The sequence below is a fragment of the Bacillus sp. MYb56 genome, assembly GCF_002976445.1.
Taxonomy (GTDB): Bacteria; Bacillota; Bacilli; order Bacillales; family Bacillaceae_G; genus Bacillus_A; species Bacillus_A mycoides.
This window is the reverse complement of record NZ_PCOH01000008.1, coordinates 57,672-114,689: the sequence shown is the minus strand read 5'-3', so window position 1 is coordinate 114,689 and position 57,018 is coordinate 57,672. Positions and strand designations below refer to the sequence as shown.

64 protein-coding genes and 4 pseudogenes (2 of these 68 running past the window's edge) are annotated in these 57,018 nt (G+C 34.2%); 15 read left to right on the top strand and 53 right to left on the bottom strand.

All coding sequences use genetic code 11. The annotated features are described in order from the left end of the window. The 4 genes from CQ058_RS12525 to cotH all read right to left on the bottom strand — a co-directional run. Positions 1–177: the start of a putative polysaccharide biosynthesis protein gene (locus CQ058_RS12525; RefSeq protein WP_002031482.1), read on the bottom strand. It extends 1,203 nt beyond the left edge of the window; the window shows 177 of its 1,380 coding nt (coding positions 1–177); it begins with the start codon at positions 175–177; its stop codon lies beyond the left edge, outside the window. 96 nt (positions 178–273) lie between these two features. Beyond that, entirely contained in the window at positions 274–876 is a 603-nt protein-coding gene (gene uptA, locus CQ058_RS12520; RefSeq protein WP_002031481.1) for an undecaprenyl phosphate transporter UptA, read from the bottom strand. A gap of 104 nt (positions 877–980) precedes the next feature. Further along, positions 981–1,598: an NUDIX hydrolase N-terminal domain-containing protein gene (locus CQ058_RS12515; protein WP_002031477.1), complete on the bottom strand. Its 618-nt coding sequence runs from the start codon at positions 1,596–1,598 to the stop codon at positions 981–983. 105 nt (positions 1,599–1,703) lie between these two features. Continuing rightward, complete coding sequence (gene cotH, locus CQ058_RS12510) at positions 1,704–2,780, bottom strand: spore coat protein CotH (RefSeq protein ID WP_050000246.1); 1,077 nt, start codon at positions 2,778–2,780, stop codon at positions 1,704–1,706. A 181-nt stretch (positions 2,781–2,961) separates the two neighbouring features. Here cotH and exsB point away from each other — a divergent pair, with 181 nt between their 5' ends. Beyond that, positions 2,962–3,570, top strand: coding sequence for an exosporium protein ExsB (exsB, locus tag CQ058_RS12505; RefSeq protein WP_002031474.1), 609 nt, complete (start codon positions 2,962–2,964; stop codon positions 3,568–3,570). A 46-nt stretch (positions 3,571–3,616) separates the two neighbouring features. On the opposite strand, the gene CQ058_RS12500 is transcribed toward exsB, so the two are convergent. The 6 genes and pseudogenes from CQ058_RS12500 to CQ058_RS12475 form a co-directional block, all read right to left on the bottom strand. Beyond that, complete coding sequence (locus tag CQ058_RS12500) at positions 3,617–4,228, bottom strand: phosphoserine phosphatase 1 (protein WP_002012438.1); 612 nt, start codon at positions 4,226–4,228, stop codon at positions 3,617–3,619. 13 nt (positions 4,229–4,241) lie between these two features. Further along, positions 4,242–4,787 (bottom strand): annotated as a pseudogene (locus CQ058_RS12495) (short-chain dehydrogenase). A 12-nt stretch (positions 4,788–4,799) separates the two neighbouring features. Beyond that, complete coding sequence (gene fosB / locus CQ058_RS12490) at positions 4,800–5,216, bottom strand: FosBx1 family fosfomycin resistance bacillithiol transferase (protein ID WP_002126995.1); 417 nt, start codon at positions 5,214–5,216, stop codon at positions 4,800–4,802. Positions 5,217–5,275: 59 nt separating this feature from the next. Further along, a complete protein-coding gene (locus CQ058_RS12485; protein ID WP_002126994.1) occupies positions 5,276–6,937 on the bottom strand; it encodes a peptide ABC transporter substrate-binding protein in 1,662 nt (553 codons plus the stop codon). Between the two features lie 71 nt (positions 6,938–7,008). Then, positions 7,009–8,007: a DUF2628 domain-containing protein gene (locus CQ058_RS12480; protein ID WP_105589721.1), complete on the bottom strand. Its 999-nt coding sequence runs from the start codon at positions 8,005–8,007 to the stop codon at positions 7,009–7,011. Positions 8,008–8,032: 25 nt separating this feature from the next. Then, the gene (locus CQ058_RS12475) at positions 8,033–8,485 is read right to left on the bottom strand and encodes a methylated-DNA--[protein]-cysteine S-methyltransferase (protein WP_002031467.1); all 453 of its coding nucleotides are present in this window, start codon (positions 8,483–8,485) and stop codon (positions 8,033–8,035) included. Between the two features lie 133 nt (positions 8,486–8,618). Between CQ058_RS12475 and namA the strand changes: the two genes are divergently transcribed. Beyond that, positions 8,619–9,656 (top strand): NADPH dehydrogenase NamA, encoded by a 1,038-nt coding sequence (namA, locus tag CQ058_RS12470; RefSeq protein WP_033709010.1) that lies wholly within the window; start codon positions 8,619–8,621, stop codon positions 9,654–9,656. A 29-nt stretch (positions 9,657–9,685) separates the two neighbouring features. Here namA and CQ058_RS12465 read toward each other — a convergent pair whose 3' ends face one another. Together CQ058_RS12465 and CQ058_RS12460 are read right to left on the bottom strand one after the other, a co-directional pair. Beyond that, positions 9,686–10,345, bottom strand: a complete 660-nt coding sequence (locus tag CQ058_RS12465; protein ID WP_002031464.1) for an oxidoreductase — start codon at positions 10,343–10,345, stop codon at positions 9,686–9,688. 116 nt (positions 10,346–10,461) lie between these two features. Continuing rightward, positions 10,462–10,686, bottom strand: a complete 225-nt coding sequence (locus CQ058_RS12460) for a hypothetical protein (protein WP_002012427.1) — start codon at positions 10,684–10,686, stop codon at positions 10,462–10,464. A gap of 197 nt (positions 10,687–10,883) precedes the next feature. Here CQ058_RS12460 and CQ058_RS12455 point away from each other — a divergent pair, with 197 nt between their 5' ends. Both CQ058_RS12455 and CQ058_RS12450 read left to right on the top strand, forming a co-directional pair. Then, positions 10,884–11,834 (top strand): metal ABC transporter substrate-binding protein, encoded by a 951-nt coding sequence (locus CQ058_RS12455; protein WP_002126988.1) that lies wholly within the window; start codon positions 10,884–10,886, stop codon positions 11,832–11,834. Positions 11,835–11,972: 138 nt separating this feature from the next. Beyond that, positions 11,973–12,443 carry a GNAT family N-acetyltransferase gene (locus CQ058_RS12450; RefSeq protein WP_105589720.1) on the top strand — a complete coding sequence of 157 codons (471 nt, stop codon included), beginning with the start codon at positions 11,973–11,975 and terminating at the stop codon, positions 12,441–12,443. Between the two features lie 14 nt (positions 12,444–12,457). On the opposite strand, the gene CQ058_RS12445 is transcribed toward CQ058_RS12450, so the two are convergent. The 3 genes from CQ058_RS12445 to CQ058_RS12435 all read right to left on the bottom strand — a co-directional run bounded on the left by CQ058_RS12445 (position 12,458) and on the right by CQ058_RS12435 (position 14,817). Next, entirely contained in the window at positions 12,458–13,204 is a 747-nt protein-coding gene (locus CQ058_RS12445) for a VOC family protein (RefSeq protein ID WP_105589719.1), read from the bottom strand. 18 nt (positions 13,205–13,222) lie between these two features. Beyond that, positions 13,223–13,747 (bottom strand): PadR family transcriptional regulator, encoded by a 525-nt coding sequence (locus tag CQ058_RS12440; protein WP_105589718.1) that lies wholly within the window; start codon positions 13,745–13,747, stop codon positions 13,223–13,225. Between the two features lie 119 nt (positions 13,748–13,866). Next, positions 13,867–14,817 carry a CobW family GTP-binding protein gene (locus CQ058_RS12435; protein WP_002031454.1) on the bottom strand — a complete coding sequence of 317 codons (951 nt, stop codon included), beginning with the start codon at positions 14,815–14,817 and terminating at the stop codon, positions 13,867–13,869. Between the two features lie 166 nt (positions 14,818–14,983). Between CQ058_RS12435 and CQ058_RS12430 the strand changes: the two genes are divergently transcribed. Continuing rightward, on the top strand, positions 14,984–15,886 hold the full coding sequence (locus tag CQ058_RS12430) for an aldo/keto reductase (RefSeq protein ID WP_002031452.1): 903 nt from the start codon (positions 14,984–14,986) through the stop codon (positions 15,884–15,886). Between the two features lie 24 nt (positions 15,887–15,910). Here the strand turns inward: CQ058_RS12430 and CQ058_RS12425 are convergent, their stop codons facing one another. Next, positions 15,911–16,495 carry a GNAT family N-acetyltransferase gene (locus CQ058_RS12425; protein WP_002126982.1) on the bottom strand — a complete coding sequence of 195 codons (585 nt, stop codon included), beginning with the start codon at positions 16,493–16,495 and terminating at the stop codon, positions 15,911–15,913. Between the two features lie 84 nt (positions 16,496–16,579). Further along, entirely contained in the window at positions 16,580–18,043 is a 1,464-nt protein-coding gene (locus CQ058_RS12420; protein WP_105589717.1) for a flavin monoamine oxidase family protein, read from the bottom strand. Between the two features lie 187 nt (positions 18,044–18,230). Between CQ058_RS12420 and CQ058_RS12415 the strand changes: the two genes are divergently transcribed. Further along, positions 18,231–18,422: a DUF3896 family protein gene (locus CQ058_RS12415; RefSeq protein ID WP_002189349.1), complete on the top strand. Its 192-nt coding sequence runs from the start codon at positions 18,231–18,233 to the stop codon at positions 18,420–18,422. A 104-nt stretch (positions 18,423–18,526) separates the two neighbouring features. Further along, the gene (locus tag CQ058_RS12410; RefSeq protein ID WP_002012419.1) at positions 18,527–19,528 is read left to right on the top strand and encodes an LLM class flavin-dependent oxidoreductase; all 1,002 of its coding nucleotides are present in this window, start codon (positions 18,527–18,529) and stop codon (positions 19,526–19,528) included. A gap of 52 nt (positions 19,529–19,580) precedes the next feature. Here CQ058_RS12410 and CQ058_RS12405 read toward each other — a convergent pair whose 3' ends face one another. From CQ058_RS12405 to CQ058_RS12395, 3 genes are all read right to left on the bottom strand, one after another. Beyond that, complete coding sequence (locus CQ058_RS12405; protein WP_002189348.1) at positions 19,581–20,522, bottom strand: alpha/beta hydrolase; 942 nt, start codon at positions 20,520–20,522, stop codon at positions 19,581–19,583. 253 nt (positions 20,523–20,775) lie between these two features. After that, complete coding sequence (locus CQ058_RS12400; protein ID WP_000488199.1) at positions 20,776–21,240, bottom strand: DUF3939 domain-containing protein; 465 nt, start codon at positions 21,238–21,240, stop codon at positions 20,776–20,778. Positions 21,241–21,348: 108 nt separating this feature from the next. Beyond that, positions 21,349–21,792, bottom strand: a complete 444-nt coding sequence (locus tag CQ058_RS12395; protein ID WP_002189346.1) for a Dps family protein — start codon at positions 21,790–21,792, stop codon at positions 21,349–21,351. Between the two features lie 235 nt (positions 21,793–22,027). Between CQ058_RS12395 and CQ058_RS12390 the strand changes: the two genes are divergently transcribed. Next, a complete protein-coding gene (locus CQ058_RS12390; protein WP_002031445.1) occupies positions 22,028–23,068 on the top strand; it encodes a YkvI family membrane protein in 1,041 nt (346 codons plus the stop codon). Positions 23,069–23,101: 33 nt separating this feature from the next. On the opposite strand, the gene CQ058_RS12385 is transcribed toward CQ058_RS12390, so the two are convergent. The 7 genes and pseudogenes from CQ058_RS12385 to CQ058_RS12365 form a co-directional block, all read right to left on the bottom strand. Next, positions 23,102–23,470 (bottom strand): DUF3979 family protein, encoded by a 369-nt coding sequence (locus CQ058_RS12385; protein ID WP_002086098.1) that lies wholly within the window; start codon positions 23,468–23,470, stop codon positions 23,102–23,104. 266 nt (positions 23,471–23,736) lie between these two features. After that, positions 23,737–24,042 carry a hypothetical protein gene (locus tag CQ058_RS12380; protein WP_002189342.1) on the bottom strand — a complete coding sequence of 102 codons (306 nt, stop codon included), beginning with the start codon at positions 24,040–24,042 and terminating at the stop codon, positions 23,737–23,739. Positions 24,043–24,206: 164 nt separating this feature from the next. Further along, positions 24,207–24,968 (bottom strand): methyl-accepting chemotaxis protein, encoded by a 762-nt coding sequence (locus CQ058_RS33060; RefSeq protein WP_483861159.1) that lies wholly within the window; start codon positions 24,966–24,968, stop codon positions 24,207–24,209. 228 nt (positions 24,969–25,196) lie between these two features. Further along, positions 25,197–25,994: pseudogene (locus CQ058_RS33055) on the bottom strand (HAMP domain-containing protein); the annotation flags it as partial. Positions 25,995–26,067: 73 nt separating this feature from the next. Next, a complete protein-coding gene (locus CQ058_RS33050) occupies positions 26,068–26,190 on the bottom strand; it encodes a hypothetical protein (protein ID WP_483861158.1) in 123 nt (40 codons plus the stop codon). A gap of 207 nt (positions 26,191–26,397) precedes the next feature. Beyond that, complete coding sequence (gene rsgA / locus CQ058_RS12370) at positions 26,398–27,447, bottom strand: ribosome small subunit-dependent GTPase A (protein ID WP_002086103.1); 1,050 nt, start codon at positions 27,445–27,447, stop codon at positions 26,398–26,400. A 182-nt stretch (positions 27,448–27,629) separates the two neighbouring features. Further along, positions 27,630–28,157 (bottom strand): DinB family protein, encoded by a 528-nt coding sequence (locus CQ058_RS12365; RefSeq protein WP_002189339.1) that lies wholly within the window; start codon positions 28,155–28,157, stop codon positions 27,630–27,632. A 196-nt stretch (positions 28,158–28,353) separates the two neighbouring features. Between CQ058_RS12365 and CQ058_RS12360 the strand changes: the two genes are divergently transcribed. Together CQ058_RS12360 and CQ058_RS12355 are read left to right on the top strand one after the other, a co-directional pair. Further along, positions 28,354–28,701, top strand: a complete 348-nt coding sequence (locus CQ058_RS12360) for a DUF4257 domain-containing protein (RefSeq protein ID WP_000426320.1) — start codon at positions 28,354–28,356, stop codon at positions 28,699–28,701. Between the two features lie 84 nt (positions 28,702–28,785). Next, positions 28,786–29,010 carry a hypothetical protein gene (locus CQ058_RS12355; protein ID WP_002012407.1) on the top strand — a complete coding sequence of 75 codons (225 nt, stop codon included), beginning with the start codon at positions 28,786–28,788 and terminating at the stop codon, positions 29,008–29,010. Positions 29,011–29,066: 56 nt separating this feature from the next. On the opposite strand, the gene CQ058_RS12350 is transcribed toward CQ058_RS12355, so the two are convergent. Both CQ058_RS12350 and CQ058_RS12345 read right to left on the bottom strand, forming a co-directional pair. Next, a complete protein-coding gene (locus CQ058_RS12350) occupies positions 29,067–29,270 on the bottom strand; it encodes a hypothetical protein (RefSeq protein ID WP_002189333.1) in 204 nt (67 codons plus the stop codon). Between the two features lie 49 nt (positions 29,271–29,319). Beyond that, positions 29,320–30,254 (bottom strand): annotated as a pseudogene (locus CQ058_RS12345) (aldo/keto reductase). Between the two features lie 106 nt (positions 30,255–30,360). Between CQ058_RS12345 and CQ058_RS12340 the strand changes: the two are divergent. Then, entirely contained in the window at positions 30,361–30,669 is a 309-nt protein-coding gene (locus tag CQ058_RS12340; protein WP_001259916.1) for an ArsR/SmtB family transcription factor, read from the top strand. A gap of 40 nt (positions 30,670–30,709) precedes the next feature. On the opposite strand, the gene CQ058_RS12335 is transcribed toward CQ058_RS12340, so the two are convergent. The 3 genes from CQ058_RS12335 to CQ058_RS12325 all read right to left on the bottom strand — a co-directional run bounded on the left by CQ058_RS12335 (position 30,710) and on the right by CQ058_RS12325 (position 34,282). After that, positions 30,710–31,660, bottom strand: a complete 951-nt coding sequence (locus tag CQ058_RS12335; protein WP_002012402.1) for a serine protease — start codon at positions 31,658–31,660, stop codon at positions 30,710–30,712. Positions 31,661–31,994: 334 nt separating this feature from the next. Beyond that, complete coding sequence (locus CQ058_RS12330; protein WP_002012401.1) at positions 31,995–32,282, bottom strand: AbrB/MazE/SpoVT family DNA-binding domain-containing protein; 288 nt, start codon at positions 32,280–32,282, stop codon at positions 31,995–31,997. A 119-nt stretch (positions 32,283–32,401) separates the two neighbouring features. Continuing rightward, positions 32,402–34,282 (bottom strand): FtsX-like permease family protein, encoded by a 1,881-nt coding sequence (locus CQ058_RS12325; protein WP_002031435.1) that lies wholly within the window; start codon positions 34,280–34,282, stop codon positions 32,402–32,404. A 264-nt stretch (positions 34,283–34,546) separates the two neighbouring features. Here CQ058_RS12325 and nadE point away from each other — a divergent pair, with 264 nt between their 5' ends. Further along, positions 34,547–35,365, top strand: a complete 819-nt coding sequence (gene nadE, locus CQ058_RS12320; protein WP_002031433.1) for an ammonia-dependent NAD(+) synthetase — start codon at positions 34,547–34,549, stop codon at positions 35,363–35,365. Positions 35,366–35,410: 45 nt separating this feature from the next. On the opposite strand, the gene CQ058_RS12315 is transcribed toward nadE, so the two are convergent. From CQ058_RS12315 to CQ058_RS12300, 4 genes are all read right to left on the bottom strand, one after another. Continuing rightward, on the bottom strand, positions 35,411–35,872 hold the full coding sequence (locus CQ058_RS12315) for an NUDIX hydrolase (protein ID WP_002141378.1): 462 nt from the start codon (positions 35,870–35,872) through the stop codon (positions 35,411–35,413). A gap of 27 nt (positions 35,873–35,899) precedes the next feature. Beyond that, the gene (locus tag CQ058_RS12310; protein ID WP_002031430.1) at positions 35,900–36,100 is read right to left on the bottom strand and encodes a DUF4083 domain-containing protein; all 201 of its coding nucleotides are present in this window, start codon (positions 36,098–36,100) and stop codon (positions 35,900–35,902) included. Positions 36,101–36,208: 108 nt separating this feature from the next. Continuing rightward, positions 36,209–37,369 (bottom strand): transglutaminase domain-containing protein, encoded by a 1,161-nt coding sequence (locus CQ058_RS12305; protein WP_002031428.1) that lies wholly within the window; start codon positions 37,367–37,369, stop codon positions 36,209–36,211. A 147-nt stretch (positions 37,370–37,516) separates the two neighbouring features. Further along, on the bottom strand, positions 37,517–38,269 hold the full coding sequence (locus CQ058_RS12300) for a YwqG family protein (RefSeq protein WP_002189330.1): 753 nt from the start codon (positions 38,267–38,269) through the stop codon (positions 37,517–37,519). A 224-nt stretch (positions 38,270–38,493) separates the two neighbouring features. On the opposite strand from CQ058_RS12300, the gene CQ058_RS12295 reads away from it, so the two are divergent. Both CQ058_RS12295 and CQ058_RS12290 read left to right on the top strand, forming a co-directional pair. Continuing rightward, positions 38,494–38,655, top strand: coding sequence for a YjcZ family sporulation protein (locus CQ058_RS12295; RefSeq protein ID WP_002012392.1), 162 nt, complete (start codon positions 38,494–38,496; stop codon positions 38,653–38,655). 82 nt (positions 38,656–38,737) lie between these two features. Beyond that, complete coding sequence (locus tag CQ058_RS12290; RefSeq protein ID WP_002141372.1) at positions 38,738–39,703, top strand: patatin-like phospholipase family protein; 966 nt, start codon at positions 38,738–38,740, stop codon at positions 39,701–39,703. A gap of 95 nt (positions 39,704–39,798) precedes the next feature. Here CQ058_RS12290 and CQ058_RS12285 read toward each other — a convergent pair whose 3' ends face one another. Beyond that, positions 39,799–39,966: a DUF3933 family protein gene (locus CQ058_RS12285; RefSeq protein ID WP_002012388.1), complete on the bottom strand. Its 168-nt coding sequence runs from the start codon at positions 39,964–39,966 to the stop codon at positions 39,799–39,801. A 12-nt stretch (positions 39,967–39,978) separates the two neighbouring features. Next, positions 39,979–41,421, bottom strand: a complete 1,443-nt coding sequence (locus tag CQ058_RS12280) for an aminotransferase-like domain-containing protein (RefSeq protein ID WP_002189329.1) — start codon at positions 41,419–41,421, stop codon at positions 39,979–39,981. Between the two features lie 122 nt (positions 41,422–41,543). Here CQ058_RS12280 and CQ058_RS12275 point away from each other — a divergent pair, with 122 nt between their 5' ends. Further along, positions 41,544–42,161, top strand: coding sequence for a LysE/ArgO family amino acid transporter (locus tag CQ058_RS12275; RefSeq protein WP_002189328.1), 618 nt, complete (start codon positions 41,544–41,546; stop codon positions 42,159–42,161). Between the two features lie 48 nt (positions 42,162–42,209). On the opposite strand, the gene bcbE is transcribed toward CQ058_RS12275, so the two are convergent. The 15 genes and pseudogenes from bcbE to CQ058_RS12200 all read right to left on the bottom strand — a co-directional run. After that, entirely contained in the window at positions 42,210–43,460 is a 1,251-nt protein-coding gene (bcbE, locus tag CQ058_RS12270) for a bacillibactin exporter BcbE (protein ID WP_078176796.1), read from the bottom strand. A gap of 217 nt (positions 43,461–43,677) precedes the next feature. Continuing rightward, complete coding sequence (locus tag CQ058_RS12265) at positions 43,678–43,884, bottom strand: alpha/beta-type small acid-soluble spore protein (protein ID WP_000113539.1); 207 nt, start codon at positions 43,882–43,884, stop codon at positions 43,678–43,680. 122 nt (positions 43,885–44,006) lie between these two features. Next, positions 44,007–44,849: a sugar phosphate isomerase/epimerase family protein gene (locus CQ058_RS12260; RefSeq protein ID WP_002031414.1), complete on the bottom strand. Its 843-nt coding sequence runs from the start codon at positions 44,847–44,849 to the stop codon at positions 44,007–44,009. A 14-nt stretch (positions 44,850–44,863) separates the two neighbouring features. Then, positions 44,864–45,868: a DUF6005 family protein gene (locus tag CQ058_RS12255; protein WP_002141368.1), complete on the bottom strand. Its 1,005-nt coding sequence runs from the start codon at positions 45,866–45,868 to the stop codon at positions 44,864–44,866. A gap of 24 nt (positions 45,869–45,892) precedes the next feature. Next, positions 45,893–46,168, bottom strand: coding sequence for a petrobactin biosynthesis protein AsbD (gene asbD, locus CQ058_RS12250; protein ID WP_002064932.1), 276 nt, complete (start codon positions 46,166–46,168; stop codon positions 45,893–45,895). Then, a complete protein-coding gene (locus CQ058_RS12245; RefSeq protein ID WP_002189322.1) occupies positions 46,165–47,403 on the bottom strand; it encodes an AMP-binding protein in 1,239 nt (412 codons plus the stop codon). Before CQ058_RS12245 ends, asbD begins: the two co-directional genes overlap by 4 nt. After that, the gene (locus tag CQ058_RS12240; protein ID WP_002031406.1) at positions 47,390–49,231 is read right to left on the bottom strand and encodes an IucA/IucC family protein; all 1,842 of its coding nucleotides are present in this window, start codon (positions 49,229–49,231) and stop codon (positions 47,390–47,392) included. Before CQ058_RS12240 ends, CQ058_RS12245 begins: the two co-directional genes overlap by 14 nt. A gap of 67 nt (positions 49,232–49,298) precedes the next feature. Further along, positions 49,299–51,107: an IucA/IucC family protein gene (locus tag CQ058_RS12235; protein WP_002031405.1), complete on the bottom strand. Its 1,809-nt coding sequence runs from the start codon at positions 51,105–51,107 to the stop codon at positions 49,299–49,301. 249 nt (positions 51,108–51,356) lie between these two features. Beyond that, positions 51,357–51,893 (bottom strand): GNAT family N-acetyltransferase, encoded by a 537-nt coding sequence (locus CQ058_RS12230; protein WP_002189319.1) that lies wholly within the window; start codon positions 51,891–51,893, stop codon positions 51,357–51,359. 77 nt (positions 51,894–51,970) lie between these two features. Then, positions 51,971–52,651 (bottom strand): MgtC/SapB family protein, encoded by a 681-nt coding sequence (locus CQ058_RS12225; RefSeq protein WP_002012374.1) that lies wholly within the window; start codon positions 52,649–52,651, stop codon positions 51,971–51,973. 157 nt (positions 52,652–52,808) lie between these two features. After that, the gene (locus CQ058_RS12220; protein WP_002189317.1) at positions 52,809–53,966 is read right to left on the bottom strand and encodes an RNA-guided endonuclease InsQ/TnpB family protein; all 1,158 of its coding nucleotides are present in this window, start codon (positions 53,964–53,966) and stop codon (positions 52,809–52,811) included. Positions 53,967–53,998: 32 nt separating this feature from the next. Continuing rightward, positions 53,999–54,151, bottom strand: a pseudogene (locus CQ058_RS32290) (MerR family transcriptional regulator); the annotation flags it as partial. Between the two features lie 207 nt (positions 54,152–54,358). Continuing rightward, a complete protein-coding gene (locus CQ058_RS12210; RefSeq protein ID WP_002189314.1) occupies positions 54,359–55,015 on the bottom strand; it encodes a YkyA family protein in 657 nt (218 codons plus the stop codon). Positions 55,016–55,029: 14 nt separating this feature from the next. Further along, positions 55,030–55,851, bottom strand: a complete 822-nt coding sequence (locus tag CQ058_RS12205; protein ID WP_002189313.1) for a peptidoglycan-N-acetylglucosamine deacetylase — start codon at positions 55,849–55,851, stop codon at positions 55,030–55,032. A 101-nt stretch (positions 55,852–55,952) separates the two neighbouring features. Further along, positions 55,953–57,018, bottom strand: the 3' portion of a protein-coding gene (locus CQ058_RS12200; RefSeq protein ID WP_002189312.1) for a sensor histidine kinase. It continues 296 nt past the right edge of the window; only the last 1,066 of its 1,362 coding nucleotides appear in the window; the start codon falls outside the window, past its right edge — the gene reads right to left on this strand; the stop codon is at positions 55,953–55,955.

Here is a 57,018-nt window from a genome sequence, read left to right as displayed (position 1 = left end):
CATCGTTGCAATACTAAGCATAATTGTATAAGGACGGTATGCATACGTATATAATACGTACCCACTCGTACCCACCATTGCTGTAAATGGTATAACATATATAAACCCTAACATTTTAGATATCATCGTTGCCATCGTTAAAAATATCGTTCCACGTAAAAACGGTGATCCTTTCATCACATTCCCCCGCTACGCTTTATTATTACACATTATGGACAACTCCTTTTTTTTAGAACTGAAACAATAAAAAAAGCCAATGAAAAATCATTGACTTTAACGCGCTGCTTTTTTCTTTTTTAAATACTTTAAACCGAAGTATAGAGCAACAAAGAGAACAGCCCCTATAATTATGTAATGTGTGTAATCAGATGCATACTCTTTAATATGTCGCCAATTTCCACCAAGCTTTTCACCTAAGTATATAAATAGTATTGACCATGGAATAATCGCTACAACTGTATACAGTGTGAAAAGTTTTAATGGCATCTTAGCTAGTCCTGCCGGAATAGAGATTGCATGACGTACAATTGGGATAAAACGTGCCGAAAATATTACTCCAGCTCCGTAACGCTTAAACCAATTTTCTGCTATGTCTAAATGGTGTTTATTAATAAGTAGATATTTTCCATATTTCTCTACAACTGGACGTCCTCCATAGTATCCAAGCCAATATAAAAAGATTTGCGCTAAAGTACCACCGATTGTTCCAGCAATAACTGCACCGACAAAGCTAATTTTACCATCTGCGACTAAAAAGCCAGCATACGAAAGTACAATTTCACTCGGGATAATTTCAATCATTAAAGCTAGTGCTACTCCAAAGTAACCTAGACTTGCAAAGAATTGCAATAACTGATCTATTATGTTTGCTAACATTTTCTTTTCTATCTCCTTTTTTCTTCACATACCATCCCATTATTACATAAAGGTTGCATTCTGCCAATATCTTCATTTCAACAATATCATCGGCATAAGCATTATTAATCTATTAATATTTCTTTTTGAGGTTCTTTCATGTAGGCAAACATTTCTTTAATTTGCTCTTCTGTATTTCTAGCAATCGATAAATTAGGCAATTCATTCTCATCAAAAAACTCCACATCTTCTGTTTCAATACTAGTTTTCTTTTCGCCACCAATAATCTTACAGCCAATAAAAATTTTATATACATGTGTTGCTGAAGGCGATGGTTGATGTTTTTCTTTATCAAATATAGCGAGTAGCTTAAAATCATCTACTTCATAGCCCGTCTCCTCTAAAACTTCTTTTGCTGCTACTTCTGTTGGCGTATAACCAACATCAGCCCATCCACCTGGCAATGCCCATTTCCTATCACTTTTTTCTTTCACAAATAATAGTTTTTCATTTTGAAAAATAACTGCCCGTATATCAACTTTAGGTGTTTGATAGCCTGTCTCACTTGCAAATAAATTCTCTACTACTTCCCAATCTGTCTTTGTGTAATGTGACATCATTGAAACTGAAATGTCCCGTAATTGTTGGAAACGCTCTATATCATATACATCCTTAGAATACGTTAAACCCGCTTGAGCTATAGATTGTATTTGTTTTACCCAATCAATCCACTTGACCGTCATGTTTCCACATCTCCATTCTTTATTAAGTAAATATTACGTCAATTCAATCGATACATCTTTATTATACAAAAAAAGAGATTGATAATGTTCCAATCTCTTTCAAAATTAATCCAATTCATGTAAGTGGTCTTGTATATACTTCCTTCTTTTATTTATATATTCATCAATCATATCAGCTTCTTGATCAAATGTTTCTAATTTTCCTTTCATATATGGATCTTGTAGTAAATATGGACGAATCGATTCACACAAACCTTCTACTTTCGGCATCATAAACGAAACGGTAAATTGTTCTTCTAATATTTCTTCCAAAATACTTCGGTATTGTTTTCTAAAAACAGGTATATCTAACAATCTTGCACTTAACGTATTATACCCTTGAATCCGAATGTACTCATGATTAAGCGGTCTCCCTTGTACATCCCGCCCCCAAGTCGCATCGTAATCCCACGGTATCACTTCAAATAAATTTGTTTCATCATTATGATACAGTGCATAGTTATGAACAAAACCATCAAAATTTTGAGTCAAAATAACTCCCGCTAACCAACGTAAATATTTATCAACATTAAGGTATTTTCCGATCCCTTTTTCATACTCATCCCTCGATAGTGTATTTGCTTGAAAAACGAATTCACTAAGTTGCTCTTCACTATTTTCATTCGAACATTTAAATTCATACCCTGCAAAAAGCTCAGTTTTAACATCTTTATCTCTCTCGCTCATTAGAGAAAAATTTGCGTCATCATCTATCGCATAATAAATAGAACCACTCGGCAACCCTCTACTTTTTAAAAAGTTTTCATCAACCGATTCTAACTGTAAATATACACCTTGGGTTTGACCATTTATTTTTATAAACACATGCTGTGACTTCGGTGAAAGTACCCCAATATCATTAAAAAAGTCTAATGATAATTTGTTACGAATAAGGGATGGATCCATAAATTCAGAGTTTAAATGAAATTCCTTCACACCTAGAAATTTTTTCGGTTTATAAAACTGAACATGATATGACTTTTTCTCAAACTCACGAATATGAGCACCCCGATAAACGATATCAATATCATACTTCTTTTTTCCATATGTTAACTTTGCTGGCACTGGACTATCTGACCAAATGTCTTTTTTCATTTCCACTAAGTACATTGGATGAATAAAAAATTCATATGAAGGTAGCATATATTCTCATCCCTTCTCTATTCTCTTCATTCAATGTATGCGCCTTGTCTTGTCCATACATCCGCTATCATCTATTTATATAAAATTACACTCTTGTCTTGTTCAGAAAGAAACCTAATCTCATATCATGTTAAGGAAAAAGAATACTTGTTCAATTTAATACACGATAAGGAGGATTTCTATGAAACGTGACATTAGAAAAGCTGTTGAAGAAATCAAAAGTGCTGGGATGGAGGATTTCTTACACCAAGATCCAAGTACTTTTGATTGCGATGATGATCATCATAAATGTACAACAGGGTGTAAATGTACAACAGGGCGTAAATGTACAACAGGGCGTAAATGTACAACAGGGCGTAAATGTCCAAGAACAAGATGTACTCGCGTGAAACATTGTACTTTCGTTACAAAATGTACTCATGTAAAAAAATGGACTTTTGTTACAAAATGTACTCGTGTACGCGTTCAAAAATGGACTTTCGTTACAAAGGTTACTCGCAGAAAAGAATGCGTTATAGTTACAAAACGTACTCGCGTGAAAAAATGTACTTTCGTTACAAAATGCGTTCGCTTTGAAAAGAAATGTTTCTGGACAAAACGATGTTTCTGTAAAAAATGTGTATTCTTCCCTCATAGCCATCATGGTTCTTGTGATGATTCGTGGGATCATGGTAAGGACTGTCATGATGATGGGCACAAATGGGACGATTGCAAAGATAGCAGACACAAGTCTTCTTCTTGCAAGAATAAGAAATTCGATCACTTCTGGTATAAAAAACGTAATTGCTAGTTTTTTATGTCCACCAAAAAAGGTCGCTTTGCGACCTTTTTTACGTTTACTGAAAATGACTTATATCTGCAAATTGTTTTACTTTACCACGGTTTTCATCAAATTCAATCACACTAAGACTCGCGCTATGCATAAATGGCTCTTCCCATACATGTTCAATTTCAAAACCTGCAAAATGCCCTACGAGTAATTTCGCTGCTGCAGCATGAGTAACTATTAAAATATTTTCTCCTTTATGCTTTTCTAAAAGAAAGTGTATCCCTTCAATTACTCTTTTATGAACGGCCGCAAAGTTTTCCCCTGATGTTGACTGAAAAAGATGTGGTTCATTCCAAAATAAATGTACTTCTTCTGGATATTGCATTTCCAAGTCAGCAATTGTTTGCCCTTCCCATATCCCCATGTTTATTTCATAGAAACGTTCATCTTCTATAATTGGAAGATCGCGTTCCCCTTTAATCAATTCAGCAGTATGAAGCGTTCTTTCGCTTGGACTACTATATATGGCATGGAGTGGTAAATCCTTCATACGCTCCCCTAATTGTTTCGCTTGTATCATACCATTCTCTGTTAATGCTGAATTTTTCCGTCCTTGCATCCGCCCTGCTACATTCCATTCTGTTTCACCGTGCCTTGTTACATATACCGTTGTCTTCATTTCACATGCCCCCTTACCATTTTGGCCGCGATTCCCACGGCTCTACTCTCCCTACAATCCATTCTGTGCATTTACTTTCAATTCCTTTTATAACTCCGTCAGCAATCTCTTCATGAGTAAGTCATCTTGCATATGTATCTTCTAAAATAAACCCTAATATAATTCTATAATAACTACATAATGTCCCACCTATTTTTTGTGACTTCGTACGCGATGCACTACTACCTAATATATGAAATAAACTATACTTTTCCGATGACAATTCAACTTCATTACAAATGAGTCGTAATGCATGCTTAGCACTCGAATGTACCCATGCAACTACTAATGTAATTGGACCATTCTGTTCAATTGTATTTGTAATAGATCGCTTTAGACCATCGTCATTTTGATAATCTAAAGGAAGACATGTAATATTTTCTGGTGCCGAACTAGCTTGCTTAACATTTTCTAATTTCACTTCATCTCGTCCAATAACAGACACACGAAATCCTTGATCACAAAGCCACATAGAAACTTTCTTTAACATTCCTGTTCCACCAATTACAAGCGCATGCAACTTCTTCCCCCCTTAGTAAAATGTCATATGAGGTTTCTCATCTCTATAATAATTTAGACGGTCTTGTAACGTCCCTGAATGAAACTCAAATTTATGACCATCAGGATCAACAAAATATATAGACTCACAATCTCTCACATCCCGCTCTCTTCCTTGTAAAATATGAACTTTATTTTCTTCTAATCGCTGCAGTAAGCGTTCAAAGTCTTCTTGTTCAACAGAAAATGCGAGGTGCGTATAAGATTGATGAATCTCCTTTCTTGGAATATGTGCCTCTTCGTTCAGTGCTATCCATACTCCACATATATTGAAATATGCAAGTTTTCTCCCTTTAACTAATAGTTCTCCTTCTAGCACTCTTTCATAAAACATAATAGCGTTTTCTAAATTTGATACTGAAAAACAAAGATGATTGATTCCTTTCAACACTCCACGTTCCTCCCTAAACAAATAAAAGATGAGCGAAAATTCACTCATCTTTTATTATACTATTTCTTTGTAATATATGCCCATTTATAACTAAAGTCGCCACCGAACGTATGGTTAGCAATACCATTTACATACGTCTTCTCTAAGTAAGCTGTACTTTGTTGGTACGTAGGAGAGATTGCAGCATCTTGACCAATTAAGATTTTTTCAGCTTCTGCAAGTGCTTTCCAGCGTGCTGCGTCATCTTTTAGTAGTTCTCCTTTTGATTTTGCTACTAAATCATCGTACTTCGGATTTGAATAATCCATTTCATTAAATGAGCTTCCAGTAACGAACATATCAATATATGTCATTGGGTCTGGATAATCTGGACTCCATGCAGATAATGAGAATTCATATTCAAATTTCTTTTCTAAATCTAACTTCTGCTTATATGGTTGTTGCTTCAAATTCACTTTAATACCAGGTAAGTTTTTCTCTAATTCTTCTTTAATAAAGTCGCCCACTTTTTTACGACTACCGTTATCATCATTTAGTAATTCTACTGTAATTGTATCTTGACCAAGTTCTTTCTTCGCTTCTTCCCACAGTTTTTTTGCTTTCGCAGCATTATCTTTACTGTCACGGAAATTTTTATTTACAGTACGGAAGTCTTTTCCATCTGGTCCTGTCGTAAACTTTTCAGGTACTAAGAAATACGCTGGCAATGATCCATCATTCAAAATTACATCCGCAATTCCTTTTTTATCGTACGCTAAATCAATCGCCTCACGAACCTTTTGATTTTTAAACGTTGCATTTTTTTGATTAAAACGTAGGAAATACATACGTGGGTCTAGCTTCGTTTTAAATTCATCTGGTTTATTCTTTTTATATTTGTCTACAAACTCAGAACTTAAAATGACACGGTCTGCTTGATCACTATCATATAAATTTACCCCAGTACTTGTCTCTTTTACTATACCCACATTAATTTCTTGTAATTTTACAGCATCTTTATCCCAATAATTTGGGTTTTTCTTTAACTGGTAACTTTGTTCATGTTTCCATTCACTCATTGTAAATGGTCCATTGTACAATAATTTATCTGCTTCTAATCCGTATTTATCCCCTTGTCCTTTTACATACTTTTCATTTAATGGGAAGAATGTAGGGAACGAAGTAAGCTCAAGGAAATAAGGTGCTGGTTGCTCTAATTCTACTACCAACGTTTTATCATCCTTCGCTTTAACACCTAATTGATCCGACGGTACTTCTCCTTTATTTACTTTCTGTGCATTTTTCACATCAAATAAAATAAATGCATATTCTGCTGCTATTGCTTTATCTAATGTACGTTGCCATGCATATACAAAATCTTGTGCTCGAACTGGATCACCATTTGACCATTTTGCATCACGTAATTCAAATGTATATGTCTTTTTATCTTCACTAATCTTCACGTCTTTGGCCATACCTGGAGTTGGTTTATTATCTTTATCTAGACGATATAATCCTTCCATTGCATTTACAAATACACGGAAAGATACAGAATCTGTTGATTTAGATGTATCCATTGAAGGAATTTCAGCTGTTTCTAGCAAATTTAAAACTTGTTTATCTGCCATTCCCTTACTTGATTCTTTCTTCGTTGTCGAAGCCTTCTCCCCATTCCCACATCCCGCAACCAGTACACTAGCCGATAATGCAACTGCAGCAATCGTTGTTACCTTTCTCTTCATTCTTCCTTCCCCCAATCTATATGTATAAGTTAAAACTTGTATAATATATTTTATTATACAAAAAATTCTGATTATTTTAAATATTTATTTTCATAAAAAGAAAAAAAGCGGTCAGAAATTGCTTTCCCTCCGCTTTGTTGAATAGCATTTACTTGCAATCCATCCTCTATTTCAAACGGATTTTGAACCTTGAATATTTCTTCCATCATCTTCAAAAACTCTTCTTCATTTTTAGATTCACCATTAATCGTAAGGGAATATGGCTCAATTTCACTCAATTTATAATCAACAATAAATTGAATTGTAACTTTTTGTCTTGGCATCCCTGGGCTGTATCCTTGAAATTCTACTAATTCCATACCTTCCGAACCACGATAATATATCCACCCTGAATTTTGAAAATAGCTTTCAAACGATTCACCAATCGAAAAGAACGGATATTCATAAAGCGAACTTGTACGTACTTTTTGTATAATATCTCGATCAGTCGGAAAAAAGAAATGACTGAAAAAAATACTAGCAACTGCTAAAATAGTAACGATTGTTGCTCCCATTTTACTCGTTCCACCACTATCATGGATCAGATAATTTTCAACCGATTCATCTTTAATTCCCCGTGCTTTTATTCGATATATACGCCTTTCTGCAAATTGATAATATAATCCATTTGCAAAAATCCCCATCCCAAATAGAATGAAAATGAGTAATAAAAACGTAAGAGGCACCATATTAATGATTGGCAACGCTACGTTGAACCCCATATAATAAGAAAATGCATCACATGCTACTAATAACAGTATAAATAAAGCAGCAGGTAAATAATACTTACGATATCCAAGCCAACCTACATTGAAAATAGCAGCCAAACCATTCCAGCTCCACCTAGCAATTCGCTTATTCTCAAGCTCCCATTTTCTTTTGTAATATGGATATTGTCTCCCTACATATACTTCTAATTCTTTGTCTATTAGCGAGCTTTCTTCACCTTGTTTATTATGCAAGTTCCGTTGACAATTTGCACAATTCAACTGATCATTAATACAAGGTCGCCCACAATTTATACATTTCAAAACAATCCCTCTTTCCATCCATACTTCATTTTAATATGCCTTCATGCTTCAATAACCACTCTTTCCTCCATAAACCACCTGCATACCCAACAAGTTTTCCACTCTTTCCTATTACACGATGACATGGAACGATAATTGAAATTGGATTCCGGCTATTTGCCCCTCCTATCGCTCGTACAGCTTTCGTATTCCCAACCTTATCTGCAATATCTAAATATGAAGCACTTACGCCATATGGTACGGTGTAAAGTGCTTCCCATACATTCTTTTGGAATGGTGTTCCTTCAGCAGACAATGGAACTGTAAACTCTTTTCTTTTTCCTTCAAAGTATTCATCTAATTCATTTATACATTGTTCAACAAGTTCATTTTTATGTTCTTCTTTTCTTTCTTCAACAAATATAACAGACGTAATCCCTTTCGTATTCGCTGTAATTTCCAGCAAACCTAATTCACTTTCATAATAAGCCTGATACATATGTCATCCTCCAATTCAATTCATATTAGCCATTGTAACACGAATAGACGAAATTTTTCGTATAAGCGTTTTATTAGGGAAACAAAAAAGAGGATGATACAATGTAAGAAAATTCAATCAAGGGGGATATTTGATGGAGCTTCAACTTTTTTCACCTTATACAATTAAGGACGTTACGCTAAAAAACCGTATCGTTATGTCGCCTATGTGTATGTATTCATCAGAGAATGAGGATGGCCGAGTAACCAATTTTCATCTCATTCATTATGGAACCAGGGCTGCTGGCCAAGTAGGCTTAGTTATGATTGAAGCAACAGCTGTGTTACCTGAAGGACGTATTTCTAACAAAGACTTAGGCATTTGGGGTGATAATCTAATTGAAGGCTTACATAAGACGACAGCATTTATACATAATAACGGCGCAAAAGCTGCCATTCAACTCGCTCATGCCGGAAGAAAGGCTGAATTAGAAACGGACGCTTTAGCTCCTTCAGCAATTCCGTTTAACGATGGAATGAAAATACCCGTGGAAATGAGTAAGCAACAAATTAAAGACACCGTATTAGCTTTTCAAAAAGCTGCGTTACGTTCAAAACAAGCGGGATTTGACGTTATTGAATTACATGGTGCTCACGGTTATCTTATTAATGAATTTCTTTCTCCGCTTTCAAATAAGCGGACTGATGAATACGGGGGTTCACCTGAAAATCGCTATCGTTTCTTACGCGAAATCATTGACTCTGTAAATGAAGTTTGGAACGGACCGTTATTTGTTCGTATTTCAGCAAATGATTATCATCCTGACGGGTTAACAGTTCAAGATTATGTGCAGTATACAGGATGGATGAAAGAACAAGGGGTAGATTTAATCGATTGTAGCTCTGGTGCAGTTGTCCCAGCTCATATTGATGTATATCCAGGTTATCAAGTGCAATATGCCAAACACATTAAAGAGAATGCTAACATTGCAACAGGTGCAGTTGGATTAATTACGACTGGATTACAAGCGGAGCAAATTTTAAATAATAGCGAAGCAGATTTAATTTTTATCGGACGCGAGTTACTTCGTAATCCATACTTCCCAAGAATAGCTGCCAATGAACTTGGCTTTGAATTAAAAGAACCATATCAGTACCGACGAGCACCCGGGAAAATTAAAACTAATAAATAAAACCGAGAAATTATTCTTCTCGGTTTTATTTATTTTATTTCTATAATATCGTTTGAACTATAAATATGAATACCAGATTCTTCACGTAGCGCTGTTATATACATTCCTTTCGCCACATCTTTAGCTGAAATTGGTTTATACTTTTTAAAAGCCCCTTTAAATATAAACGGAAGAATACGAGATAATTTCTCAGCCATTCTTTCCCCAAAACGATATTCTTGTCGATTTCCAACTAATAATGACGGCCTGAAAATATGTATGCCACCAATAACTAGCTTTTTCAGCTCCTCTTCCATTTTCCCCTTCACTTGCGAGTAAAAGAAAAATGATTTAGGTTTTGCTCCCATTGATGAAATAACAAGAAAATTTTGCACGCCTTGTTTTTCAGCTAAGCAGGCAGCTCGTAATGTATATTCATAATCTACTTTTTTAAAATTCGACTTCGACTTCGCTTTTTTTATCGTTGTTCCTAAGCAACTAAAAACATCATCTACTGCAAAAAATTCTTTGTATTCCTCTAATACTGAAAAATCCACCTGTTTCTGTTGCAATTTCTCATGCTGTAATTGTAATGGTTCCCTTACAAAAATAGTAACCGAATCGTAGTAATCTGAGTCAAGTAATAGTCGCGTTATTTCTTGTCCAACTAACCCACTTGCGCCAAGTACTAACGCTGTTCGCTTATTCATATATGTGTATACCTCTTTATTTACTATTCTCTCCTATAGCTAATCGTCGCTAACAGGAGTTTCCGTTCTCCCATTTTACCATAAGTAAAGCACTATGCGTATGCATAGTGCTTTACTTACTCTTTTTTCTCTTCTTTTTCTTCCGCTGGCAATTTTGTAATTGTTGTAGCATCCCCTAAATTACTTATTAGTCTTCTTAAAAAAATTAAAACAAAAGATAATGGCAAAACAACCGCAAGTATTAATAAGATAGCTTCCATGAAGTAACCCAAGCGCTCATCCCCTTTTTTCTGCTCCCTCCCAATATATGAAAGTAACATTGTCACATATGCACCAATCATAAAAATTAATACCTTTCTTTTTGACAGATTTATTACAAAATCAAATCGTAATGATTATTATTTATTGCAACTTTCATAAAGATGTATTATACTAGGTTCGCAAACTAAAACGTAATTATTCCGTTTTGTATTAAAACGATATTTTCTTCTTATATTTGGAGAAAATATAATTGTAAAAAAGAAAAGAGGAGAATTATATGCCTAAAAAATTAGCTCTATTTTCATTTATACTTATTTTCACACTCATCTTTGCTGGATGTTCTAACAACAAAGAAGGTGCAGCGAAAAAAGATGGGAAACTTTCTGTTTATACAACCATTTTCCCACTCGCTGACTTTGCAAAAAAAATCGGTGGTGATTATGTAAATGTAGAAACAATTTACCCACCTGGTGCGGATTCTCATACATTTGAACCAAGTCAAAAGCAGACTGTACAAGTGGCAAAAGCCGATTTATTTGTTTATAACGGCGCAGAATTAGAACCATTTGCCGAAAAAATGGAAAAATCATTAAAAAAAGAAAACGTAAAAATTGTAAATGCATCTAAAGATATCGAACTTCGTGCTTCATCTGAAGAAGAGCAGCACGATCATGGAGACGGTCATAAAGAAGATGAACATCATCACGATAAAGACCCACACGTTTGGATAGACCCTACTCTTGCGATGAAACAAGCAGAAAAAATTAAAAATGCACTTGTAGAATTACAGCCTGAACATAAAAAAGAGTTCGAAAAAAACTTTGCAGCACTACAAACAAAATTTACTGATTTAGATGATCAATTTAAAGCAGTTGTTGCAAATGCAAAAACGAAAGAAATATTAGTTTCACACGCAGCTTACGGCTACTGGGAACAACGATACGGTTTGAAACAAATTCCAATCGCTGGAATTTCAGCATCTGATGAACCATCTCAAAAGCAGCTTGCTGACATTACAAAAACAGTAAAAGAGCACGGTCTACAATATATTTTATTTGAAACATTCTCTACTCCAAAAGTAGCATCAGTTATTCAAAAAGAAACAGGCACAAAAATTTTACGCTTAAATCACCTTGCTACTATTTCTGAGGATGATGCAAAGAACAATAAAGATTACTTCACATTAATGGAAGAAAACGTAAATACTTTAAAAGAAGCAACAAACTAATCAACTATATTTTCTAGGCAGCTGAATATGTCATTCAGCTGCCTTTTTATGTATTTATCCTTGACTTGACCAAAATAACAAGTAAAATTATCCATATTAGCTTTTAAGCTATATTAATCTAGAAGGTGAGTTGGAATTATGACTCTTCACATTAGTGAAGTAACAGCAAAAAATTGGCGTTCAGTAGCTGCTTTAAACGTCGCAAAAGACCAGCAGCAATTTATTGAAAGCAATGCGTTTTCTTTAGCAGAATCATTATTTGAAGGAAACGGAACGTCAGTAGGTTTATATGATGGAGAAACACTTGTAGGGTATGCAATGTATGGATGGTATTGGGAAAAACGTAAAAGTGTCTGGTTAGATCGCTTTATGATTGATCAACAATATCAAGGAAAAGGATACGCAAAACGTTTCCTTCGCATACTCATTCAATTCTTACAAGAAAAATTTGAATGTAAAATAATTTATTTAAGTTTACATCCTGACAACAAACACGCAATGGGACTATATGAGTCATTTGGCTTCCGTTTAAATGGTGATATTGATGACGAAGGCCCAGTTGTAGGTGTTGTAATGGAATTACTAATAGATGAAAATACAAGCCTGTGAAAACAGGCTTTTTATTATTTATTTATTAATGTCACATTTTCTATATTTAATTTTTTCTCCCTATGTGCTTCGCTTTTGCAATCTAGTATTATCTCCGTAAAATGCTCATTCGATTGAATTAGATGAATCATTTGATTGCTTAAACGTATTACTATTTCTTCTTCCTCATTTGTAACATCTGAAAATAGACAACTAATAATGTCTCTATCTTCATTTGTTATTTCTCCATATAATTTCACCGTATTTATCCCTGTAATTCCCTGTTCCAAACTATTTGGATACATATATTTCTCCATATATTCTCTGCTCTTTTGATCGTCCATTTGTTGTAGAAAGAATTGAAACGGCATCCCCTTCATCGGCTGTATGTATGCATTTTTCCACGGCATAGTTTTCTTAAATAAATTAAAAAACCACTTGTAGTGTAATGGTTCTGGTTTTGTAATTTCAATTCCACCTTCTATCATTTTCCCATACACTTTATCTATATTTTCAACATCAATTGCCAGTCCGATGAGTCCCTTATGGCCATCACAATATTTCTGAACCCACTCTTGTACCCAACCACCCCCATCTTTTGTTTTTACTCTTACTAATTCTAAATATTCTTTTCCAATCCATATGTTAGATACTTTAAACCCTTTCGTTCCCTTTCCACATTTCGGAACATATGGAAGCCCGATAGAATGTACATTTTTAATCGTTTCCTTATTTTCTTGTATTTCTTTATTTACATTTATAACAAGATGATCGATTTTCATATTCTTCCCACCACATTTTTAGTTTTTTAATAGTTTCTCTAACCTATGAATAAATCGAAGTTGCATCTCACATTGTTCATACATATTTTCGAAAATTAGTTTCACATACACTGGCGCGTTATCTTTTAGTCTTTCTCCTTCCCTCATCTCTTCATAAGTAGATCGTATTTCACTTTTCTGCTCTTCTAGAGCTTCTAAAACCTCCTCTCTCATACTCTCTTCTTCTGACAGAAATGTTAACGCTGTATATAGATGTTTCGGAAACATAACTGAAGTTCTTTGAAACGACTCCTTTAATAACCTTTTAAATTCTTGACTTCCCTTTTCTGTAATACAATATATCGTTTTCGACCGTTTTCCGGTCATTTCAATTGCTTTAACTTGAATGAAATTTTCATTTTCCATTTTTTTTAATGCGTGATAAATAGAAGCTGGGAAAACTTCCGCCCATTTTTTACTTTGCACCATATTTAGCGCCTGCTGTATTTCATAACCAGATAGCGACTCCCTTTTAGTAAGCAATCCAAGAATCATTAAACGCACCTTTTCTCCCCCTACCTCTAACAAAATACTAAACATTTAGTATTTTCAGATTATTTTAATACAAATTCCAATTTTAGTAAACAAAAAAAAACAAAAATAAGCCTGCGATTTACGCAGACTTATTTCACACACTCTTGGAAATGTTCTTGGAACCATTCTTTATTAATATCTTTTCCGATGAACACTACTTCGCTTACTCGCTCTTCGCCCTCTTGCCACTCTCTATCGTACGAAGCAGCAAACAATGTATGTACACCTTGGAAAACAATTCTTTTATCTACTCCGTCAATAGATAAAATTCCTTTGTAGCGATATAAATGCTCCCCTAGTTCTTGAACGACAGCTGACATCCACTCATTCAATTTTTGTAAATCTAACGGACGTTCTTCACGTAGTACAAACGATTTTACACCTTCTAGATGGTTATGTTCTGTATGAGGGTAAATTTGCAGCGTATCTTTCGTTTTAAACGTTTGAATTTGTAATAACGATGGAATATCTACCTCACAGTTAGTCGCCTCGATTAACTTTGCAGTCGGGTTAATTCCTTGAAGTTCATGCAAGAGATTTTCTTTCTCATTTTCTTCAATTAAATCTAATTTATTAACTAACACAACATCAGCAAAGGCAATTTGTTCTTTTGCTTCTAGTCCCTTTTCAAAATGTTTATGTATATGATAGCTATCTACAACTGTTACAACACCGTTAATTTGGTATGCAGATTGAATAACTGGATCTAAAAAGAAAGTTTGAATAATCGGACCTGGATTTGCAAGACCTGTTGTTTCAATTACTAATCCATCAAAGTCCATTTTCCCTTCTGCTTTCACATCCAGTAATTGTTTTAAAGCAACAAGTAAATCTTCACGCACAGTACAGCATAAACAACCGTTTGTCATTTCCATAATTTCTTCTTCAACATTCATAATCAATTGATTATCAATACCAATTTGCCCGATTTCATTTACAATCACCGCTAATTTCTTACCGTGATTTTCTGATAAAATACGATTTAATAAAGTCGTTTTCCCTGATCCAAGAAAACCAGTTAATATTGTTACTGGAATCATCCCTTACATCTCCTTATATCTCTATGTTTCTACATTATAGCATATAGAAAAAATCGTTTTTGTAGCAAAACATATTTATTGTATGTACAACCCTGTAACTATATAATAATACGTAGTAAGAAAGCCTTTTCAAAAATATTATTCATTCATATAGGGGGTACTTATAGTGGAACGAGTTCAAATGGCCGAAACGCTAGAATTTTCTCGTATTATTCAAGGTTTTTGGCGTTTAGCAGAATGGAATATGCCAAAGCAAGAGTTACTTTCTTTTATTGAAGACTGTATGGATTTGGGGATTACTACTTTCGATCACGCTGATATTTATGGTGGGTATACGTGTGAAGGATTGTTTGGAGAAGCGTTACAATTAAAGCCTTCCTTACGCGAAAATATGCAAATCATCACTAAATGTGGAATCGCTCCCCCATCACCTAAATTTCCAGAGCGATATGTTGCTCACTACAATACGAGTGCTGAACATATAATAAAAAGCGCGGAAGATTCATTACAAAACTTACATACAGATTATATTGATGTATTGCTCATCCATCGTCCAGATCCATTTATGGATCCAACTGAAGTGGCAGAAGCGTTCTCACGCTTAAAGCAAGAAGGCAAAGTTCGCCACTTCGGTGTATCTAACTTTTTACCTTCACAATTTAATATGTTAAGTTCGTATTTAGATTTCCCACTCATTACAAATCAAATTGAAGTATCTGCGATGCAAATCGAGCATTTTGAAAAAGGTACGATTGATTTATGCCAAGAAAAACGAATCAATCCAATGATTTGGTCACCTCTTGCTGGTGGTGAAATCTTTACTGGTCAATCAGAACGTGCCATACGTGTACGTGAAACTTTACAAAAAGTTGCTACTGAACTAGGTGTTACTAGCATCGATACTGTTATGTATGCATGGTTACTCGCTCATCCAGCTAACATGATGCCAATCGTTGGATCTGGTAAATTAGATCGTGTGAAAACAGCCGCTCTTGCTACAAAAGTTAACTTAGACCGCCAACAATGGTTTACAATTTTCGAAAGCTCTAATGGACATCCTGTACCATAATAAACAAAAAGAAGAGCTGTTTCTTTACAGCTCTTCTTTTTCATATGTATTTCTCGTCATTGCAAATACACACATATCCCTTAATCCATTTCCATCCACCGCAACACTCGCGCTTTCTAAAGTACCCTCTAATTTAAAGCCTAATTTCTCTGGTATCGCTCTACTCTTCTTATTTAGAGAATCACAACGAATTTCTACGCGGTTTGCTTTCAATTCAGTGAAAGCATAATCTGTTATACCTTTTGCAGCCTCTACCATATAGCCCTTTCCACTAAACCTTGAATCAATCCAATACCCGATTTCAAATTGAGGTATATCCCAATTAATACGATGTAATCCGGCAGATGCAATAAATTCACCTGTTTCGTTCGAAAAAACTAGTAATCTCAAATCTTCACGCTGCAAAAATTGAATATGCGATTTTCTAATACTCTCTTCTATTTCTTCCTCTGTTTGCTCTTTTTGTGCAAAGACCATCCAAGGTTTTAATTCTTGTATTGAAGCTTGAATTGCGTCATATACAACTTTACCATCACCTGGTTTTGGCATTCGAATAAAAAGCCTGTCAGTATAAAATTCAGAAGGAAAATCGAATAATAACGGATTCACTGTAAACACTCCCTATAATTCTTTTATATATAATAATATCCATCTCAAGTTATACAGTAAATAAATTTCTGAATTTTAAACTTTTTAATCATTCACTTCCATTGCTACACGAACTCCAGATTCAATCGCACCTTGAATCCATCCGTGATACAGCGTTGTATGATCTCCGGCAAAGTATATTCTCCCCTCAGGTTTTACAATGACTGGCTGTAATTCTGATTCTTGGCCAGCTTGAAATAGCGCAAACCCTCCAAGCGCATATGGATCTAATGTCCAACTCTTTGATATTCCAGACATGAACTCGTCATATACTTGACCACCTAATATTGTTGCTAAATTTTGTAGTGTATAATAGATACGATCCCCCTTTGATAACCCATCCCATAACAACGCATCATAAGACCATGTATAGCTTCCTAACATCATAGCAGGCCCTTTCTCTCCGATTCCATGGCTTGGATAATACGCATAACGTATAGGAAGATCTGTTATAATTCTCCCACCTAATTGCCCTTGTTCCTCCCAAAAACGACTTTTAAATTGAATTCCTATTTTTGTAGCTGGCATATAATGCAATTCGCGAATTGTTTTCCACTTCGCATGAGATATCGAATCAAATGGATCTACTTCTACAAATCGCATTGTTGAAAAAGGAATTGTAACAATAACTAAATCCCCTGTAATACTACTATATTCAAAAGTTTCCTCGTTCCGGTAATAGGCTGTTACACTATTGGCTTGTTGATGAAGCTTCATTAATTTTTGATTATATATAATATTTTCTTCTAATTGTGGTAAAAAAGACTTTGGTAATCTATCATTCCCACCTATTATTTCGCAAAATCCGCTCTCCTCTTGCATAATGTATAAAAAACGTAACGTCTCAACGAATGACCTTTCTAAAAAACCTTCTAAATCTAATAGAACACCTATCATCTCAATCGTTACTGGCGAAAAATACGTATTATATTGATAAGGATGATATTTTAAAAATTGACCTGTAGAATATCTCCCAAAATCCTTTACTACAATATCCCAATTTTTCTCTGGGTTCTTTTTTATAAAATTTATAATGGGCTGTACCGCTAACATTAATAGTTCCTCAGACGTTTTCCCAACTTCATTCATTTCCACAGGATATCTTAAAATACTTGGATCTTTTTCGTATTGTTTTAATGTCGTTTTCCGACCATTTACGTAGATAATATCTGTCTCATTCCTATTAATAAAAGGGCTCACCTGTAGCCCAAACTTTCTTATATATGCCATCGTTAATGTATGCGAATACGGAATTCTCATTGCTCCAACATCTAAATATAATCCAGTATCTTCCATTCTAACTGTCTCTATACGGCCACCTACCCGGTTGTTTGCTTCAAAAATCTTCACTTCATGTCCCGCAGCCTTTAATAAAGATGCCGAAACTAATCCAGCCATACCAGCCCCTACTACAATGATTTGTTTCGGACGTGTCGTCTTCTTTAATCCCTTATTTATAACTTTTAATGTTTCATCCATCTCAGTGTTATACATTATATCTTTCTGCACAATCCCACCCCTTACTTCATGAAATACGAATTAGTGGTTTAGTGCATTTTATTCATAAATTCACTTAAACATAACACCACCACAATTTGAAAATTCACTAAAAATACATAAGGTGGAGCTCTCCCCCTTCCACATGCTTCATATTATAAACATACAGATAGTAACTGTATGGAAAGGGTGGAGACACATGAAACGTACTTACGATTATCAGGCTACAAAAAAACATTTAGAATTAAAGAAACAGCAGCTATGTAAAGAACTCACTAGCGTTAAACTAACTGAAGAAGAACGCAAGCAAATACATCTAGAAATTGATAACTACGAATATATATTAAACTTAGTCGAAATGAATCATTATGAACGAGGGTTTTCTCATTAAAAGCGGATAAAAAATTATTCACTTTTCCTTTTGAGCATTTCATTACGCATTTTTCGTAAGTAAATATATAATAGGATGTACATTAAGATTGAGAGGTATATTCTATGATCAAATTAAGTGTATTAGACCAATCACCTATTTCAGATGGTAGCACAGCAGCCCAAGCTATTTCGCATACAGTTACGCTTGCACAAGAAGTTGAGAAACTCGGATTCACACGTTTTTGGGTATCCGAGCACCATAATTCAGTTAGCTTAGCTGGTTCAAGTCCAGAAATACTCATTTCACATATTGCCGCGAAAACTGACCGTATTAGAGTTGGTTCTGGTGGTGTTATGCTGCCACATTATAGTCCATATAAAGTTGCCGAGAATTTCCGCGTTTTAGAAGCACTTTATAAGGGCCGCATCGACCTTGGTGTCGGGAGAGCGCCTGGTGGTATGCCGATAGCAACTCGCGCACTTCAAGAAGGTAAAATGGTCTCACTTGATCAATATCCAGAACAAATTGCAGATGTTGCTATGTACTTACATGATCAAGTACCAGAAAACCATCATTATGCAAACTTAAAGGCTACTCCAGTTATCCCAACATCTCCTGAAATGTGGATGCTCGGTTCTAGCGGAGAAAGTGCAATGATTGCCGCAAAGCAAGGCGCTTCTTTTGCATTTGCACAGTTCATTAACGGATACGGTGGCCCTGAAGTAATGAAGGCTTACCAAGAACAATTCCAACCTTCCTATTTAGGTGATAAACCAAAATCAATCGTATCTATTTTTGTTATTTGCGGAGAAACAAATGAAGAAGCGGAGAAGATTGCATCAAGCCTTGATTTATCGATTTTACTATTAGAACAAGGAAAACGGACTACTGGTACTCCTTCTATTGAAACTGCTCAAAATTATTCGTATAGTGCTTATGATCTATTCCGCATAAAAGAAAATCGTCAACGTATGATTGTCGGTGATCCGTCTTCTGTGAAAGAAAAAATATTAAACTTAAGCAAAGCGTATAATACTGACGAATTTATGATTGTCACGATTACTCATCAATTTGAACATAAATTAAACTCTTATCGCCTATTGGCAGATGCTTTTAATTTATAATAACGAAAAGGAGATGCATCACATATGATGCATCTCCTTTTCTTACTACCAATCAATTGTTTTTGCTTCCTATATATTCAATAGCTTCTTTTAATAACTCATCAAAATTATGAGGATAATCATGATTTAAGTTAGGCACAACTTTATACTTATGTTCTATATTTTTATCCTTTAATAACGTTACAAATTGCTGTGTACCTTCAAAACAATCTTCATCTTGATCCCCACATATTATATATCCTTTTATGCTTTTATCATGCAATATTCCAATCATCTCTTCCCATTCTTCCATTTCCGGAAGCCACGGTGCCACAAAAATAAAACCGTTCACTTCTATTTCACCTTGTAACATGGAATGTAACGCTACTCTTGCCCCAGCAGAAAAGCCACCAATAATAATATTCCCAAATGTTTTATTCACTTTAATCTTATTGTAATGTCCTTTTAACTCTTCTCTTCCTCTTTCGATATTATCCCAAACATATCCATCTGAAAATTGAATTTGGGAAGATTGAGGCAATGCTAGCATAAAACCTTGTTCCATTACAGAGTTCCAATATGGTTCTATTATTTGTATATTTTCTTGATCCCCATGCAGTGTTATTAGTAGATTTTCATTTTGTTTGCTGTATTTATATTTCACGTCTGCTTGTTCCGATTTCTTTGCTAATTCTTCTCTTTCTTTACATAATTGAACCATTCTATGAAACTCTTCAAATTTATGTAGTGGTTTTAAATCATCATCGGAAATTAAATACTCACTTCCGTACCAAAATCCATTTTCTATAATTGCTTTCTTCATTAAATGCAACGCTTCTTCTTCAAGTCCTGCTGCACTTGCTAATGCATATTTAAAATTATATATTTGCGCTTCATTACCCATTACATCTTTAGCATTATTCATTATATAAGAATACGCTTCAAAACTTCCTTTATTTGCATAACAATGTAACGTTTCATTTAATAACTTAATATAAGTCATATTATTTTCCATATAGGAATTCCCCCGTAACCTTTTATAATAATTGCTTCTCCAATCTTCCTATCATTTTAGGATCACGGTATAAGTAGTTAAATTCTACAATTCAACTTAACAATACCTGATTCTCAGAATGATATTTAATAGTTAATGCATGTATACGCATAATACACCACTCCTTCCTATCCACTAGTTGTAGTATAAAGTCGAATAAACTGAAAAATCAATATTTTAATAAAAAAAGACAACAATAATATTATTGTTGTTCTCATAACATCTGCCCACTATTCTTTTTTTTCTTATCTGGTTTACTTGAAACTAAATAATGCTTTTCTGAAATATATAAGTTTCTTTTTAATATACGATTTAAATATGGTCCTAGCTTCACTCCGCATATGAGGCGATCTTCGCTATCTTCAACAATTGGGAACATTTCTTTTTCTGTTACATATTGATCTACGGCCTTTTGTACGATATCAATTTCTTTAACTAGGTTTAAATTTTCTTCTGTATGTTCAAATACTTCAAGCGTTTCCTTCGTTATCAGAAAAAAATTTGTTGGAAATGCAGGTAAATAGGGCTTTAACAAATCATAATTTACTGTGTAATCATCATTTACTAAAACTGTATAAACGATATTAGCATTCGTTTCTAGAAACTTCGCCATCGCTTGTTCTAATTCATCTTTCGTAATTTCCCTATCTTCTTTTCCAGTTCTGAAAAAGCGAAACATTGTATCGCCTCCTTTTTACTATATTATAGCATAAAAGAAAACTGAAAAATCACAAAAAACTCTATTGAAAGAATTTTTCAATAGAGTTTTTCTTTAATCCATTTATGTTTATTTTAAGAATGCACTTAACATCCATACATGTTGTTCTAATGTCGTATGAATTGCTAATAGCATATCAGCCGATGTTTCATCATCAGCTTCATCAGCTACTTCCATACCTTCTTTTAATTCTTGAATAAGTGCAGAAAAATCGTTTACTAAAATTCGCACCATTTCTTCTGCAGACTCTTTGCTTGTCCCTTCGATTACAGTTGAAGTTGCTAAATACTCTTTCATTGTCGCTAACGGTTTTCCTTCTAACGCTAAAATACGCTCTGCTAACTCATCAATGTATGTTCCTGCTTCATTATAAAACTCTTCAAATTTCTCATGTAATGTAAAGAAGTGCGGTCCTGTCACATACCAATGATAATTATGCAGTTTGACATATAATACATTCCAGTTTGCTACCTGCTTGTTTAATACTTCAACAACATTCGTTTTCGTACTCATACAATCCACTCCTCTTATCATGTTACTATCTTTTAATGACCTAACTTCATTTTACCATACATTCCCTATTCTTTTGAATGAACAGCTTATATGTAACAAAGTTTTAACAACCTTAATATTTCCCTAATATCATATAATTCATGTATCCTTTCAACTACTTCATATGTCTAATTGTCCAAGCTCACACATATGCATAATAGTAAGTCAAGCTCATCATAGAAGAAAGAGGGATAACATGGACAATCAACAATGGCAAGTAGCAAAGAAAGTCGCTGCTACTTATATCGGAACGGTCGTTGGAGCTGGATTTGCTACTGGGCGAGAAATTGTCGAATTTTTTACAGTTAACGGATTGTACGGAACCATTGGCATATGTATAAGTGGATTTTTTTTTATTTGGCTCGGTACAAAAATGATGTTACTTTCATCACAAATCGGGGCATTTTCAGCGCAAGAATTTAATAAATATTTATTTGGGGATGTATTTGGAAATGTCGTAAATACTTTATTATTACTCGTATTATTTGGCGTAACTAGCGTTATGTTATCAGGAGCCGGGGCAGTATTTGAAGAACAACTTCGTCTCCCGAGACAACTTGGTATTTTCATCACAGTCATCGCCTGCCTCATTATTGGGAGCCGGGGATTACAAGGTGTTTTTGAAGTGAATACACTTGTCGTACCTATTATGATGATTTTCATTATCGGACTTGCTATTACAACCTTTATTCATGGTACAACTCCTATTATTGACACCGTTCCTACAGAAAGTTGGAATATGAAATGGATTACTAGCCCTATTACATATGTTGCATTAAATCTGTCTCTCGCCCAAAGTGTTCTCGTCCCATTGGCCAGTGAAGTAAAAGATCGAAAAGCTATTTTATGGGGTGGTATTTTAGGCGGCGCGGGGCTTTGCTTTATTTTATTATGTAGCCATCTAGCAATATTATCCGTTGAACAATTTTATCAATATAACATCCCAATGGCTGAAGTTGTAAGAAGGTTTAATGCAACTTTCCATTTTTTCTTTGTTCTTATCATTTTTGGTGAAGTATTCACCACATTAGTTGGGAATATATTCGGAATGACAAAACAAATGCAATCCATTACCGGATGGAAAAGTAATAACATTATTTACTTCATATTACTAATTAGTTATTGCTTTAGTTTCATTGGATATAGTGAATTACTTCATATTCTATACCCTATTATCGGTTGGGTGAGCATCATTTTACTACCGATTATTGCCTTTAAACAACTTCAAAAAACATAAAAAAACATCCGTGTATACGGATGTTTTTCATCTTCATTCACAGTCTTCACATACTTCCCAGTACGGCCCCATTTCTACTGCAAGATATGGCTTTAATTGCAAACGAATCATTCGACTTGGCATGCGTTCCAATACGAATTGAATGCCGTCTTCCTCTTCATCCAACTCAACTTTTGAAATAGCAATTCTTTGCATAGTAGTAATAGGGCTTCCATCTTTATATAAAGTGATTTTCACCTCATCATACTCATTAAAATACAATTCAACATTCATTTGCTTTTTTAACATTTCATCAACAATTTCATAATTATCATTTTGTTCCTGGATTATATATTTCCAGCCGCCTCTATCCAATTCTATCGGAGCAGCTTGGAATAATGTCATCAAATCCTCGTATAGCATAAGATAACCCCTCTCTTACTAAAAAACGATGAGTATTTTATATACCCTTTATCTCTATCACTATCCATGTTTATTGTACCATATATCATGAATCTTACCGCATTCATTTGCTTTATAAACACATACAAAACATATAGTATTTTCAGTTCACTCTCTATTCACTAGTATGTTCCCTTACTGATAACTTATCACTTTCCTTATTTCCTATACACTACTTATAACTCTTAAAAAACCACAAAAAAGAAGAGTAATTTATATCACTCTCCTCATAAGATTTTTCCTGTAGCTGCTAATGCTAACACTATAATTAAACTTGCAAATAATAGTGTTACAATTAAACTAAAAATCGGTAATATTTTCTTTTCATTCTTCTTAAATAATAACCTTAAACAAAGAATGATATTTAATGGGACAAATATCAAATAAAGATATTTAACGATTTGTAATGAACTATTTGAAAGTGTTTTAAATACAAACACTTCAATTAAAAAAACAACAAATAATAAAATGCTTAACCAAAACGAGACATAGCTAAGCCAAGAATGTCTTTTCGTTCCCCAATACACTCCCATACTGATCTCCTTTAAACGTAGTCTATATTATATTAATTATACACCCGCTTAACAAATTCCTCTATTTTTCGACAAACATTAAATACATTGAACCTCTAATCCGTTTATCAGCTAAAAGACTGTCTCTAATAGCACTAATGCTATTTTGAGACAGCCTCCCCTTTTTATACTTTAAATCTTTCAATTAATACTTGTAACTCTTCAGCCATTTGAGATAGTGTACCAGCTGCAGAACCAATTTCTTCCATAGAAGCTAACTGCTCCTCAGCTGACGCTGCAACACTTTGTGTACTCGTCGCATTATTTTGTGCCGTCATAGCAATTTGACCAACCGAAATAGATACTTCATTTGCACCTTTTGACATCCCATTAGCTGTTTCAACCATCGTTTTAATTTGGTCAGCAATTTCATTTGTAGATTGTAAAATTTCAGTGAAATTTTGTTTTGTTTCATTTGCAATAACAAGTCCAGATTGCACTTCTTCATTTACATTATTCATAGATTTTACTGTCTTACTCATATCATCTTGTATTTCACAAATTAATTTACTAATTTCACTTGATGATACACTAGATTGTTCTGCTAATTTTCGTACTTCATCAGCAACAATTGCAAAGCCTCTTCCATGCTCACCAGCTCTTGCAGCCTCAATTGCTGCATTTAAAGCTAGAAGATTTGTCTGATCTGCAATATTTTGAATAACTTCTAAAATATCGCCAATTTGCTTTGATTTGTTATTCAACAACTGAATAACAGCATCTGACTGTGAAACAGATTCCGCAATAGATTGCATTTGATTTACTGTTTTTCCAACTAACTTTCCACCATCTTCTGCTTTTTCACGAGTGTGAGCAGAAGCAGTATTAATAGATGATGAGCTATTTGCTACATGCTGAATCCCTTCTGTTACATCAAACAGTAACATAGCACCATTTTCTACGCTTGCTGTTTGCGTCGTTGCACCACTTGATATTTCATCCATTGCTGATGTAATTTGTTCAGTCGCTTCACTCGCTTGTCTCACACTTGCTGTTAACTCTTCAGATGCAGCTGCAACATGCCCTGCTGAAGTATTAATTCTTCCAATTAATGTACGTAGTGAATGAGTCATCTCATTAAAACCTTTCGCAAGTTGTCCAATTTCATCATTTGAATGTATTTTAATCGTTTGAGTTAAGTCCCCTTCGCTTATTTCTTTAGAAGTGACAACTAATTGTTTTAAAGGTTTGGTAATAGAAAGTGTCACGAAATAAATAAGCACTCCACCTACAACTAATGAAATAAACATTACAATTAACATATTATAAAATACAGGTTGAGCAGCTTCAACTACTTCATTTGAATACATCGTCCCCGCAATTTTCCAACCTGTTTTTAAATTTGTCGCGAATACCATTTTCTTTTCACTACCACCATAAGTGTATGAAAAAGTGCCATGGTTATCTTCGTATATTTTCTTTCCCCAAGAATCATCTGCCTTGTCACCCGATTTTTCTTGAGGGTGAGCAATTATTTTTTGTTTTCCATCTAAAATGAAAGCATAGCCTTTTTTACCAATATTGATTAACTTTGTTGTTTTTAATAAATTATCTAAACTTAAATCTACCGCAATAACACCACTTTTATCTTCAGTTTGTTTTGCGATTGTTACGACAATATGTCCATTCCCTTGTGCCTTATATGGTTCAGTGACAACAATTCCACCTTGCTTATTCACTGCATCTTTATACCAAGAACGCGCTGTTGGATCATAATCTGCTGCCATTTGTATATTGGGTTCTTGTACAAATTTTTTATCGTTTCCAGCAACATACACTTGTTCTACATCTTTGTTCAAACTAATATACTGGGATAATGTTTTTCTTAGTTCATCCTGATTATCCCCTTGATACATATCACTATGAATCACTCGTGCAAAATTATTTACATCGTTGAATTTCGCTTCAATCATTTGATTGATTAAATTATCCAATATTTTTATATTATCCTGAGCGCTACTCATAATTTGTGATTCAAAATTCTTTTTAGCTGTTTGATACGACATGCCCCCCAATAATAGAGACTGCCGCAATTAATATAACAAAAAAGGAAATTAATAACTTTTTTGCTACCTTCATATCTCTAAACCAACTTACTAGTTTACGCATTATAAACCTCCTATATTTAAATATTAAACTTTAAAGATTAACTAAAGCTAATTTTGAATATATCCCATTCCTTAGTTTCTATTTTTATTGTTTTGATGAACACTTTGTAAAGTTTAAACAAATAAATTCCTTTTGTCTATATATACGAATAATATTATTATAAAATTTACAAATACAAAAAACCAAAGGAACCAGCCCTTTGGTTTTTTACATTTTTTTATGTTGTTTAGAAATCTTTTTCCATCTATCTCGTTCCGCCCTTGCCAGAGTAATGTTTTGTTTTCTCATAACATATGCCAATTCTCTTTGCAGCTTTTTATAGCTTAGTAAGCGCTCTACGGGTATAGTTCCGTTATCTATAGCATTTCGCACTGCACATCCTGGTTCACCTTCATGTTTACAATCTCGAAAGCGGCAAGTATTTGCAAGATCTTCAATATCGGAAAATGTAGTTTGAATTGCCGTGCTTCCTTCCCAAAGCTGAAGTTCCCTCATACCAGGCGTATCAATTACTAAACCGCCACTCGGTAATTGGAACAATTCACGGTGAGTTGTCGTATGTCTTCCTTTACTATCTTCTTCACGTATATCTCCAGTTTTTGCTACATCTGTTCCTATTAATGCATTTAATAAAGTAGATTTCCCTGCACCTGAAGATCCAACTAAAGCAATTGTTTTTCCTGGTGAAACAAATTGTTGCAATAATTCTATTCCGACGTACACTAAGCTATCAACAACAAATATAGGAACACCGATTGCTACCGCTTCAGTTTCTGCAATTTTCTGTTCCACATCTTCACATAAACTACTCTTCGTTAAAACAATAACAGGCATTGCACCGCTCTCATAAGCCACCAGCAAATAACGTTCCATCCTTCTTACGTTGAAATCATGGTTAAGTGCATTCACTAAAAATAGATAATCTACATTTGTTGCGATAATTTGTTCTTCAGTTCTGTTACCAGCTTCTTGTCTTGAAAAAGAACTTCTTCTCGGAAAAATACGGTGAATAATTGCCTTTTTCTCATTTTCTATTTTCTTTATATATACCCAATCCCCAACTGCCGGATAATCTCCCTTCGTTAACGCTTCATGACGAAACTTCCCAGACAGTTCCGCTACATATTCACCATCATTACAAATAATCCGATATATATGCTTATGCTCAAGTAAAATACGCCCTACTTCATAGTTCTCTACAGCTTGTTCTTCAAAAAAAGAATCCCATCCGAAAGATTCTAAAATATTTTGATCCAAATTGATATCCTCCCTAGTTTGAACTTAGTGGAAGGATTGTGCGCTCACTTATAGAGTATCGCCCTTTCCGTCCACCTTTGTATTTGGTTTATTATTCATATAAGTTAATTTCGCCATAACACATCACCCCGTTCTTATTTTAATTACTCTCATTATATGGAATATTGATTTAAAAAGCTACCTTATTTAACGTAATTTTCAAACAACTTATTTTTTAACATTTTAATTTGTCCGCGATGACTAATTTCATCTTCTAGCACATGAAACCAAAGGTAGTGCTGATTATACGCTACGCCATTAGGCCACTTTCTTTCTGACATTAGCCATGTATCATCTACTTCACTCAAATACTTTAGCGACTCTTCTCGAACACTTTGCAAAAGTTGTACATAATACTGTATTTCATGACCATGAATCGTTCTCCCAACTTCCCCTAAATACAGTGCGTCTTCCCATATTTCTAATTCTTCTTTTGTAAAGTCACGATTTTGAAATGAAATAAGCTGATGGGCTTTTTCTATAGCTGCTATATGTTTTAATAAGGCGCCAATTGAATTCCCACCACTTGGCATAATTAAATCTAATTGTTCAACTGATAGCTCGTTTATTTCCTGGAATGTTACAGCCCTCGTATGTTCCAGCATGCTTACTAATTCCCCTATATTTTTTGTATAACCATCTACACTTCTTATTCGATAATCTATATTCATATCACGCACCCCTTTCTACATTCATATTAAGGAATAACCGCTTCATATAATAGACTGAAATATATCAGATTTTTCTGTTAAAATTAAATTGAATACGGAATAAACCTAAACAAACTTTCTCAATATGCTTATATGAAATATTAAAAGGAATCAATATAAAATTATCGAATCTTATTCACTAAAAGGAGTGGATTCGATGGAAATGTATCAATGGCTAACCGCAGTTCTCGTTGGTGGCATTACTGGCTTCGTTTCCCATCTAATCAATAACCAAGGCAAGTTATTGCTTCCACGCCGTTTAAAAACTTTTTTTCATTTTGGATTTTTAACTGATATTTTTACAGGTAGCCTCGCCGCACTTCTTGGACTCGTTTTATTCGATGTCACCTTAATAAAAGAAATTATAAAAGTCTCCATTGTGACCGCTATTTCCGGTCAAACGTTTTTACTTCACCAAGCTCTTGGTGGTGAACAGGCTAAAAATACGCAAATTGGGAAAGCTGATGAGAAAATCCAAGAAATTGACAAACTATTACGACGTTAGTCTATACTTTCTCTAAAAATTATTGTTATAATAAAAAATAAATATTTTCTATTGCGTCGTTTGTCAGAAGAAAGGGTGTTTCGTATGACAAAAAAGAAAATAGAAGATTTCTTAACAAACACCGAAAAAGAGGAACTGCTAGAAAACTATAAATGTTTACGAGAAGCCCGCACAAAAAGCGAAGCTAACTATTTTGGTGAGGCAGTAGACCATCTATTAAATAAAGTAAAAAAACGAATTATTGAAGAAGCAGGAATACATGATGAAAATGCGGCCACAGTTCAATCAAAGAGAAAAGCACTGTTTTAGTTATATTAGCTAAAACAGTGCTTTTTATTTGCAAAGATTTTCACCATAAGCATTTTTCACATTACTTTCACATCTATTTCACAAATATAAGTAATCCTATATGTTAAACTAAGTATATCCTTTTCCAAGGAACTATATGCCGATATATAAATCCCTATCTCTTTAGGGATTTTTATTTTTGGATTCCCCATAATTTTACTACAATACATTTCTATTATTTGTCTACTTTTTTTACCCCCTGCACTCAAAAGCTCCTTCATGTATTTCTTCTCCTTTTATATAAAAAGAGGGCCCTATCCCTCTTTTTAACTAATCTTCTAAAATAGATTCAATCTCTTTCATAACTTTTTCATTCAATGAAACATCCACTGCTCTTACACTTTCTCTTATTTGCTCTGCCCGCTTCCCGCCAGGAATAACAGTATCAATTCCTTTTTTGTTTAATAACCACGCTAAAGCTAAATGCGATACTTCAAGATTCATTTCTTTAGCTAAACCTTTTAACTTCTCAACTTTCTTAAAGTTACTCTTATATGTATTTTCTTCAAATAGATTTACACTTTGACGCCAATCGCCTTCGTTTAATTTAAAATCTTCTGTATATTTCCCGCCTAGTATCCCAAAGGCAAGAGGCCCGTACGGAATAAATGAAATACCTGATTCTATACAATATGGCAAAAGTTCTTCCCCAGCAACACGATCCAACATATTATACGGTGATTGTACAACATCTATATGTCCGTGCTGATTCGCTTCTTTTAATTGCTCTACATTTACGTTAGATATTCCAATTGAACGAATTTTCCCTTCTTCTTTTAGGCGAGTAAGCTCTCCAATTGAGTCTATGTAACTTGTTTCAGGATTTGTAAAATGTAAATAATATAAATCAATATAATCAGTTTGTAATCTTCTTAAGCTATTTTCCACAGCATTTCTTAAATAGCTTGGTTCATTATTAATATGAACCTCTCCATTTAATAACGGCTGAATTCCACCTTTTGTAGCAAGTACAAACTCGTGGCGTTTTCCTTTTAATACTTCTCCTACCAATTCCTCTTATCTACCGAAACCGTATGAATCCGCTGTATCAAAAATGTAATCCCTTGCTGAATTGCTTCTTCTATTAATCTTTTTCCTTCTTCCTCATTCACATCAGCATATAAATTATGTCCCCCAACAGCGTTTGTTCCTAACCCCAACTTCGAAATATTTAGTCCTGCCTTTTGCAATTTTGTATACTTCATTTTTACCCCCCTATATTTCTATTGTTCGATTATATTCGAACAATAGAAATATACCACTTTATATGTTATAGTGCAAATATAATAACTTATACAAGCAGGTGAAAAAATGCGTACTCTCTATCATCCAAATCGAGAAGAAATTCAATTCTCTTCTGTCTTATATGCACTTAGCGATCAAATTCGTTTACAAATTGTAACTATGCTACTAGAGAAAAATGAACAATCTTGTGGCGCGTTAAACATTCCAATTGCGAAATCAACTTTATCTCACCATTTCAAAGTGTTACGTGAATCTGGTGTTATGTATACACGCCTTGAAGGCACACAACGTTTCATTTCAATTCGTGAAGATGACTTAAATGCTAGATTCCCCGGTTTATTAGACGTCGTAATACATGCAACAGAACCGTACTAAAAAACATCTCATATGAATATGAGATGTTTTTTAGTAATTCCTATTCTTTTAATAAATCTATTAATCCATTCCCTTCAGATGTACGTTCATACCCTAAAGGTACAGTCCTTTTTATAAGTTGCGCATATATTTCCGGCTCTGATAATTTTCTACCATACTCTCTCTCACACTGCTTTATGAGAAGTGCTAGCGCCCCAGCGACATGCGGCGTCGCCATTGAAGTACCACTTAATACCGCATATTTCCCCTCTGGATACGTAGACAGTATTTCATCACCCGGCGCTACTAAATCAATTTCTTGATTTGAATTACTAAAGCATGAAATTTTCCGCTCTAAATTAACAGCACCTACTTCAATTACTTCAGAATAAGCACCTGGAAAATCTAATTCTTCAGTATCATCGTTACAATCTCCATCATTTCCTGCAGCGCACACGACAAGTACGTCTTGTTTTACCGCATTTTGAATAGCTTCATGTAACTCTGGTACATCTTGCGGACCACCAAGTGACATTGAAATAATTCTCACTTTCTCTTTATTCGGTCCTCTCCAATTTACAGCATAATGAATGGCCTCAATAATTTGCTCATAACTTCCAGAACCATCTCCAGCTAATACTTTTAAAACTAACATTTTAGAAAGTGGTGCGACTCCTAGTACACCCACTCCATTTTCAGTCGCTGCAATTGTCCCCGCTACATGAGTACCATGCCCATTATTATCAAGATAAATATTGGGATTTCCTTCATAATCTTTTGTGAAATTTCTCCCACCAATAATACGATCTTTTAAATCTACATGATTTACATCACAACCTGTATCTAAAACAGCAACGACAATGTCTTTTCCTTTCGCGCTCTTTTCCCATACTTGCGGAGCATGAATCAATTGTACACCTGGTGGAATTTCATTTACTTGTTCAACCACTTTATTTACAGTAAACGGAATTAATTTAATGCCTTTTTGTTTATTCGCTGTACTACTATTCATCGTAATCCCTCCTGAAAATATATTATTTTCATTTCAGACCACTATTGAATGCGTTTAGATTTAACATTCGTTTTATTCGTTCCATTTCCCTTCCTCTCAAATATTTCTCAATAAACAAAAGAAAAGGACCCATTATGGTCCTTTTCTTTTTCAGTTTTTCAAAAGAATAATATAAAGTGAAACTATAATCAGTGGGGGGTGTTCATCCCCCACTGATTATTAGCCCTCACCAATCGGGCTTTTACGGGCAGTTGATCTCCCACCCAACTTCTTTTCTTCAGCCGAGTTTTGAGGTGGGAGTTTTACTGCCCACAAATAGCTGGATAAATTAAGACTAAATCTTACTCTTGTTCAAAAACTGCTCAATTTCTTTTATTACATGTTTTGCGCCTTCTATACTAACAGTAATGTTTCCATTTGCTAATGAAATATTTTGGTCTGAAACATCACCTGTTATTTGACAAGCATTGTAAGGTTGATATTTTTGTAAAATGACTTTGTCTTCTTCTACAAAAATTTCAAGTGGTGATTTGATTTGTATTCCTAATACATCTCGTAATTCTTTAGGAATAACTATCCGTCCCAATTCATCTACTTTTCGAATAATTCCTGTTGCTTTCATGTTACTCCCCCCTTACTCTCTATTATTTTTTTCACCTCGCTATTTTCATTTTATCACTATATATTTGGTAATGCCTTACTCTTTTTAGAAAATATAGTACAAAAGTTAAAAAAACACATTTAACGAATATTCAATCTTTCTTTCAATTGTTTTAAATAACGCGATCTTATAATTAAGAAGTATACAACTTGAATACCTACGAAAATACTTAATACAATTGTATTTTCTTTAAACAGTGAGTACTCAAACATTTGTCCTAACGCAGTTAATGCTACTGCCCCGTGTAATGTTGCAACTCCAACTGGAACGAAGAATAAAAGCGCTAAGCGGATTGTGACTACTTTCGATAATTCCCCTCTCGTCAATCCAACTTTTCGAATCATTTCAAATAAACGAGTATCGTCCTCCAAATCTGAAAATAAACGGAAGTAAAGGAAGCTTCCTGCACAAACAAAAAATACAATACCAATAAAGAAACCTACAAATAAAATGGGTCCTGCGATTTGTAGACTTTGATTTTGATCGTACTCTTCTGCACTAAACGTTGAATGTTCTTCATAAGGCTTCATCTGAAGCGTAAGTTCCTTACCGACCTCAATTTCATCTTTCGCGGATTGTGTTTTATACATATAATCTTTTTCTTCTTTAAATCCATCTTGTAATGAATCATATTGATTTTTAGAGATTACATACACATTACCTCTTAGTATTTTACTTAATGAAGAAGTATTAACTTTTTTCACATTTAAAGGTTCATTCATATTTGGTAAAGTAATTTCTTTTCTTTCTTTCATCGGTGGTCCGGGTATTTCGACTGACAAAAATAAAGCCTCTTTATTTGATACACTATTAAATGGTTCTCCTGTTAACTTTGCATATTCTTTATAATCTAATTCTTTTATAAAAATGGCGCTTCTTAACGACTGCTCCTCCGTTTTCTTCGATGAAATATTTATTTTTGAAGCTGCTATATTATGTTTCTTTAATCCTTCGTCAATGATTTTCAGATGCTGTGACTCATTGCTATTACCTTGCTTAGACTGATAGTGAAACGCAATTGGTCTGTCCATAATTTCTTTCGTCATCGAAGCAAACCCAACCAATGTACCTATTGCTGAAAATGCTACAGTTGAAATAATCGTTACAATAAAGAACATCCTTGCATTATCTCTCATACGGTATGCTAAATCTGACAAAGTAATAATATTTGTCTGTGTCCAATAGAAACGTTTACTTTTTTTACATAATCGAATAATAAAGACACTCAACTGCTTGTACAGCAAATACGTACCAATAATTACTACCGTTGTAACAGGAATCATCATTATAAATACCATTGCACCATGTGACATAAGAGCTCCTGCATAACCAGCACTAAGCAATACTACTGCTAATATAGAAGAAATTATAGATGCCTTCGGTTCTGGCTTCGCCTCTGCTGATCCTCTAAACAATTTCATAATTTTATTTTTACGAACCATTCCTGCACTAAACAATGAAATGATCATAAATAATACGAAAAACATAATACTCGTTACAACAATCGCCTTCATCGGTATGTAATAGGATAAAGAGATATCTAGTTTTAATATCATCGGAGCTACAAATATTAATATTCCTGAAAACAACATACCTGAAAGAATCCCAAAAATTATTGCCCCTATTCCAATCATTATATTTTCAAAGAAGATAAGACGCTTTAATTGATATTTCGTCATACCTAGCATCATTAAAATTCCTAGTTCACGCTTTCTCGTTTTCAAAAACATTCCCATTGAATATAAAATAAAGAAGAATGTAAATAAGTAAATAATAGACTGCGCAAAAGACATACTTACGAATACGTACTGTCCTAATTCTCCAGCACTTAATGCCGGATGAAACGCAAAAAATGAATACACGAAAAAGGCCATAATTGCAAATGCACTACTCAAAAAATAAGCTGAGTATGTTCGTCTATTTCGCGTTACATTTCGAAATGCGAGTTCTCTAATGTTCATACTACTTCTCCGCCCTTCTACTAACTATACTTTTATATTAGTAAAGTTCGGAAATACCTTCCATCGATTCAAATGACAAAAACCTTACATTATTGAAAGGTTTTAAACAATTGCTTATATAAAACAGTTTCATTATAATGACTACATTCATACACGCATCCTATTGTATATTCGTTAGTTTTGCGAAATAATAAAGGATAGAAGTATGTACCAATATACATATAAACTTATTTACCGCTTTAATATGAATAGGAGGAAAACATAATGACATTACAAGAACAAATTATGAAAGCATTACATGTTCAGCCTGTAATTGATCCGAAAGTAGAAATTCGTAAACGAATTGATTTCTTAAAAGATTATTTAAAAACTACAGGTGCAAAAGGATTTGTACTTGGAATTAGCGGCGGACAAGACTCTACACTGGCAGGACGTTTAGCACAGCTTGCAGTCGAAGAAGTTCGTAATGAAGGTGGTAACGCAACGTTTATCTCCGTACGTCTTCCATACAAAGTACAAAAAGATGAAGATGATGCACAATTAGCATTACAATTTATTCAAGCTGATCAGTCTGTTGCTTTCGATATCGCTTCAACAGTTGATGCTTTCTCAAATCAATACGAAAACTTATTAGACGAATCATTAACAGATTTCAATAAAGGGAACGTTAAAGCGCGTATCCGTATGGTTACACAATACGCAATCGGCGGACAACAAGGGCTACTCGTTATCGGAACTGATCATGCTGCTGAAGCTGTAACAGGTTTCTTCACAAAATTCGGAGATGGCGGTGCAGATTTATTACCATTAACGGGATTAACGAAACGCCAAGGACGTGATTTATTACAAGAATTAGGTGCAGACGAGCGACTTTACTTAAAAATGCCAACAGCTGATTTATTAGATGAAAAACCAGGTCAAGCTGATGAAACAGAGCTAGGCATTACTTACGATCAATTAGATGACTATTTAGAAGGTAAATCCGTTCCAGCTGACGTTGCTGAAAAGATCGAGAAGCGTTACAAAGTGAGTGAACATAAAAGACAAGTACCAGCGTCAATGTTTGATGATTGGTGGAAATAGAACATAAAAAAAGAAGCTAATCTCATTTAGCTTCTTTTTTATACGTTAACGATATACCCCTACTCTTTTCTCTAATAAATCCTGCAAGCAATCTTCATGTTGTTTATTAAACAATGGCGGCATTTTGTCTAAAGGGAAAAACTGCAAATCTAACGTTTCATCACCGTCTATTTTTGTATTCCCTCCAACGATTGAAAACTTAAAGAATATTACAATTGCCTGTGCCTGATCTCCATTCGGATATGCTTGAAAATATTTCGTATACACACCAATGAGCTCATCAATTTTCACATCATATCCTGTTTCTTCTTTTATTTCTCGAATCGCAGTTTCTGCCGCAGATTCCCCGATTTCCATTGCACCGCCTGGAAATCCCCAAGCATTAAAGTCTCCTCTTTTTTGCAGAAGCACTTCACCAAATTCATTAAATACACAACCTCCTGCAAAATTCAAAATAACATAATCATGCCCTATTTTTTCACGTAATTCCTTTATATAATTCGCCATCTGCTTCTCCTTTTTATCCATCTTCCATTATTCTTTTTTATCTTTTTCAAGCAATTCAATAATCCGATCTAACTTCTGATTCATATTAATCACATGTTGTTTTTTCAGATTGTTGTTTTGCAATAATCTTTTAATGAACAGAGTAAATGATACAAAAAACAAAACGATAAGTCCGATTACTAGACAAAAATATATCAATGCAAATATATTATTTTCGAACAAATTCATTCAGCTATCACATCCTCTATTTCCAATTATTTTATCACATAATTCTAAATAGTCACTAGAATTATACTCAAACGTAAAAAGAGCACCTTTTAAAGATGCTCTTTTTCATTAATACGTAAATGTAATTGTCGCTAATGAATAACCTGTCATTGCACTATATGGCGCAACTTGATAAGATACACGCTTTGCACCTTTTGGCCAAGTTATTTCATTTAATACTTTCTTTATATCTTGCATCGTTCCATCCATGGACTGCTTATATCGTACTTCTACTTTTTCTGGCTTGGAAGCAAATTGTTGCTGTAATTTTTTCTTAAACTCATTGTAATTTTCCGCTCCGTATTGTGCAGATAAATACTTTAAATTTGTTTCTTTTAACATTTGTTCATATACAGCAGTTTTTGAACTACCGGCTTTTATTTTGCTTGTTAATTCGTTGAAGTAGCTTGTAGTTGCCGCTGGATATTCACTACGATCCCATTCATGGTCTTTGCTTAATTGTTCATCAGACATATTAAAATATGAATATGTTACGCGCTCAGCTTTATCAGGAACTGGATCATCGAATGTAGTATCAAGGTGGTACCACTTGTTATCAATGTTCACTAAATTCCATGCGTGAGCTTGTCCATTCCCTGTACCTGTTACAATATGATTTTGAATACCTGCTTCTTTTAGTAATTGATATGTTAACAATGTATATCCTTGGCAAACGGCAGAACGATTCGCTAACGCTTCATACGCTGTATATGCTTGATAAGAAGTATCATATGATACTTCTTTCACAACATAATCATGAATAGCTTTCACTTTTTCATGTTCATCCATGCCTTGTTTAATGATAGAATTTACAATTGCTTTCGCCTGAGACTTTACATACTGTGTTTGCTCTTTTGATTCACGATACTTCACTTGTAATGTAAATGTATAATTCCCTGGCATCCCTTTTATAGAATATTTAGTAGACGCTACATTATATTTTACATACTCATCAGCATCTACAATTTTATTAAACTCGCCATACAATTGGTCCATAATATTTCTAGCATTTCTATCTTTTGTTTTATATGTGATTGTAATATTTTCTTCTCTATTATCAATCTGTTTTTTTAATTCTTTTCTGAAATCATTTAACAACTTTGCATCTGATTGTGTTGTCACTGTAGTCGGATTCGTAGCCGCATAAGATACAGCTGACGCCTGTAAGCCTCCCATTACTATAGTTGAACAAAGTGCGGCAGCTGTCACATACTTACTTGTCTTTCCCATCTTGTCACTCCTTACATTCTATAACTATACAAAAAAGTATCGTATAGTTTCAGAGTATACAATACTTTTCAAAATAGGTCATATGAGATTATGCATATTTAACATTTTTAAAAGGGTTGTTCTTTTAGAAAAAGAACAACCCTTTTTTTAGCAAGTTTGCAATACACAGCATGTATTTTCAAAATGGCGATTTTTCAAGTCTTCATTTCCAATACAGAAATAAAGCATCCCTAAATCTCCCCACATCATATTACAATTTTTAGTATCTGAATCAATTTGGAATAAGAGCGTCATATGCTGTGGATCTATCCCCATATATTGTCCAGTCTCGTACAATACCTCATCTTGTACAGAGAATGGTTCTCCAAACATTTGATGATTATCATAGTTGTCTGGGATTAGCTCTTCAAGTAATTGCAAGAAACGATCTGAATCCGCCTCATCTTCAATGAAAAGCTCCGGTAATTTATACGTCAGTTCAAAAGTAATTGCGCACTGGTTATATTTCGCTTGTATTTCATCTACTCTACGTAATTGCTCTACAGGGATATCATAATAAAGTACACGTCCAGCTTCGGTTGGATCCACATCTTCTTCAAAGTAATTTTCAATACTAAAGAAATATAACATCCCTGTCTTAGGAAGATTATGATCCATACCAACGTTTTGTAAATCACTTAAATTAAATTGCGCGATAAAACGTAACGGATTCTCTTTGTATGTTGGATATTCAAATGTATTTGGCAAATCAGGAACTCCGCCCATTTTCGAACTGCCTATCGCAATTATTTCCTGTTGTTTTGGCACAACTTTTACACAAGGAAATACAGTATTAATAAGTTCCTGTTTCAAATGTGTTAGTTCATATTTATCAATTAATATTTCAATTTTCTGTTCCATAAATTCTCCTTACATTTACATACTTATTTGTATCATAGCACAAAGATTATACTTCATTCATTGTAAATTCAACAAGCCCTCCAAAAAACGGGCTTATCCCTCGTACGCGAACAAGTTTAAAAAAGCATAGTATACATTGTTCCTACAAACACGATAGTTCTTTATTTCTTCCAGTACATTTTCCCCTCGTTCATTTTTATTTTTAATTTAAGGAGGAATTCCACATGGGTTACGGATATAGTTGCGGCGGTTACGGCGGTGGTTACGGTTACGGCGGTAGTTGTGGTGGCGGTTGTGGTTATGGAGGTTTCGCTTTATTAATCGTTTTATTTATCCTTCTAATCATCATCGGAGCTAGCTGTTGGGGCGGCTTTGTAGGCTGCTAGTAAACTTAAAAACTATTGTAAAAAAGCACGTACAATACGTGCTTTTTTTCCATTTTCATTTTTTGGAAAGGAAGTATGTTCAATGAAAATTGATGGTGTTTTTGAAGGAGGCGGTGTACGCGGAATTGCTCATGTAGGGGCAATTTGCGCGTTAGCCGAAAAAGGATATGAATGGGAACGTTTAGCTGGAACATCAGCCGGCGCTATTATTGCAGCTCTTCTAGCAGCAGGATATTCTTGTTCCGAATTAAAGACGATTGTAACAGACATTGATTATGAAAAATTCACTAAAAAAACTTTTCTTGATAAAATCCCCTTTATTGGTAAAGGATTAAGCGCTTGGTCTACTCTAGGTATTTATTCAAATGTATTTCTCGAAGAATGGCTAGAAGACCTGCTTAGAAAAAAAGGAATTCATTTGTTTACAGACTTACCCGATTTGAATAAACTCAAAATTATCGCTTCAGATATAAGCAATGGTAAAATGGTTATTTTTCCCGATGACTTGCCAAACTACGGATTTTTAAATTATCGCTTCTCTATCGCTAAAGCAGTAAGAATGAGTGGAACCATTCCTTTCTTCTTCGAACCAGTGAAATGGAGAACCCCAAAATGGAAACAACCTTGTTATATGGTTGACGGCGGTATTTTAAGTAATTACCCAATTTGGATTTTCGATTCACCGACTTCTCCTCGCTGGCCTACCTTTGGATTTCATTTTGTAAAAGATGAGATTCAAGCTGATCCCGCCCACTATGACGAACCTATTTCCATGTTCAAAGGATTATTTAAAACGATGATGCAAGCTCATGATTTACGTCATTTAGATAAAGAATCAAAGGCTAGAACTATTACAATTCCAACAGGAATCATTACCAGTACTAATTTTCAACTAACTAAAGAAGAGAAAGAATGGCTCTATAACTCTGGTTATAATGCAGCTAATAAGTTTTTACAATCCTGGAACTTCAGACAATATGTTGATGAATATAGAGACGGCAATCAGGATCGAAAAACAAATCGGTATTTCCGCCAACTTGACTCATAATTATATTATTTTCCCTGTCACACTTTAATAGTAAATAAGCCTAATAATATAGTACATTATTAGGCTTATTTACTTCTTATGTACTCTCCCATTATTTAAGGATAAGTTAACCCTTCAGCTTCTTCTGCGGTAATTACTATGTAACGGTTTCCGGTTCTTAATCCTAACAGTTCTGCTTTTTCAACTGCATCCTGTTTTGTCTCTGCATAAGCAGCTAAATATTTATCCCCATCGATAATTTGGCAAATCACATATTGTTTCATGGTTTTCTCCTTTTACATTTTAATTAATTGCGCAATCTTTTTTATTCCAACTTCAATTTCTTCTACAGTTGCATAGGAATAAGAAAGACGTAAAAATTGGTTAGCACTTCTATCATACAAAGTGCCTGGGTTTAACAACACCTTTTCTTGTAAAGCTTTTTCAAATAAACTACGATTCGAAATTGGTAGGTTTATATGTAGCCAAATGTAAAAGCTTCCTACTGGCTCATGCCAAGTTGCAATGCCACTACAATACTTTTCTAACATACTTATCATAAAATCTCTACGTTTTTTCAATTCACTTCTTACAAACTGTAAATGTTCATCATACAATCCATTTTCAAACCACTCCGCTGCAATCTGCTGGGATATAGAACTTGAACCATAATCAGTTTGCATTTTTATATCTGCTAATCTTTGAATAACTGATTCTGATCCAACAACCCACCCAATTCTTAAACCAGGACTAATGACTTTGGACATACTTCCAATATGTAGCACGATACCATTTTTATCATATGCCTTTAAAGGCTTTGAAACTGGTGCATCGAACCATAAATCTTGATATACCGCGTCCTCAATAATAGGTAATCCAATTTCATTACATATCTCCATCACTTCTTCCCTCTTCTTAGCGTTCATACTAAAATTGGTCGGATTATGAAAAGATGGGATTGTATATAAAATAGATGCGTTAAATTGTTTCTTATATTTTGTGATATAGGAAGTATTTATACCATTCTCATTTATTGGTATTCCAATCAAGCGCATTCCTGCTGATTGAAATACATTAAGCGAATATAAATATGATGGTTTTTCTAATAAAATTGACGCTCCTTTCGGAAGAAGCCCCATAGAAATAAGTTGCAGTGCTTGGATTGCTCCCGAAACAATTAAAATAGAGTCAGGAGATACATATACCCCATGCCCTTTTAAATATTCCGCAATTTTTTCTCTTAAATGGAGATTTCCTTTCGGTTCCTCATACCCAAGTGTAACATTTGATTGTAGAATTTTATTAATAATACCCTTCATCTTTTTCTCAGGCAAGAGACTCGGTGAAAGTTCACCTGTTCCTAATCGAATTACATTGGGAGTAAATTCAGCTTGATTAATCTCTTGTACAGCAGGAAGATTCGGATAATGAAGTCCTGTTTCTACATAAGACTGCCAGTTTGGAGGCGGGGCATATGTAGAAGTACTCTCACTATTATTTATAACAATTGTTCCCTTCCGGCCATTCCCCTCAACATACCCTTTTGCTACTAATTCATCGAAAGCCATTACAATTGTACTTCGATTCACTTCAAACGTATGCGCCAAATCTCTTTGTGAAGGTAATTTAGTTCCAATTGTCCATTCCCCATTAACAATTCTCTCTTTTATATAAGATTCTATTTGTTTATACAAAGGAACAGATGAAGACATATTAGGTTTCCAAACGAGCCTTTCCATTATCTCACCTCACATACTTTATGGTTGGTAACCTATCCAACCATATGGATGGATACAAATTTTCATTTCTTCTATACAATATAGACTATCATAATTAATCAAATTAAGTAGGAGGTAATCTGATGAGTGAAGCAATTATTCACGGTATCATCCTTGCATTTGGTCTTATCATTCCATTAGGTGTCCAAAATGTTTTCGTCTTTAACCAAGGCGCTAGTCAACCAAATATTTGGCGAGCTGCTCCTGTAGTCTTGACTGCATCTATATGTGATACATTATTAATATTAATTGCTGTACAAGGTGTCTCCCTTGTCCTCTTAACTTTCTCTTGGTTAACAACCACCTTGTATATGATTGGATTTTTCTTTCTTATGTATATGGGCTGGGTTATTTGGAGAAGCGATCCTTCAAATGATGTAAAACAAGAAAAAAGCATGCCTTTAAAAAATCAAATTATTTTCGCCGCATCAGTTTCATTACTAAATCCACACGCAATTTTAGACACAATTGGTGTAATCGGAACAAACTCTATACAGTACATAGGAAGTGAGAAATGGGCTTTCACTTTTGCAACAATTATAGTTTCTTGGATCTGGTTTATTAGTTTAGCTTTTGCTGGAAAATTTCTTAAAGGATTTGACTCGACAGGAAAAACGATTATAGTATTAAATAAAATTTCAGGGCTACTCATATGGGGAGTCGCACTTTATATGTTAAAACAAGTTGTTTTTCCTAACTAATTAAAGAGAATTGCATGTTATGTAATTGGCATGCAATTCTCTTTCGCATTATGAAGTTGGTTCCGGTTTCTGTTTTAACATCATTTTATCTTTTGCTGGTTTAATCCAAATAATTGCTATGACAGCACCAATAGCAGCGAAGATGCTTGTTAAATAAAACACTTCATGGTCTGCCCCTTTCATAAAAAAAGAATACAGGGGTGGTCCAGCTGCTACACCGATAAATCGCATTGAACTATAAAATGACGTAACTGTCCCCCTCTGCTCTTTTTCAATCCCTTGTGTAATAAGAGCATCTAGACATGGTAACGCCATACCAATTCCTCCCCCCATAATAACGAGACAAAGAAGTAGCAAATAGATTCCTTTTAGAAATAAAGGTAAGAAGACAGATGCAGCAGCCAGTAAAAATCCAATATAGATACACTTTTTCATAATATCTTGTTTATCTCCAATTTTTTTACCAGCCATATATGAGCTAAGTGATAGTACAAGTAAAGGAATAGCGAGTACACACCCTTTCCATATACCATGAATATCGTACTTCGACTCCAGTATAGTTGACAGATAAAAAAGTATTCCGAATAAAATAAGCATAATAATTGCACCTAGTATAAAAATGGCAATTAACCATCTTCCCTTTTCTCGAAACGTAGAGATAATAGATTGAATAAATTCCTTAAGTGGTGGGGCTTCTTCTTCTTGTTTCTTCGCCTTTACTAGTACCAGTAGTAAAACAATCGATATTACACATAAAACTGGAATCGCCCAAAATGGTAAGAACCATACAATTGCTGCAAGAGCTGATCCTAATATGGGACTCAATACTTTTCCAAATGTATTTGACGTCTCAATGATTCCTAAACCTGCACTAACCTGTTTTTCATCTTTGTATAAATCACCGACACATGGTATGACAACTGGCATAGCACCAGCAGCACCTATCCCTTGAATTGCTCTTCCGATAAGAATCCAAACATAAGGGTTATCAACTTTCCATGATACCCATCCCGTTATCGCTCCTCCAATAGCTGCAATTAATAAACTTGGAACCATTACCATCTTTCGTCCCCATCTATCTGATAAATAACCAGCAATCGGTATAAGTATAATTGCAATGATAGAATAAATTGTAATTATCATGGATACTTGGAAAGATGAAATATGTAATTTCTTTTCAATGGTTGGCAGGATTGGAATAAGCATTGAATTACCTAGCGTCATAACAAGTGGAACTGATGCAAGTGCAATTAAACAACAGTTTTCTTTTTTTAACATGTTGATTTCGGAACCTTTCATCATATATTTCTTACCATATAATAGCCCTGCTGGAAATTATGTTTACATTCCACCAGGGCTATTTCATCTTTACTACTTTCCATTTACAACAAAAGAAATTGGGTAAAATATAGCATTACTCCTATTCTTTGAATCCTGTTCACAATATATCCATACCAATTAATTGAAAATAAAAAAGAAAGGAAGAATCCTTCCTTTCTCCTATAACCTTCTACATTTAGCGAGTATATCCGCCACCAAGCTGTTGTTCTGCCATCGCTACAAGGCGTTTTGTAATTTCACCGCCTACAGAACCGTTTGCACGTGAAGAAGTATCAGCTCCAAGCTGTACACCAAACTCTTGTGCAATTTCATATTTCATTTGATCTAGAGCTGCTTGTGCTCCATGTGATGCTAATTGATTAGCGTTACGATTTCTAGCCATTACCGATCACCTCCTTATATATATTAAACTGTATCAAATCCGAAATTAAATACATGGTAATTTTTGGTTATTGATAAAATAAAAAAAGAGTCTCCTAAACGAGACTCTTTCATCATTTCACCTTATGAACTTACTACTTCTAATTTTCTATTCGTTAATACTTTCATTTCTTCTTTCAATATATCTTTCGCATTATGCCCAAACCATTCAAGCGAAGCAAAATGATCAGTATCTCTCACTTCCCGGATGATTTCATCATAGTTTACAATACCTTCAAATAATGGAACCATTCCTACACGACTTCCAGCAGCGGCATATACATTATTTGGTTCAAACACGTGTAAATACTCCGCTGATGATATATTCTTAAAATGGTAATGTTGTATCCACGGCTTTAATCGATGAAAACTATCTACAGGGTCTGCACCAGACTCCCATATATGAAGAAAATCAAGGTTTATTTTTAAATATGGATGATTTACTTCTTCTAACAATTTCAAAGTAGACGGCAAAGTATCCGTTAACGTATTTGGATGTGTTTCTAATAGTATATACATATTATGCGGAGCAAATAGATCACAAATCATGCGAATTCGTTCCACATACTCTTTTCTCTCTTGTTCCGAGAAATCCTCACTACCTTTTTGCCCGGCAAACGTACGAATTTTATTTGTATTAAACCAATTAGCTAGTGTTACCAGCTGTTCACATTTTTCCATCGTTTTTTGAAAATCCGCTAATAATGATATGTCCAAGTAATCACTTATCATCGTAACTTCTAAATTTTTATCCTTTAAATAATCTATTTCTCGTTCTGTCGTTTCACGCTCTTGCATATATAAATTTTGTGCATGGGTCCCCCACAACTCAATTCCTTCAAAACCGTTTTCGTATGCAAATTGAACAATATCAGTAAATGAAATTAGTTGATGGCGAAATGAAATTGTACATAGCGAATATTTCATTGGTTTGAACTCCCTTATCTTAAATTCAATGAACTTGTATTAGTTAAGAAAGACTGATTTGTTATCATTTCTTTCCATAACAGAAACTGTTTCTCTAGTTCATCCTTAATCTGCAGTTCAATTGTATTCATTTCATCAAGTTTCTCAACAATTGGTAATAACATATCTTTATTATTTGTCATTGCCATTTTAATAGCACGGTACTGCACATTTGTAAATCCTTGTACAATGTCTTCCACTCGATCACACCAATAATCAAATTCTTGCTCCGAATATTGTAAAGTTTCACGGAAGTATGCAAAGGCATGTTCATAGCTATATTTACGTATTGCCAATACGGGTATTTGCTTTACTGCCGTTACGAGCCCGGAAAGTGAATACCCACCCTCTTCATTTACCATTTTTATTATTAATTTTTTTAATTCCATTGTTAGTTCATTATCATCTTTTTTGAATGTTTCCATGAAATAACTTTCTACCATCTCTTGTGTTGGCTCCTGAATTCCTTCTATATCAATGAAATAGCCTCCACCAAATGGGTTGTCTTTAACAGAATGGAGCACTTTTTCTCTTTCCATATTCCCTTCCCAGCGAAAATCAGGATCAAGCATGAACCATTCCTCTTCTTTCTCTGTCTTCGATATCATTAAGTAATGCGGAAACGGTTTTTGATGAAACTTATTTTCTCTCTCAGGCAATAAAGACATATCAACCATTACAATTACGTAACGATTTTCCGGCTTATTTTCTACTAATTCTAAAAATGTTTCTACATTGCTACTTTTATCTTTTGAATGATCGTACCATTCGTTCACTTTAATGCCATACAATTTTTCATACCAAAGTAAGTAGTTATCATGATTAATGTTTTCGGAATGATAAGAAATAATCCCGCCTTCTGTTATATCAAAATCTCCATCCCATAATCCGAAATAAAATGGACGGAAATCTATATCGCTACGCCTTTTTATAATTTCACAAAAACAACTCACTAAACAGTGAACTTTAATTGAAGTCATACTCTCATCCACTTTCCTAAAAGGTTAGTTATTCACATTTATTTCGTGTAACGGCTGTAACTCTTCCATAAAGTCAAGCAAAGATCCTACAGTAAGAAACGCCTTTGGGTCTATCTCATCCTCTGGAACGCATAGCTTTAAATCCATTTCTATGTATACTATAAGCTGTAACATCATTACCGAATCTATATATAAATCTTGATTTAAACGCATCGTTTCTTCTAAATGCGTTACATTTTTCAGTTCCATTTTTTCTCTCATAATACTTAAAACTGCTTCTTTTAACATTTCACGACTCATGTTGTTATCTCTCCCATCTCTAATAACTTCCGACTTACTTTCCCTGTTTTATTTTTCGGAATCTCTGCTACATTTTCAATTTCATGTGGCACTTTATAAGACGGTAAATGCTGTATGCACCATTCTCGTATTTGTACTGGTTCAATACGAGAGACTACTTTCGCTTTTACTATTTCTCCCATCACAGGATGCTTGCCCCGGTATACAATCGCCTCCTGAATACCTTCTAATCGAAGTATCGTTTCTTCCACTTCTATAGGAAATACCTTTAGACCGGACACATTAATAACATCATCTATTCGCCCCATGAAATGAAGGCCTTGCTCAGATCTATAACCTAAATCTTTTGTATAAATCTCCTTTTCAGCAATTTTCACTACGATTTCTTCAGGTTCATCTTCATTTGAACCTATGTTAATACTTACATGAGGAAGTGGTTTTCCTAAATCCAAATGTGTTTCCATAGTATGACATATACTAATGCAACCAGCTTCAGAACAGCCGTACTGCTGCATCATGTATTTCGTCATGCCCTTTAACTTATAAAATAGCGTTTCTGGCAAAGGTGATCCTGATGTCATAATTTTATGAAACTGAAAAGTCCCTTGTGGAAAACTCCCCATAATATGTAACATAAGTGGTACTGCGTATATGATATGTTTTTCGGTATTACGAACTATATTTAATGCGAATTTAGGGTTTTTATTTGTAATGATTATAGGCTTACTACCTCTCGTAATTGCTGATAACGTGCCACAAATTAATCCGTATGAATGTGAAACTGGAGCCATTACAATTGGCACTTCGTCTTCTTCACATTTTAAAGCTTCATTGTAAGCAGCAATTTCTGTTTCAATTTCCGTCCATGCTCTACGAATCAGTTTTGGCTCTCCTGTTGTACCTGAACTATACTGCAATAAAGACGGTTCTTCTTGTAATAGATTTGGAACTTCTAATTTTGTAAAGTCGTTACTTTCTCCGTATAAAAGTGCAGTACACTTTGCGCGCTTTGCCATTTCAATAGCTGTATCCTTTGGCGTATCTTCATGAATAAGTAGTACAGATGCTCTTTTTTCTTTTAGGAAAAACACAAGCGTAATAATATCGAATGGATTTTTCAGACAAAGTGCAAATCTATTTCCTTCTGCTTCTTGAAATTGTTCCACTCCCTCGTAACCTTGTAATCTCAATTCAAAATCATATTTGCTAAATTCTTGTTTATTAACGATTAGCATGATTTCCCCCTGTAACAACTGATTTTTGTATTTTAAGTTGCTTTGCCCTATACAATGGATTTGGAACTTCATGAACAAGCGATTCCACATCCATATATAAACGACGCTTCGTTAATTGCTCTGCATGAAATGTAGGTGCATATAATTGTAATGCTTCAAAACGTTCTTTCAAATGCGAAAATCTTTCAAAATGATCTTCTATTTCTTCAACAAGAATGATCCAAAATTGTTCCTCTTTCAACTGATACTCATCTGCCAGCACGAAAGCCAGTTCACCTAGATTGAATAGGAAAAGCGCATCTAAAACCATTTCTTGCAAACATTCAATACGGTCCATTTCAAAGAAATCATTCATTTGACCATTCGCATATGTTTTATGCATTTTAGTAAAGTCTGGACATTTTTCGAGTTCTTTCAAAAATGGACGATAAAACTCCAGTCCTTCATGAAAATCTTTTAGTGCAATACGGACTGGTATTCCCTCTTCATGAACTAAAATCATGTTTTGTCCATGTGATTCTAATGCGACTCCATGCTCTACAACGAGGTGTACAACTGGGATAATTGCTTTTTGAATAAGCAATTGTAACCAGCTTTCTACTCCATATCTCTTTAACCACAAATCAATAGTTGGTGTCCCATCTTTTCCCTTGGCATATAAACCGTTAAATGGGATTGCCTCTTCTTTCTTATCTAAATATTTGTGAACGCTTTCGCGCCAAATACATCCTAATGAGCCATACGTAGCTTTTTTATTCGCATCGTACGTAACACTCGAAAATTCATTTAACAAAATTAAACGCGATTCATCCCTTAAATAAGGGTCATGATTTACTATATCTTTTAACCAATTCGATATAGCAGGTGCACTCACAACCGAATGTGGTTTTAATGTACGGATAGTTGAAGTATTGAGTAAATTCATTGATAACTTTACATATGGTTTCTCTCGATTCGTAACATTTCTTAATGTCCGCATCGACTGCTGCGCGCAATAATCATCTTCTGATTTCCCTAAATAAATAATATATTTACCCTGTATATGGTCAGTATAATTCGGAATAATAAAATTCTCCCACTGCCAAGGATGAACAGGTATAAACATGTACTTCTTCGAATCACAGTCCATTGTTCGAATACGATCCATATACTCTTCGATTTTCTTTTCACCAATTTCTTCTTTAAAGGTACAGTTATAACTCTCTTCACTTTCATATCCTACAGTCGTATATTTCTCATGAACTGCAATCCATATAATTTTCATTGGTTGCATAAATTCAAATCCATATTGAAAATTATCACGATATTGAAACCCAATGCGTGCTTTATAACTAGGATGATACGGGTGTCCATCTATTAAATGACTTTCAAGCTCATCATAAGATTTCGCAAGATAGTCTTCTTCACAACTTCTCTCATATTGTGCAATCGTATCTTTAAAGATTGTTTGTTCTAATTCTTGAATAAAAGAATCCAATTTCGTTCGATCCACTTGAACAATCCGAAAAATCTCCTGTAAAAATTGTGAAACTGATTGTATTTCTTCTTCCTCATCTTGAACTCTCATTATTAATGAGTCATGTAAACAAATACGCCCAAATGTCATACGTTCTTGCCCATAGCATTGGTACATTACATTTTGATCCTTTTCATCAAGACCTTGTATAATAAAAAGTATTTGCTCTCCCTTTTGTATACGAATCGGCGTAATGATTTCTTCATAAATTAACGATTCTACTAATTGCCGGAATACTCTTCTTCTTACTGAAATGTACTCTTTTGATTGGAGTGCCTTCAATATTTTTATGTGATAAACTTCTTCTTTCATAAATCCCTCCGCTATAATACGGAATATCAAATTCCATTATTTGTATTACGTGAAATTTTAGCACTACTTATGAACGAACAGCCACTTCTCTAACGAGTGGATTATCTACTTGTACATAAATTGCTTGCTCTAAAGGATTTGTCAGTTCATCAACATCGAAAAATCTCGTTAGCAAATTTGCTTTACATGCCAATTTATTTTCTTCCAACAATTCACTTAAAAATGTAGAAGGTTCGCGGTTATATGGAAGGAACGCTTCAAGTACAGACCTTAATTCTGAAAGAAGAATTTCCTCCTTTATTAATCCTGCTGTACCAAAACCGTTAATTAGTCCAAACATATGATTAAAAATTAAATAGTAACGAAATCTTTCATCTACAATGTAATCGTCATATAAATTCCCAGTACGTTCGCCAATACCCGCTAGTTCATTATCTAGCACTGACTTCATTGAATTGCAGAAATAAAAACCTTGATTATCACGGAAGTAAAACTTAACTGGATAACCATCTTTCAATTGAACAACACTATTTTGTTGATGCGCTTCTAATGCAACGCCATAACGTAAATACATCCATACCATCGGCTTTAAAGAGATATTCATATATCGTCTAAACCACTCTAAACTTACTTCTTCACAGCTTCTACCTTCTAAATCCGCTAAGCGGTGGATAATATTTGCTAAACGAGTTCTTTCACCCGGAATTGCATCTTGTACTAATCCAGCGATAAGCGTTGCATCATTTTCATTTTCACTATAAAATGTGTTTTCTCGAATAATCACTTCAAATCCAGACTCTTGTGCCCCGTATTTTAAAGTAATAAATGCCGGATCACATATAAAATCAAATCCCGGAAACTTTTCTAGCACCTCTCCAATTTTAGTATTCAATATTTCCTTACCTTCAAGTCCACTCTCAAGTTCCTTCAATTTATTAATACGCATTGAATTCGTGACCTTTACAGGGAATGAAAACTTGAACATATACTTCGAATGAGGATGATATAGCGTTCTAAGTGATGATGTCGCCATATAACACTTACCTACTGGACCGATATATTCAAGTACACCTTGATTCATCCAATTTTGCACATAAGATTGATGTAATAGCCATTCTGCTTGTAGCGGATGGATTGGAATTAATGAATATTCATCTTCTTGACAGTACTCTTCAATAAATTCTTGACCTACCTTTTCATCGTTCTTTAATTCCTTTTTTATCATCGCCGTTGTAGAATCTTGTAACAATGACTTTTCACTTACTATACTTTTATGTGCCCGAAAATAGTGAAGTTGGCACTCCCCTTTTAATTCAGGAGAATACATTGAACTTTTCCAATCCAATATACCTTGTCTACTCTTTGGTGTAGGATGAGTTAAATGTCCAAATAATAAAGATTGCTCCGCCTCTATAAAAGTCATATGGAAACCATATAATTCAGCTGTATCCTGCTCCCTTCCTTGTATAAACTTCTCAATATTTTGACAACTACAGATAACTCGAAGCATAAGTTCATCAGGATTCGTACCTTCTCCATAGTTAATAGACATTTCCTTTATTAAAAACATAATAACCGTAATATAATCTGCTTTAATAACATTTTTATTTTCGCCAATTTGGTAATAAAATTGTTCTCCAAATAGATGACGGTCCGTTGACGATCTATATATAACTTCCCCATACAAAGTAACGTTTTGTGCCGATAAAGGGCAGCATAAATAAGTGGGGATAGCGTCTCTTTGAAATGAATGGCAGAAAATATTTTCTATCCTTTTATCCTCCGTAATCCATTCTCCACTTCCTGTTTCTCTTAAATAACAATTTAAAAAGCTTTGTATTGTTGCATGTTCCGCGATTTGTTTCGCATGCTGCATACTGCTCCTCCTCTTTTAGACGAACACTATCATTTTTTGTGAAACTTCTGACAGTTGAATTTTATTATCAACTATGATTTTAATTGATAATGATAATCATTTCAAGATATATTTCAGAATTTTTTTATCTAGCTAAACTTTTCCCCTTTTCAAAACATTTAATCCGTCAACAAAAAAATACACCAATATAATAATTGATGTATTTTTTCATTCTCGTAAATTAAGTTTACATAATAACATTATCGTTTTCTAGATTGATAGTGATTTGTATAAACAATCCATATCTCGCCAAGCATATGCTATTTCTTCTACATTTAGTCTTTCTAAAAGTTTCGTGTCAATTTTTTCCGGATTATATTTTTCATGAAACTTTTTAGAAGGGTTATTAGCAACAACCCAAACTAACAGAGATTGCATATTATCTTTTTTACATTCCGATAGCAATGCTTGAAATAATCTTTGTCCTATCTTCATTCCTTGATATTTTTGTAAAATGTATATTGCATATAATTCTCCATCACAATTATATGCACCTGTTCTTTCAACTCCCCCATCGATAAATCCAATTATTTTACCATTTAACGTTTCTGCTACAAACCTAAATTGATGCCCGTCTTCTTTTTGAAATATACTTTCCCATAGCTTTTCTCGTTGGTCATACGTTATATTGTCTAAAATTTCATTAGAGAATATCCCCTTATACGTTGTTTTCCAACTATCCACATGCACTTTTGCAATTGCCGAAATATCATCTTTTATTGCCCTTCTAATATGTATCTCCACCATACTCATCCCCCTTAGAAAATAATTATAGCAAAATGTTTTGTATGCATTAAAAAAAGAGTGAATTTTCATCACTCTTTTTATCTACTTTCAACTTCTACTGAAACAACATGATCGATTTCTTTTAAAGAACTATATAATTCAGTTGTATATAAATCTTCTGGAGCTAAAATGACCATTTCCAATTGCTGAGATGCCCCATTATCAATATCTTTAATTTTCACTCGTTTCACTTGCATATTTAAATTTTTAATTTGCTTAAAAATCCCGTCTAACTCTCGATGTTTGTTTACGGTAATTTTTATAGATAAGTCCTTTTGTCTTAATGAATAAGGGCCTGCAATTTTCACAATTTGCGGAAGTACGTTAATCGCTAATATAATTAAAATCATAGCAACCGTCGCTTGTATATAAAAACCTGCACCAATCGCAATACCTAGTGCTGAAGCGGCCCATACCATAGAGGCTGTCGTTAATCCTGAAATAACGTCATTATTTCTTCGTAAAATTACCCCTGCTCCAAGAAAACCAATCCCACTAACAATTTGAGCGGCGAGACGCATTGGATCCATGTTTGTATGACCCGGTACAGAATAAACATTCACTGATTCAATTGAAACCATTGTAATTAAACAACTCGCTACGGAAATAACCATACTTGTTTTCACACCAAGCGGTTTATTCTTTAGCTGCCTATCTATTCCGATGAATAATCCTAAAAAGAGTGCTAAACCTAATTTGAATAAAAATTCATATGACATAATTCCTTCTGCTACTAAGAATATAGACAAATGTACATTCTTAGAGTATTCCTGCTTCTGCGTGTCCTGTCTCGCCACTAACTCGCTACTACAGTTTGCTGTAACACTCCACAGGCATAAATTCCGATGTAGCCCACCGTACATATATACAATCTATTTACGTTAGTATTGTATATTTTTTTGCTTGTAAAAGGTTGATTGACGCGTTCAAATCTCTACCTATTACATTTCCACAGTCACATTCATATACTCGTTCGGATAGTTTTAAGTCTACTTTCTTTTGACCACAACATGAGCATAACTTCGACGAGGGATAGAACCTGTCTACTTGACGTAGTTCAATTCCATATTCCTCACATTTCGCCAATAACCATGTTTGAAATGTATAAAAGCATTGCTTCGCAACTGCTTTAGATAGATGTTTGTTCTTCATCATACCTTTCACATTCAAATCTTCTACTGTAATAAATGTTGGCTTGGTTTTCACCACATCATTTACAATAGACTTTACATACGCTAATCGAATATTTGTTAATCTGGCATGTAGTTTTTGCACTCTAAGAATATTTTTATCTATATTCGCTCTTTTGTTAGTAACAGATTTTTCACCTCTCTTTTTTATATTTTCAAATTTACGCGATAAAGAACGTTGCTCACGTCTTAACCGTTTTTCTATCTTTTTTACTCTTATTGTTTTGTTGATGTTTTCATGAACGATACCGTCGCTACGTATAGCGAAATCCTTCACCCCTAAATCAATACCTAAACCTGTTTGCTTGAAAGTTGGCTTCGTTTCTGTTTCTTCCAATTCGCAAAGCACGGATACAAAATATCTTCCTGCTCTTTTACCTATCGTTCCACTTTTTACAATCGCATTTTTGGGAATATACCCATATTCTTTTAACCTTACCCAACCAATTGTGGGGATTTTTACTCTATGCCTTTCTACTGTCCAATCTGTTTTGTTGTTTTTAGGAAAATAGCACTTCACATCTTGCTTCTTCTTTTTCTTATATCGTGGAAATTTAGATAAACCCTTAAAAAATCGCTTAAAAGCTTTATCCCCGTTCATAATCGCTTGTTTTACAGCTTTACTTGATACTTCTTTTATCCACTGGTCACATTCTTTTGTATAGACATTGTTCAACCATTTTGAAAAGTCATACCCACTTAAAAACTTTCCTTCGGCTTCATACAACTCTTTGTTTTTAGAGATATACAGGTTGTAAACATATCTGCACACACCAATAGTCTGATTTATTCGAGGTATTTGTTCTTTTGTCGGATGGATTTCTATTAGATATGCTCTTTTCATAAATCTTTATCCTCCGGTATTTTCTTCTTGAATCCCCATATAGTCTTTATACTGTTTATCTGTATAAAATCTTCTTCCTTTAGGGTTTCGGTAAGCAGTCAATACACCCTCGTTATCCTTCTCTGTAAAGTTCTTACAGACACATTGATTATTTCAGCGAATTCTTTTGATTTATATTGTTTCATAGGTAGAATGTAACATATTCATCTGCATTTGCGTATGTTTTATACAACTGTATTGATCTCCTTACTTCCTAATGTTTCCCTTCGAATATTTCACTATAACTCTTTTATGATATCAATTCCAGTCTTTTCTATTCATTTAAAGTAAAAAACCGAAAAAACATTTTTGACAATGTTTCCCCGGCTTTTTATTATAATTAAGATCTTTCTTTATTTTTGTTCTTTAATTTTAATTTGTGCCTCTTTATAAAATGCTAATTTATTATCATTATACTCTTTTGTATGTTTATTAAATTGTTCTTTCGCCTTTTGCGCTTCCACATTTAACTCATTAACAGTTTTAACTTTTTCACCAATTTCTTTTAACTTCGTTTCTTTTACTTTTAACTTTTCATACAGTTCTTTTTCAGTCGCTAACGCCTTCGTGTAATTCTCATTCATCTTTTGGAAGGCATCATAACGATTTTTATACGATTCTTCTACTGTTTTTGCTTGTTTTTGTAATTTCTTATCTTCGAGTTTTTCAATATTATTTTGAACGGATGTCGTTTCTTTCTGCGCTTTTTCTAACTGTTCCTTCTCGTTTTTCAATACTTTTTCACGCTCGTCTACATTTGCAGTAGCTTGCTCTATTTTCTTTGAAACTGCTTCATTATGCTCTTTACCTTCTTGTAAAATTTGAGAATAAAGTTCTTGTCCTTGCTTTTCTAACTTCTCTAATTTTTTTGTGTCATCTGCTAAAGATTTTTCTTGTGTAGATGCTGCTTCAAAAGCCGTAAATAAATTTTCTTCTGGCTTTTCACCGAAACAACCTGATAATAATCCTACTGATAATGCTCCAACTACTGCTACTTTTCCATATTTCAACTTCAATTCCTCCATTACATACGGTTATCATGCCAGAGGTTCACGGGGAAGTGATTCTCTTCATGATATGCTTCAAACTCATAACCCTTTTCTTTTAGACCCTTTAATATTGCTGGCACAGCTGCGACTGATTGCGGATGAATATCATGCATTAAAATGACTTCTTGAGGATTTGTTGCACCAGCTAATACATTTTGAGCGATTTGTGCTGCCGCTGCATCGACTGGTACTTTGTTGTATTTCCAGTCTAAAGAATCAATTGTCCAGTCCCATACTTTAAGACCACCCTCTACTACTTTGTTTCGAAGGTCTTCATTTAAACCAGGCTTCGACCCGTATGGTGGACGTGTTAATTGAGGTGATTTTCCAATAATATTTGCGATCAAGCTTTGATCTTCTTTCATTTCATTAACATATTCGCCATTTTTATATAACTTCGCAAAATTGTGTGTCATGCTATGCATTCCAACATAATGACCCTCTGCATTTTGACGTTTTACTAAATCAGGAAACGCTTTTACATTCGCTCCTATTAAAAAGAATGTCGCCTTCGCATCATGCTGTTTTAACATATTTAATAATTCAGCCGTATATTTTCCTGGCCCATCATCAAATGTAAGATACGCAACTTTTCTTTCCACTCCGTTAAAACGACTTGGTGCCGTTTTATTCATTTCAACTTTCGATTGTTCACTTGCAAGCTGCACTACATTTTCTTGTTTCGCTACAGCTTTTGCTGGTGAAGTAATAGATTGAAACATGAAATACCCAATAGCTACTATTGCAATCGCTATTAAAACAACTACAACTCGTTTAATTTTAAAAGCCTTTTCCATTCTATCGAATTCCTCTCCCTATTAATCTTATATGTAAATCACCCAATATAATTATACATCTATTTATTTTCATTACACTATATAAACATATTTTATATAAATTATAGTGGGAGTTTTATCAAAATTGTTGTTCCTACTCTTTCTCTACTTGTAATACTAAGCGTACCACCATGAAGCTCCACCATTTTCTTTACGATAGCTAATCCAATACCTGCGCCTTCAATATGGTTATTAATCTGATAAAATGACTGCTCTATAAATGGTAGATGCTCTTTAGCAATTCCAATACCTTGATCTGTCACCTTAATCACGGCTTGTCCCTCACTTTTGGTCGCTTCAATGTAAACTGTACTTTTTTCATTTGAATATTTAATAGCATTATGAATAATATTTAGGAAAACTTGTTTTAGTCTATTTCGATCTCCTACTAGTTCTACTCGTTCTAAATTAGCAACTAGATGAATCTGTTTCTCTTCTGATTTAGGAGTTAATTGCCAAATCGTCTCTTCTAGTATATCGTATAATTGCACCTTTTGTTTATATAAATTAAAATGATTTGACTGCAATCTTGAAAAATCTAGTAACTCTTCTACTAAATGAATCAATCGGTCTGTTTCACCTGAAATAATTCCCATACCTACCTTTACTTCTTCATCTGTTAAATGATCTACTGTTTTTAACGTCTCACTCCACCCTTTAATTCCTGTTAAAGGTGTTCGTATTTCATGAGAAATAGAGGCAATAAATTCATTTTTCAGTTGCTCAGCCTTTTCTATTTTATCGGCCATATAATTTAAACTATGCGCTAACTCACCTAATTCACCAGGATAATCCTCTTTAATTTGCTCCTTTAATGTACCTTCCGCAATTTGCGAAGAAGCATGAATAATAGATTCGATAGGTTTCACAAACGAATTCGCCAATCGTCTACTGATTAAGAATACGATACCTGAAATGACAATTCCAACTGAAATAGTAAACAAAATAATTTCAATAATCTTTGCATTTACATGTTTTAAAACAGTCGTATATTTTAAAACACCGATAGTTTGCCCTTGATGAATAAGTGGACTAAATACTTCTAATTGTTTCACGTTATCTTTCGTAGTAATAACTTGGTGATACATTTCCCCCTCTAGTAAAGAATAAGGAATACTCACTTTACCT

What these genes read in the sequence shown, in the direction of transcription:
- CQ058_RS12515 (WP_002031477.1), bottom strand. Translation starts at nt 1,598, where the DNA reads ATGACGGTCAAGTGGATTGATTGGGTAAAACAAATACAATCTATAGCT.
- CQ058_RS12305 (WP_002031428.1), bottom strand. Translation starts at nt 37,369, where the DNA reads ATGGGAAAGACAAGTAAGTATGTGACAGCTGCCGCACTTTGTTCAACT.
- CQ058_RS12285 (WP_002012388.1), bottom strand. Translation starts at nt 39,966, where the DNA reads ATGAAACAATATGTGATTTGCCAAATTATCGATGGGGATAAATATTTA.
- CQ058_RS33050 (WP_483861158.1), bottom strand. Translation starts at nt 26,190, where the DNA reads ATGCGTAAACTAGTAAGTTGGTTTAGAGATATGAAGGTAGCAAAAAAG.
- CQ058_RS12220 (WP_002189317.1), bottom strand. Translation starts at nt 53,966, where the DNA reads ATGAAAAGAGCATATCTAATAGAAATCCATCCGACAAAAGAACAAATA.
- CQ058_RS12290 (WP_002141372.1), top strand. Translation starts at nt 38,738, where the DNA reads ATGAAAATTGATGGTGTTTTTGAAGGAGGCGGTGTACGCGGAATTGCT.
- CQ058_RS12265 (WP_000113539.1), bottom strand. Translation starts at nt 43,884, where the DNA reads ATGGCTAGAAATCGTAACGCTAATCAATTAGCATCACATGGAGCACAA.
- CQ058_RS12500 (WP_002012438.1), bottom strand. Translation starts at nt 4,228, where the DNA reads ATGAAGACAACGGTATATGTAACAAGGCACGGTGAAACAGAATGGAAT.
- CQ058_RS12230 (WP_002189319.1), bottom strand. Translation starts at nt 51,893, where the DNA reads ATGGTGGAGATACATATTAGAAGGGCAATAAAAGATGATATTTCGGCA.
- CQ058_RS12475 (WP_002031467.1), bottom strand. Translation starts at nt 8,485, where the DNA reads ATGTATCAGGCTTATTATGAAAGTGAATTAGGTTTGCTGGAAATTACA.
- CQ058_RS12355 (WP_002012407.1), top strand. Translation starts at nt 28,786, where the DNA reads ATGACAAAAAAGAAAATAGAAGATTTCTTAACAAACACCGAAAAAGAG.
- CQ058_RS12235 (WP_002031405.1), bottom strand. Translation starts at nt 51,107, where the DNA reads ATGCAGCATGCGAAACAAATCGCGGAACATGCAACAATACAAAGCTTT.
- CQ058_RS12255 (WP_002141368.1), bottom strand. Translation starts at nt 45,868, where the DNA reads ATGACTTCAATTAAAGTTCACTGTTTAGTGAGTTGTTTTTGTGAAATT.
- CQ058_RS12445 (WP_105589719.1), bottom strand. Translation starts at nt 13,204, where the DNA reads ATGAAAATCGATCATCTTGTTATAAATGTAAATAAAGAAATACAAGAA.
- CQ058_RS12295 (WP_002012392.1), top strand. Translation starts at nt 38,494, where the DNA reads ATGGGTTACGGATATAGTTGCGGCGGTTACGGCGGTGGTTACGGTTAC.
- cotH (WP_050000246.1), bottom strand. Translation starts at nt 2,780, where the DNA reads ATGCTACCTTCATATGAATTTTTTATTCATCCAATGTACTTAGTGGAA.
- CQ058_RS12380 (WP_002189342.1), bottom strand. Translation starts at nt 24,042, where the DNA reads ATGGGAGTGTATTGGGGAACGAAAAGACATTCTTGGCTTAGCTATGTC.
- CQ058_RS12415 (WP_002189349.1), top strand. Translation starts at nt 18,231, where the DNA reads ATGAAACGTACTTACGATTATCAGGCTACAAAAAAACATTTAGAATTA.
- nadE (WP_002031433.1), top strand. Translation starts at nt 34,547, where the DNA reads ATGACATTACAAGAACAAATTATGAAAGCATTACATGTTCAGCCTGTA.
- CQ058_RS12360 (WP_000426320.1), top strand. Translation starts at nt 28,354, where the DNA reads ATGGAAATGTATCAATGGCTAACCGCAGTTCTCGTTGGTGGCATTACT.
- CQ058_RS12340 (WP_001259916.1), top strand. Translation starts at nt 30,361, where the DNA reads ATGCGTACTCTCTATCATCCAAATCGAGAAGAAATTCAATTCTCTTCT.
- CQ058_RS12330 (WP_002012401.1), bottom strand. Translation starts at nt 32,282, where the DNA reads ATGAAAGCAACAGGAATTATTCGAAAAGTAGATGAATTGGGACGGATA.
- CQ058_RS12455 (WP_002126988.1), top strand. Translation starts at nt 10,884, where the DNA reads ATGCCTAAAAAATTAGCTCTATTTTCATTTATACTTATTTTCACACTC.
- asbD (WP_002064932.1), bottom strand. Translation starts at nt 46,168, where the DNA reads ATGAGTCGTGAAATGTTAAAAGAAGCAGTTTTAAGTATTATGAGAGAA.
- uptA (WP_002031481.1), bottom strand. Translation starts at nt 876, where the DNA reads ATGTTAGCAAACATAATAGATCAGTTATTGCAATTCTTTGCAAGTCTA.
- CQ058_RS12240 (WP_002031406.1), bottom strand. Translation starts at nt 49,231, where the DNA reads ATGAAAGAAGAAGTTTATCACATAAAAATATTGAAGGCACTCCAATCA.
- namA (WP_033709010.1), top strand. Translation starts at nt 8,619, where the DNA reads ATGGAGCTTCAACTTTTTTCACCTTATACAATTAAGGACGTTACGCTA.
- CQ058_RS12260 (WP_002031414.1), bottom strand. Translation starts at nt 44,849, where the DNA reads ATGAAATATTCGCTATGTACAATTTCATTTCGCCATCAACTAATTTCA.
- CQ058_RS12335 (WP_002012402.1), bottom strand. Translation starts at nt 31,660, where the DNA reads ATGAATAGTAGTACAGCGAATAAACAAAAAGGCATTAAATTAATTCCG.
- CQ058_RS12465 (WP_002031464.1), bottom strand. Translation starts at nt 10,345, where the DNA reads ATGAATAAGCGAACAGCGTTAGTACTTGGCGCAAGTGGGTTAGTTGGA.
- CQ058_RS12245 (WP_002189322.1), bottom strand. Translation starts at nt 47,403, where the DNA reads ATGCTAATCGTTAATAAACAAGAATTTAGCAAATATGATTTTGAATTG.
- CQ058_RS12400 (WP_000488199.1), bottom strand. Translation starts at nt 21,240, where the DNA reads ATGTTTCGCTTTTTCAGAACTGGAAAAGAAGATAGGGAAATTACGAAA.
- CQ058_RS12310 (WP_002031430.1), bottom strand. Translation starts at nt 36,100, where the DNA reads ATGAATTTGTTCGAAAATAATATATTTGCATTGATATATTTTTGTCTA.
- CQ058_RS12385 (WP_002086098.1), bottom strand. Translation starts at nt 23,470, where the DNA reads ATGCTATACGAGGATTTGATGACATTATTCCAAGCTGCTCCGATAGAA.
- bcbE (WP_078176796.1), bottom strand. Translation starts at nt 43,460, where the DNA reads ATGAAAGGTTCCGAAATCAACATGTTAAAAAAAGAAAACTGTTGTTTA.
- CQ058_RS12395 (WP_002189346.1), bottom strand. Translation starts at nt 21,792, where the DNA reads ATGAGTACGAAAACGAATGTTGTTGAAGTATTAAACAAGCAGGTAGCA.
- CQ058_RS12410 (WP_002012419.1), top strand. Translation starts at nt 18,527, where the DNA reads ATGATCAAATTAAGTGTATTAGACCAATCACCTATTTCAGATGGTAGC.
- CQ058_RS12275 (WP_002189328.1), top strand. Translation starts at nt 41,544, where the DNA reads ATGAGTGAAGCAATTATTCACGGTATCATCCTTGCATTTGGTCTTATC.
- CQ058_RS12390 (WP_002031445.1), top strand. Translation starts at nt 22,028, where the DNA reads ATGGACAATCAACAATGGCAAGTAGCAAAGAAAGTCGCTGCTACTTAT.
- CQ058_RS12315 (WP_002141378.1), bottom strand. Translation starts at nt 35,872, where the DNA reads ATGGCGAATTATATAAAGGAATTACGTGAAAAAATAGGGCATGATTAT.
- CQ058_RS12365 (WP_002189339.1), bottom strand. Translation starts at nt 28,157, where the DNA reads ATGAATATAGATTATCGAATAAGAAGTGTAGATGGTTATACAAAAAAT.
- CQ058_RS12280 (WP_002189329.1), bottom strand. Translation starts at nt 41,421, where the DNA reads ATGGAAAGGCTCGTTTGGAAACCTAATATGTCTTCATCTGTTCCTTTG.
- CQ058_RS12460 (WP_002012427.1), bottom strand. Translation starts at nt 10,686, where the DNA reads ATGATTGGTGCATATGTGACAATGTTACTTTCATATATTGGGAGGGAG.
- CQ058_RS12405 (WP_002189348.1), bottom strand. Translation starts at nt 20,522, where the DNA reads ATGGAAAATAATATGACTTATATTAAGTTATTAAATGAAACGTTACAT.
- exsB (WP_002031474.1), top strand. Translation starts at nt 2,962, where the DNA reads ATGAAACGTGACATTAGAAAAGCTGTTGAAGAAATCAAAAGTGCTGGG.
- CQ058_RS12450 (WP_105589720.1), top strand. Translation starts at nt 11,973, where the DNA reads ATGACTCTTCACATTAGTGAAGTAACAGCAAAAAATTGGCGTTCAGTA.
- CQ058_RS12225 (WP_002012374.1), bottom strand. Translation starts at nt 52,651, where the DNA reads ATGTCATATGAATTTTTATTCAAATTAGGTTTAGCACTCTTTTTAGGA.
- CQ058_RS12300 (WP_002189330.1), bottom strand. Translation starts at nt 38,269, where the DNA reads ATGGAACAGAAAATTGAAATATTAATTGATAAATATGAACTAACACAT.
- CQ058_RS12350 (WP_002189333.1), bottom strand. Translation starts at nt 29,270, where the DNA reads ATGAAGGAGCTTTTGAGTGCAGGGGGTAAAAAAAGTAGACAAATAATA.
- CQ058_RS12325 (WP_002031435.1), bottom strand. Translation starts at nt 34,282, where the DNA reads ATGAACATTAGAGAACTCGCATTTCGAAATGTAACGCGAAATAGACGA.
- CQ058_RS12435 (WP_002031454.1), bottom strand. Translation starts at nt 14,817, where the DNA reads ATGATTCCAGTAACAATATTAACTGGTTTTCTTGGATCAGGGAAAACG.
- CQ058_RS12485 (WP_002126994.1), bottom strand. Translation starts at nt 6,937, where the DNA reads ATGAAGAGAAAGGTAACAACGATTGCTGCAGTTGCATTATCGGCTAGT.
- CQ058_RS33060 (WP_483861159.1), bottom strand. Translation starts at nt 24,968, where the DNA reads ATGTTACTGTTTGATGTAACAGAAGGGATTCAGCATGTAGCAAATAGC.
- CQ058_RS12205 (WP_002189313.1), bottom strand. Translation starts at nt 55,851, where the DNA reads ATGGAAAAGGCTTTTAAAATTAAACGAGTTGTAGTTGTTTTAATAGCG.